This is a genomic window from Myroides sp. C1519 (assembly GCF_038039755.1).
Classification (GTDB): domain Bacteria; phylum Bacteroidota; class Bacteroidia; order Flavobacteriales; family Flavobacteriaceae; genus Flavobacterium; species Flavobacterium phaeum_A.
Window position 1 is genome coordinate 173,015 of the sequence record NZ_JBBPHM010000001.1, and the last position, 57,671, is coordinate 230,685.

The window sequence follows — 57,671 nt, forward strand, 5'->3', positions numbered from 1 at the left end:
ACTACACTCCTTATGTAGAGGATTGGAACAAATCTGCAAAGAAATTAGTACTTGTTGGCGTAAATACGCCCCACGTACTAAGTGAGGCTATTGTCAATTGGTTAGCAAACGACCCTTCTGTGGTAGTGTTAACTGAAACGACGTCTAACCTACACCACCCAATGTTTATTGAGCATATCGATCGTATTATCACCACGTTCTCTCAAGAGGACTTTGAAAACTTACAGCCAGATATCTTGGTTACGTTTGGGGGAATGGTTGTTAGTAAACGCATCAAGGCTTTCTTGCGCAAATACAAACCAGGACAACACTGGCACATAGACACGCTACGTCATTACGACACGTACACGGCTTTAAATAAAACGGTATTCGAAACGCCTGAGGTATTCTTTGAAATGCTTCAAAACAATACGCAACCACTCGCTTCTTCTTATCAAGCGTGGATGTTGGGTATTGCAACGCAGCGTTTGGCTAAGCACAATGCTTTTTTAAAAACAGTACCATTCTCTGATTTAAAGGTGTTTGAGGTACTATTTGACCAATTGCCACAACATACGCAATTACAAATAAGCAATAGTTCTGCTATTCGCTATGCGCAATTACTTAAAATAGACTCGTCTGTTGAAGTATTTTGCAACAGGGGAACGAGTGGCATAGACGGAAGTACTTCTACGGCTATAGGGGCTGCTGTAGCTTCTAACAAGCCAACCGTACTGATTACAGGAGATATTAGTTTCCTTTATGACAGCAACGGATTGTGGAACAACTATATTCCAAGTAATTTTAAGATTGTATTACTTAACAACCGCGGTGGTGGTATTTTTAGAATATTACCAGGACATAAAGAAAATGAAATATTTAATACCTTTTTTGAGACTTCTCACAACCACACAGCAGAGCATTTAGCGAAGATGTATGGCTTTAATTACCTTACGGCTGAAGATGAAGATCAGTTAAAAGAGGCTTCTAATCAGTTCTGGAGCAACAATAACCAGCCTTGTATCTTAGAAGTTTTCACGCCAACACAAGTAAACAATGAGGTTTTAAGCAACTATTTTCGCAGTATGTAATTTTATCAAAAAATAGTACTTACATATTGTAATATTTGTTATCTTGTAGTCGTTAAAAAAAAAGTTATATGAGTAAAAGAGCCGAACTTATTGAAAAGTACGCTGCAGATCTTAAAGAGAAATGTGGTGTAACTCCAAACATGGAATTATTAGAAAAAGTAACTATTGGATGTGGTCCTTCTATTTACAACAAGGATTCTTCTACAGTAGCAAGTTCTTCTGAATCAGAATTAGCAACAGTTAAAAACAACTTCTTAATCAATAAGTTAGGATTAAAAGATGATGCTAAATTAGATGCTGCTATTGCTAAAGTTATGGACCAATATGGTCAATCTAACAGAAATAAATACAGAGCTGTAGTATATTACTTACTAACAGTTCACTTCAAAAAAGAAAGTGTTTATAACAAATAGTACTATTGTGTACCAAGAAAAGCCACTATAATTAGTGGCTTTTTTTATGCCTTATTGCGAAATCGATTCGCATAAACAAATGTTTTTTATCTCTATATTTAGTTGTCTTTACTACTTCTAACAAATCTCTTAACCTACATAACAAACGCAAAATGCTGTTTTACAACACAATACAATCCTTATTCAGGCCTTCCTTCGGAACAGTTGCGGAAAAGTGCGAGACTTGTTCGCAAAACAGGGTACTTTTCCGAACAAGCCCTAACTCGTCCTTAAATCGTTCCCAAATAAAACACGGTAAAAAACAAAAAAGCCAACCCGTAAAGGATTGGCTTTCTTTAGAAATATAAATTTTAATAATTAAGATTCAAAACACACTAAATCAAGATGCTATTAAAAAATATTTCTAAGAACAAGAATTCGCCCGAGGGCTAACTCTTAGTTAATTAAAAAAAATATAAAATTGGGCTATGAAAAAAAAAAATTCACTGTTATCAGAATAGTTTGCCCTTTTATCAAGTTACAACTATTCTTTGGTATAAACCATTTCCCCTTGGTTAAATACCTGTTCACGTTGTGGTAATCGCGCTACTGCTTCTGCAGAACAACTTGCTTTTACCAAAACAAAACTTGCCTCATCTCCTACTTTTGGCCATTGACGCTCTCCTTTGTTTGAAAGAGGCAACACTTGGTCTTTTGTAGCTATTTGCAACGCTCTACTCAAGTGATAATCGTCTGTCCATCCGTATAATTCCGCACAGTACTTAGCTTTTTCAAGCATATCACAGCTTCCAAATGGTTGCCAGTGATCGATAATACTATCGGTTCCCGTCATCACTTTAACCTTGTGTTTGTACAAAGTCGGTATTGGCATTGTCATACGCCCGATAGGCACACTTGTAATTACCCCAATACCAAAGTGATTTAACTGTTCGGCAATGCTTTCCAGTTTATTTTGTTCTATTTGTGCCAACGCAAAACCGTGACTGATATAGGTACGTCCTTGTAATGCTTTGTTTTCACTTACTCTTTTAATCATATGTTCAATAGCCGGAAGCCCCGTAGATGCACCTTCGTGAAGGTGAATATCTACGCCTTTGTTGTAGTCCATTGCGATTTGAAACATAATGTCAAGCGATTTCTCCATATTCCCATCTACCGTAGTCGGATCTAATCCTCCTATGTAGTCAATCCCCATTTGTGCTGACTCGCGCAACAATGCTTCTGAATCTGAATACAGAATACCGTGTTGCGGAAAGGCAACTATCTCTGATTGGATAACCTCTTTTTTGTTAGATAAGGCAACTTGTAGATTCTCCAAACTCCTCACCCCACTTGTAGGGTCTATATTTGTTTGACATCTCGTAAAATACGTTCCTTGACTATTCATCAGGTCAATTGCCATTTCGGCTTTTTCAACTGATTTCTCTAATAGCCCAGGTAATATTCGCTGTTCAAGTGCTATCATATCCTTGACAGAATTACCCGGTCTGGGTTCTCCGTACCAACGTTCACCAAAAAACGTCTTGTCAATATGGATATGCATATCCCTTAATCCTGGCAACATTAACAATCCGCCTGCGTCCATAGTGGCTACAGAAAACGACTTTATCCCTGCTTTGTCAATCGACTTAATAAGTCCATCAACAATATATAAGTCATACAACCCAGTTTGCGTTCCGTTTACTTGACCTTTGTCATTGTAAACAAAGTTGTTTTCTAAACGAACATTAAGCAAGGCGAATTCATTAACGTCTCCTAATTTTTGTTGTTGTTCTTCTTGTTGTTCCATTTGTGAATAGCCAACTGAAGGGACAAACAATCCTCCCGTTGCGGCAGTCGTTAACCCTAAAAATTGTTTTCTATTCATCATACTTTGAATTTATAGATTGTGGTGGTGTTTTAAAGTAACTGGTTCAAAACCTGGTTATTTATTCCTTTTCAACAACCACAAAGATAGAAGCCAACAAACAAGCTATATTGAGGTTTTATTCCTCTTTATTGTAATTTTTATAATTTGTTCTAAACTCCCCTGGAGTCACCCCCATTTGTCGTCTAAAAAAGTTATTGAAATAGCTGGTATCATTGAAAGATAAAGAGAATGCGATTTCTTTTACAGACACATTAGTCGTTGTTAAAAGTCGCTTTGCTTCTAATAATATACGGTCCATAATAAGTGAACTTGCCGTAATTCCCAAGTATTTCTTACACAAAATATTTAGATAATTTGCTGTAATCTTTAATTCCTCAGCATAAAAAGCAACATTGCTGTGTACTCTAAAGTTTTTCTCGATTAACTCTTCAAAAGCCAAGATACTCTTGTCCATTGTATTCCAATCGATATTTGAGTAAGCCGCTAAATAATCTTTTTGTAGGTATTTTAGCAATAAGTGAAAGCTCAATAAAGAAATCTCTTTATCCAACACTTTCTTTCCTTTCAAGCTCTTTTCCAACGCCTCTAACTGTGCTTTATACTTTTCGTAACTCGCCTTCTTTAATTGCAAGCTATTTGGAGCTCCCAATTGAAAAAACGGCAAGGCACTATAAGTAGCATTAAGCGTTTTTAAGATCATAGAAGAAAACATCATTTGATACCCAACAGTTTCCTGTTCTAACACCCAATAGTGTACTTGTTGTGGTCTTAAAAAATAAACTTGATAATCATCTACATTGTGAGTTTTAAAGTCGATATCGTGTATTCCTCCTCCATTTTCCACAAAAAAAACAAGATAAAAATCGTGCTTATGTGGCGCTATAAGGTCATTTCGCCCTTTCTCCGTGTGTTTAAATAATGTAATGTCCCAAGTAGCTTCTCCCAAAATATTTGAAGCAGACAAGGTTTCTATTTTTGTAGTATTAGCCAATTGTAGTAAGGTTTAAAAAATAAAGTAAATATGTTTCGAATAAAAGTATATAAAATCAAATACCTAATGAATAATATTTAGTTAAATATAACAAACATTCTCAATATGAGAATTTACATGAAGTAAAAACACCTCAATAACCCTAAAAAGTGCTTCCGGTTATCAGTGTTAAAAGTAAAAAGCTCATTCCGAAGAATGAGCTTTAAAGTGATATTAATTTAGTAAATGAATTAATTATTCGTTTCTAAGTGGAGTAAATAAATGCTTTTCTCTTTTTGTTTTTCTTCCTCTCATCCTTTACTATTACTGGCTTACCAGCTATTTAGCAACAAAAAAACAAGCGTTTTTGCGAACTTTACTCTTGACAAATAAAACGCTTTTTTTGTTAAATCACAAATTGTAGCAACAAATTTCTTATTTTTCTTTGTTGTCTTGGCATTTACAATGCTAAATTATTTAAGTAGAAACACTCATATTTAACAACTTACACCTATTGTTTATATGAAATAAATTGTCATTCCTATTTCGGACAGATGAATTACCCCTTCTCTTTTAGTTTTCAAGATTAGAATGTTGCCCCCTTATTTTTATCAGCACATAAAGTTTGAGACTTAAAAAACATCCGTTATTTAACACGTATAATTTCCTATTACAACGTTACTGTCTATTGTTAGTCTCCCATCACTTTATAAGTAGGGTCTTTTGCTATATTCACCTCAACCATATCTTTTGCGTTGTCTAACAAGCGATAACAGTCGTAACTCAAATGACGTAGGATTACTTTTTTATGGTGTGACGCGTAAAGTTTTGTCAGTTTGTTCACTGCTTCAATAGCCGACATATCTGCAATGCGCGACTCCTTAAAGTCGATGATTACTTCTTCTGGGTCTTCTAATGGGTTAAACTTTTCTGAGAAAGTAGCCGTTGATCCAAAAAATAGAGGTCCGTATATAGCATATACCTTCGCTCCGTTTTCATCAATAGATACACGTGCACGAATGCGTTTAGCGTTGTCCCAAGCGAATACTAAGGCAGAAATGATTACTCCCACAAACACCGCTAAAGCCAGATTGTGTAATATAATTGTGATAGCCGCTACGGTTATTCCCACAATGACATCGGCTTTGGGCATTTTAATAATGAGTTTAAACGAAAACCACTTAAATGTTGTGATGGCTACAATCATCATTACTCCGACTAATGCCGCCATTGGTATTTGTTCAATAACGGGTGCTCCGACTAAAATAACCAGTAAAATGGTAACTGCACTTAGGATAGCAGATATACGTGTACGACCACCTGAATTAAGGTTAACCAACGTTTGGGCTACCATAGCACATCCTCCCATTCCTCCAAAGAACCCGTTGATTACATTGGCATAACCTTGTGCTCTGGCTTCTTTATTGGTATCTCCTTTAGTATAGGTGATTTCATCTACCATATTTAACGTCAATAGGGATTCTATCAAACCAACGGCTGCCATAACAACAGAGTACGGCAAGATGATTTTAAGCGTATCTAAAGTAAAGGGAACACTTGGCAAGTGAAATTGGGGTAACGAACCGCTTACAGATGCAATATCTGCTACGCGTTTGGTGTCGATTTGTAAAAAGAAAACGACTGCGGTTAGTACTAATATCGCCACTAATGACGAGGGAACTGCTTTTGTAATTTTAGGTAATCCCAGTACAATTCCAATGGTAAGCAAGGTAAGTCCGCCCATAACAAATAACGGCATTCCTGATAACCACTGCGTTTGTCCGTCTACAACCACAGAAAATTGCTTCACCTGGGCCATAAAGATAATAACGGCTAATCCGTTTAAGAATCCGTACATAACCGGTTGTGGAATAAGGCGTACAAACTTGCCGAGCTTGAATACTCCCACTAAAAACTGTATAATTCCGGCTACTATTACTGCGGCCAATAAATATTGTACACCTTCTGTGCTGATTAACGCCATCATTACAACGATAGTTGCCCCTGCTCCACCAGCAATCATTCCAGGTCTTCCACCAAAGAAAGCGGTTACTATTCCCATTAAAAAAGCGGCATATAATCCCATTAAAGGCGACAACCCTGCTAAAATGGCAAATGATAACGACTCCGGAATCATTGTCATTGCAGAGGTTAGTCCGGCAAATATCTCGTTTTTATATCCGTATTTTCGAAGTGACTGAACCTCAGCCCACAATTCTTTCATAGTGTTCTATTGTTTAAAAAAGACTGCAAAAATACAGCAATACTCCCATTTTCTCTTGTTATTTAACATTGGTATAAGTGTTATTTCACTGTGAAAAAACAGGAATAAAGTTAGTCATTAAGGTGTAGCGTACAACTGCCAATCGTTTGATCTACGTAATTATTCCCCATCCCTTTTGCATAAACAGACTTACTTTTTCTTGTTCCAACTTGTCTATTGACTGAAAACGGAATACTTTTGACAAAATAAAAAAGTAAACGCATGAAAAGAATGTTAATGATAGTTGGTGCTTTGGCAATGATAAGCACTGCAATGGTGGGGTGTAAAGATTCTGCTAAAAAAGCGGCACAACAACAAGCTGAAACTGTGGTTGTAGATGAAAAGGTGTTAATGGTAGATGGGGCTTATGTTTCTGAAGGATATACACAACGCGAAGAAGGATATGATTGGGTAAAAGTGATGGTTACTTCTACAGCTGCTGACGAGATTACAATTGCTGTTCGCTCTCGTGAGGACATCAAAAAACCAACGTGTACGCTTGATGCAGTAGCTAAGAAAATTGGCGACCAAACGTACTTAGCGGAGTTAGAAGGTAAAAAAGTAAAGTTTACGTTTACTGATAAATCTCTTGCTATTGAAGCGAAAGATGAAGCAGATAACAATATCTTGTACTACTTCTGTTCGGGAGGTGCTTCTTTAAGAGGGACATACGATAAAGTAAACGAGTAATTGTTTTATGATACAAAAGCACTTCTTTAAGAGGTGCTTTTTTTATACTCTTAAGTGAGCTTGTACCAATAGTTTGTTCTCTGACCAGGCAACAAATAGTCCTTCTTTCTTGCTTATTATGTTATTCTCCTTTGATTCTTATAACGTTATCGTGTTAAATTTATCCAAAAACATCAACGTCTTACTGCAACAACAAAAAAGAATACCTATTTTAGAGAAAATACCTGATAATAAAGAATATGAAATTCGTTTTCAACACTATAAGCTTACTGATTACAGTAGCTACATTCTCTCAAAATAACGTAAACGACCTAAAGAAATCTCCTCTTTTTGCCTATGAAGTAATGGACTTAGACAATATGGAGTATGCTAATGGGGACTTGCTTTGGCGCACATTTGAGAAGGATACTATCATTGATAAAAAATCTTTTAAAAAGTATAACCTTACTGGTATAAAGAACTTCGAGAAGGACTTGACACGCAAGCAACTTTACTATTACGAGTCGTTTGACAAGAATACTTACGAGAAGCTAAACGACAACTTTACTAAGTTGCACTCGTTTAAAACAAATGTGGATACGCAACAAGGATTGTTGTTTGGACAAAAGACTACGATTAAAGTAATACAGTCTTCTACCATTGACGATTTATCGCTGGGGAACAATGCGGTGAGTACTTATACCGACTTGGCTAATCCTACGGCATCCGTAAAATTGTCTGTTCCTCATCAATGGGCTATTGAGGAGGATAACGACAATGCGAGTATCAAGCAGTTGTTTGGTGATTTCTTTACTAAACTCGCTGAGGGTATTCGCACCAACAAACAGACGTCTAATAAGCAGTTAAACAAAGTTGGCGATGAACTACAAGTGGTTTACAACGCAATAGCTTATGATGCTACAACGGGTAAGGCTACGCGAAAGGATACTTATATCAACGATTTTAAGGTGGTTAAAGAAGTGGAAAGCAACGGTAAAAAGGGGATTGTTATTGAGTTGAGAAACTCAAAGTCAGATGTTGTAACGAAGCAAACTGTTTTCTTAGACAACAACTTGTTTGTGTTTGACAATAATACGTCTATTCCTGCTAAAACGTACACTCGTAAAAAAGCTTTTAACGATAATGAGGGGCTTATTCTTGAAGGGGTTACGGATATAAAAGTGGGTGGTAGAACATTTCCTGCTATTCACAGATATACTACAAACGGATTGTTTTATACTAAAACATTGAACTTCTTCCCTGTTTACTTATCTGAAAAACACGGGGTTGAGAGTAGAATTAGCTATGCTAAGATTAACAATGTTGTTTATGGTAAAAAGATTAGTTTGTAAGTAGTAAAAGATGCAATGAGGTAGTGTATCGCGCTTTATATACACCTGATTAATTGTAGGTAAACACAGTGGTTGTCCCTACGGATACATCATTTAAGTTTACTACGTTATCACCCACCACCGCTGTAGGGGTGAATTACTATTCACCCGCAATGTTGTTTATTTATAAACAAACCTGCGTAATCCATATCCACAAAGGCGTTTCACTCTTCACGTTTCACGCATCACCTTTTACGCATCACGTTCCAGATTTCCCCAAAAAAAAGGGACACTCTACTGAGCATCCCTTTTGGTATATCTATTGGCGATTAACTGCCTTTTCGTATAATTCTTCGTATAGTGGCAACACTTTATCAATGCTGAATTTCTTAGCTACCTCACGTGCGTTCTTTTTAAAACCACATAACGTATCCTTGTCTTTCAATATCTTCAACGCGTTTTTAACCATATTATCCACATCTCTAACATCACTCAAGTATCCTGAAACTCCGTCTTCGTTAACCTCTGGTAGTCCTCCTGTATTACTTGAAATAACCGGTACACCCATTGCCATTGCTTCCAAAGCTGCAAGTCCGAAACTCTCCGTTTCCGATGGCAACAAGAACAAATCAGAATAAGATAAGATTGACTCAATCTCATTACTATTTCCAAAGAAGATGATCTTGTCGTAAATACCTAACTCCAACGCCATACGTTCTGCTGTTTCCTTTTCTGGTCCATCACCCACCAACATCAACTTAGCTGGTATTTCCTTTTGAATTCCGTAAAAAATAGACACAACATCATCAATGCGTTTTACTTTTCTAAAGTTACTGATATGCGTAATGATAAACTCGTCTTTACTTGCCATAGCACTACGCTTACACGGTGTGTCGCCAGGGTCAAACTCTTTCACTTCAATGAAGTTTGGAATAACGTGAATCTCCTTTTTTGTACCAAATAACGAGTGCGTTGATTGCTTAAGCGACTCAGAAACAGACGTTACAAAGTCTGAATTATTGATACTGAAGCTCACCGCAGTTTTGTAATTTGGGTGATTTCCCACAAGCGTAATATCCGTTCCGTGTAAAGTTGTAATCATTGGTAAGTCGATTCCCTCAGCTTTCAACATTTGCTTAGCCATAAAACCAGCATAAGCGTGAGGAATAGCGTAATGTACGTGCAATACGTCTATTTTAAACAACTTAACCATATCCACCAATTTACTTGTCAAAGCAAGTTCATACGGTTGATAGTGAAACAAAGGATATTCAGGTACGTTTACTTCGTGGTAATATATATTGGGATTTAGCAATGCCAAACGAACGGGTTGACTATAAGTGATAAAGTGCACTTCGTGATCTCTTTTTGCTAACTCCAATCCTAATTCAGTAGCGACTACTCCACTACCTCCAAACGTTGGATAGCATACGATTGCTATTTTCATAAATATTTAAAACATGTTTTTGAACTCTAAATATAAATCTATTATTCAAAAGGAATGCCGAATTATAGAAGTACTTTAATTTTTATGCTCACATTTAACATTATCACTCTTTATAGTAAGCGATTTTATTTAAACTTACACGCTAATTTAGAACGCACTACGCCTGTGATGGGCAGACTTTATCATTCTGATGGTATTTCACACAATACATACTTTTTTTTAACACTAAATAGTTGTCAATACCCCGGTTTATCCTAAATATCGTTGAACGTTTTATCTGACAAATACCCCTATTCATCGCTATTAAAGCCTTTTTTGAGGCTATCTGAAGAAAAAGATACTTTTTTACAATTAGCAAAACTTTAAAAGTGTATAAACTTTCGACAATAAAAGTCAATAAATTATTGAGTAAATAAAAAATTACAGAATCAAAATAAATAACAAACAAAAATTACAGTAAAAAAAACAATTATTACACTAATATTAAAGTTCTATTTTTGATAAAAATTCATAATATGAACAAGTACATAACAACATCATTAGTCGCATTAGCAGCTATTGGAACACAAGCACAAGACATCAACATTAAAAAAAATGTGATAAATGTAAACAAGACTCCTGTTGCAAAGATTGAACGAGAGAAATTCCGTTACAAGATTAGTAGTTTAGACGGGCAAATGTATTTTTGGGCAGAAATAGTAAATAATACTGATTCTGACAAGTTCTGGTTACAATTAACTGGTGAGAATGGTAATATTCACGATTTTGAAAACTTGAATAAGTCTGTTTCTTTGAGTAGAGAGAAGACTTTTGTTAATGCTGTTTTTCACAGTACACAAGGCTTAATTCCTGAAACTGGTTTTAATAAAGAGAATGTTGAAGCGCTATTCAAAACTGCTAACACAGAAATATCTGATAAGTGGAAAGAAATAGACAATACACGTCGTCAGCAAAAAACAGAGGAACAAAACCTTATTAAAGAAGATAAAATTACAATTACTGCTACTGGTAATGTACTACGTGGTGATGAGAAAATTGGTACGATTAAAACGTTATCTGAAACACAAGTTTACACGAAGCATACGGCTACAATCTTTGATATTAAAGGAAATGAGATTGCTACAGTTAAGTATGATGAAGGTAGGATAACTAATGCTCGAAACGGTGTAAAAATTAATACGTTTGATTTTAAAGCAATTGATTTATACGACCTTAACTACTTTATGGATAAGACAGAACCTGCAAAAGCTAACCAAGCGATTATTGCGAAACTTTATGCTAATGGGTATAAGTTAGGTGATATGACGCAGCAGATTAGCGATTATAAAAATGCTAAATATGCAGAGAGACAAGAAAAACACGAACAAAAAGTAGAGGAAAACAAGCAAAACTCATTAAACATCTATGATATTGAAGGGTATGTAATTGATAAAAAAGGGGTTAAACACGAAGGTTTGGTTACTATAGAGTTCGAATCTGTACAAAACAAAAGCAAGAACTCAGGAATTGCAGACCTTACAAGTTATGGAAACTCTGTATCTATTAAAGTAGGGAATAAAAAGATGTCGTTTAAAGCAAAGGACAATGTTGAATTTGGAGTACAAAATGATCGTTTCCTTGGTTTAAGTACTTCAAGTGATGGTGGTCTTAACAATTCGAATGGAGAGTTAGACCTTTTTGGTGGTTCAAATAAATTCTTACTTGTTGATTTTGAAAAGGATGGTAACTATGTGTTGCACCATATTAAGACTCCAAACGATTATTACTTGTTTATCAAAGGTCAAAAGAATGCTATCTACTTAGGTAATAAAGCTACTTTCGGTACAAGAAAACCTGAAGATGCTAAAAAAATTTTTGATAAGTATATGAACTGTAGCGCATTGAACTATGAAGACCACGATACTGTTTCTAAAGATGGGTTAATACAACTTATTGAAGCATATATTAAGGCTTGTAAATAATAATACAAATGAAAAAGCATAACCATTTCGGTTATGCTTTTTTGTTTATATACGGTCATTAAAGATGTAATACCTATTCTTTGTCCCCTTCATTTAGCAAGGAAACATTAGACTCTGCTAAATTGTAATCATCTGCTATAGGTGGAATATGAAACAAAGCTATTCCTAACACTTCTCCTAAATGAAGCAATGTTTCAATTCTGAAATTCTCTTTTCCTTTCACCCATTTACTAACTTGTTGTGGACTAACATTCATTCGTTCAGCCAAGTCTTTTTGCTTCCAATTCAAATCTGACAATCGCTTTAGAATCAATAACGCTATCTTTTGAGATGTTCGATGCAATTCACGATTAGCTTGACGCTCAGTAATCCACGCTGCAGTATTTCCTTCATCAGGAGATACAAGTGCTAAAAACTTTTCTTTATTTGTCATGCTTGTTTAAATATTTAAAAATTCATAAAAAGAGTCTTCATCAAATATGCCATTGTCTTCTAAAAACAATTTAACCTGCTGTAATTTATACAGTTCAATACTTGTATGTTCTCTATCTTGCATTAGATGTTGCAAAGGCAACTTAACTGCTCCTCCTGTTATTACGTATGTTGATGAGTCTATCCTGACGGCATAGAGTCTTAGATAACGTGTTTTACCTTTCCTTAAGGACAAGTGCACAATGCGAAATTCACGATTATCTAATTGTCTAAAAAACTTATCTAAACAAACAGGCTCTAAATTCACTATAGCAAGCAAACTCCTTTCTATTTGATAACTTTCCTCTGCAATTGAATCTGCAATAGCATAAATATTACTCTTAGAATTGATGTCTTGCCTATTCTCTTTTAAAAATTGTAATATCTTTTCTTGGTCAGTCCAAGTTTCCATTATACTTCTATAGGCATTTATACTTGTTGTTGAATAGTTCACTGTATAAATGTATGGTGCAAAGATAGGTATTATTTTCATATAATCAACTTATAAGTTTACTTTATAGTTATTTAGCTTAATACAATATACTACTATCCTATAACACAAAACACCACAAATCAAAGCATTAGGACTTTACAATCTTATACTAAGCATCTTCACACAGGGTACTTATCCTATTTATACTGCTTTCTTTACTACTACTATTAAAGTCCATAGTATTGTGACTAATTGTCAAATAAACACAAATCAACTCTTGCGTCATAATTCCCATATTTACCTTTACATCAGAAATCTTCTGAAATATGGAAGTTTATATTTCTTCCTTTTTTTAATACCTAACCGATTGACCAACTACCCAAATAAACACAAATCAACTCTTGCATCATAAATCCCATATTTACCATTACATCAGAAATATTCTGAAATATGGAAATTTCACAAACACTACCACAATACCCTAAAACCACAAAAAAAGAGGAGCTATTACTAACTCCTCTTTTCTCTATAAACTTGTAAACTACTATTTCACGATTGACTCATAAATAACAGTCTGAATATTTTCTCTAACGTTTTCTTTAGACAACCTATTTGTTGTTGCATCCGGATAAGTACGGTTGGCCAAGAAGATATAAACTAAATCTTTCTCTGGATCTGCCCACGCCATTGTTCCTGTAAACCCAGTATGTCCAAAACTTGTCATAGATACACAACCACACGTTGGTCCTGGTTTACCTTCTGCTTGCGGTTTATCAAAACCAATTCCTCTTCTACTTCCAGTTTCACAATAAACACAGTCGTTAAATGTGTCAAATGTCGATTTAGAAAAGAAACGCTCTCCTCCATATTCCCCTTCATTCAAGTACATCTGCATTACCTTAGCCACATCCAACGCCGAACCAAACAATCCCGCGTGTCCTGCTACTCCTCCTTGCATCGCCGCTCCCATATCGTGAACGTATCCTTGTACTGTTGTATAGCGGTAGTAATTGTCAACTTCCGTTGGTGGAATTACTCCAATATCAAACTTTTGCAATGGTAAATAAGTCAAATGTGTAATTCCCATTTTTAAGAAAAACTCGTCTTGAATTACCTTGTCTAACGTACTATTATACTTCGCTTCAATAAATTCTTTCAACGAAATAAACCCTAAGTCACTGTATTTATAGTCTTTTTTCTTTGATAAAGTAGACTCTCCTATTTGCTTTAAAATCTCGTTAGTGTACCCTTTTTTAATGTATAAATTCTCCGATACTTGCGTAGGATAATCAGGCGTGTAAAAATAGCTGTACAAACTAACGTCTGGTTTCTTATTCTCATCTAACGTACGTTTGTAAAACGGAATCCACGCTGGTAACCCAGATTGGTGTGTCAACAAATCTCTGAATGTAATATTCGCTTTGTCTGTACCTTTAAACGCAGGTACCATATTACCCAACTTTGACTCCATCGTAACCTTGTGTTGGTCGTACATCTTAATTAAAATAGGTAAACTACCCAATATCTTCGTTAACGATGCTAAATCATACAAGTCGGTGTCTTTTACAGCTGTTGTTTTATCATACGTATGATAACCAAACGACTTTTGATAAACAACATTCCCGTGTCTGGCAACCAATATCTGCATCCCCGGTGTTAGCTCTCTCTCGATAGCACGCTTGGCAATGCTATCAATCTGTGCCAACACAGCTGGATCCATCCCTTCATTTGCCGGACTTGAAAACCCCAAACGTTGGATTGGTTTAGTCTTAATTCCTGTTTCTACTTCATACTGACTATTAATAGATACTGGTAACTTCCCTTTTGATCCAATTGCTCCAAATACCACTTGTGCAGCAGCTTTGTGTGCAAATGCGTTGTTCTGATAACCAACTACAACTGTGTTTATACCGTTAAACGTTGGCAAACCAGACAAAGCATAAGGCTTGGCAAAAGATACCAATACCGTATTTGTTTTCTTAGCTATAGCTGCAATCTGCTGTTTCTCCTCATTTGAGAAATTGTGATTACGCCAAGGGTTGTCCACTTTATGGTAACCAATCACGATAGTCGAAAACTTACTGATCTCATCTAAATCTGTTGGATTAACTTCTCGCACATCTGCATAGTTCTTCAACATCTCTAAAAACGTACTACCATCGTCATCTCCTAACTTCACATACCCAATACGTTGTTTTTCTAAGTGTTTAAACGGGATTAACTTATCGTCATTCTTAACAACAGTTATCGCCTCGTTATACAACTTTTGGTTTAAATCGTCATATTCAGCCCCGTTTAAGTCTGCCACTAACGTAGTCGTGTTAATTGGCTCAAACTTAGTCATATTCGACTTAAACTTGTATTCTAATATCTTCTTAACTGAATAGGCTAAACGCTTTTCAGTGATTTCTCCTTTGCTATATGCCTCTTTAATTTTTGTCAACGCAGTAGGCACGTCTTCAGAAAACAACAGTAAATCGTTTCCTGCATTAAACGCAGCTAAGTCTACTTCCCCTGGTTTCAAATAGTTTGATGCCCCTTTCATATTCAAAGCATCAGTAAAGATCAACCCTTCAAAGCCCATTTCTTCTCTTAATAACTTGGTTACGATATTATAAGATAGTGAACTTGGTACATTGCTATCTGGTTCGTACGCAGGAATATTTAAGTGAGCAACCATAACACTTGACAAGTCGTTGTCAAACATCTTCTTATATGGCCACAACTCTACTTTGTTTAATCTACCTTTATCGTGGTTGATTACAGGTAGTTTGTGATGTGAGTCAGTCGATGTATCTCCGTGTCCAGGAAAGTGTTTACCTGTTGCAAATACATTCTGGCTTTGGTATCCTTTCGTAAAAGCAATCGCTCTATCTGTAACTATCTCACGTGTTTCTCCGTAAGAACGTACACCGATAATAGGGTTTTGCGGATTAATGTTAATGTCTAATACAGGACCAAAGTTAAACTGTAAACCTAAGCGTTTCGCTTGTTTTGCCATAGCAACACCTAACTCTTCTATCAGATCCATGTTTTGCACTGCCCCCAGCGTCATATTGTACGGAAACTTGTATGTCGAATCTAAACGCATACTTAATCCCCATTCACCATCAATACCAATAAGCATAGGCAGTGTACTCATACTTTGCAAGCGATTAGTCATATTCGCTTGTCGCACTGGACCACCTTGAAAAAAGATAAGTCCCCCTATATGTTGTTCTGTAATTAACTTTTCTAAACTTTGTGTGTGTGCTTCATTCTTGTTTGAATAAGCCGCCACCATAAACAATTGACCAATGCGTTGCTCTAAAGTAAGCGTATTATAAACGCTGTCAACCCATTGCGTTTGTCTAACCTTGTCAACGGTTTTCTGCCCCATAGCAGTTGACGCTGCCATAAGAAGTAATAATGTGAGTTTTTTCATTAGCTGTTTTATTATGTCAAAAAAAAATCACCATCAAAAAACAATTTGATGATGATTTTGATATTGTAAATTTAGAGATTACAATCTACTTAAAAAAGCGTGAATGCCAACTTTCAGCTGCTGGTACTTCCCAGTATTCTCTGAATTCTCCTAAATCATTTACTAAATTATTGAAAACAATAGTATTAGCAGAAACAGACTTAGATTTTACCATTGTTTTAAACTCTAATAAAGTTTTAAAAGCAATGAAATCTCCTGTTTTATACGTAACATTCATCTTATCTAATAAGTCAACACCGTATTTTTGTTCTAATGATTGAATCATTCCAACTGATGCGTCGATTGAACATCCAGATGCTGCGTGTACTTCTTGGTCAACCGCAAGGATGATGAATCGGTTATACTTAATAGTGTATGATGCTTGTAATGGTGTTGCGTGAGCAGCCCACTCTTGTGTAAAGTCCGCTAAAACTTTGTCTATTTCTTGAACCTCCTCATCTGAGAATTTGCGATTTGATTGATAAATCCAAACTCGAGAATGGTCAGGCATTTCTTCAAATGGTATGTACATAACTCTTATAAATCTTCTGCATTTGCAATTAACTCTGCCACGTCAAGTACTTTTACTTCGTGTTCTTTGTCTTTAAACTTAACACCATCTGTCAACATTGTATTACAAAACGGACATCCTGCAGCAATGATTTCAGCATTAGTTCCTAACGCTTCTTCTGTACGTTCTACGTGAACTTCTTTGCTACCGTGTTCTGGCTCTTTGAACAATTGTGCTCCACCAGCTCCACAACAAAAACCATTCTGTCTTGAACGCTTCATTTCTACAAGCTCTGCGTCTAATTTTTCAATTAATTGACGTGGTGCTTCATAAACTTGATTCGCACGTCCTAAATAACAAGGATCGTGGAATGTAATTCTCTTTCCTTTGAAGTTTCCTCCTTCAATTGTTAATCTTCCATCGTCTAAAAGCGATTTAAGAAACTCTGTGTGGTGTACTACTTCGTATTTCCCTCCTAATCCAGGATACTCATTCTTTAATGTATTAAAGCAGTGCGGACAAGCAGTAACGATTTTCTTAACTTCATATCCGTCTAAAACTTGGATATTCATCATTGCTTGCATTTGGAATGCAAACTCGTTTCCTGCTCTCTTCGCTGGGTCTCCTGTACATCCTTCTTCTGTACCAAGAACTGCAAAAGGAACCTTTGCTTTATTTAATATTTTTACGAATGCTTTTGTAATCTTCTTTGCTCTATCGTCAAAACTCCCTGAACAACCAACCCAAAACAAAACTTCTGGTTGCTCGCCCTTTGCCATCATTTCAGCCATTGTAGGCACTACTAAATTTTCTGACATAATATTTGAATGTATTGTGATAATCTCCCTAAGGGATTATGATTGTTAGTTAATTAGTTTTCGTCTTTCCAGTTTAATCGATCCATTTGGTTATACTGCCAAGGTGCACCATTGTTCTCAATATTTTGCATCATATTGTTTAACTCTGTTGGCGCAGCACTTTGCTCCATTACCAAATAACGTCTCATATCCATAATAATAGACAACGGACTAATGTCAATCGGACACTCTTCCACACAAGCATTACAAGTATTACAAGCCCAAAGCTCTTCTGCTGTAATATAATCGTTTAACAACGTTTTACCGTCATCTACAAACTGACCATTATTAGCGTCCATAATTTTACTTACGTCTTCTAAACGATCACGTGTTGACATCATAATCTTACGTGGAGATAATTTCTTCCCTGTAATATTTTGTGGACAAGATGATGTACAACGACCACACTCTGTACAAGAGTATGCGTTCATCAACTGAACCCAGTTTAAATCCATAACATCTTGCGCACCAAATTTCTCTGGCTCACCTTGCGGTTCTGCTGGAGCTGCAAATGGGTCTGCATTCGGATCCATCATCAACTGTACTTCTTTTTTAACAGACTCTAAGTTGTCGAATTCTCCTTGTGGCTCTAAGTTCGCATAATAAGTGTTTGGGAACGCCAAGAAAATGTGTAGGTGTTTTGAATAATAAAGGTAGTTCATAAAGAACATCACCCCTATAATGTGTGCCCACCAACAAAAACGCTCAATAAAAGCAACCGTAGTAAGGTTCATTCCGTCAAAAATAGGACTAATAAATCCTGAGATTGGGAATGCTCCTGCTTCGTTATAGTGTGTATAAGATTGCGTTTGTAAGAAGTAATCTGCCGCATTCATTAATAAAAAGAAACACATTAAAATTGTTTCAATGTAAATAATATTGTTAGCATCACGCTTAGCCCATCCTTCCATTTCTGGTTGGTTAAAACGCTTAAGCTTGATTACATTTCTTCTGATCCAAAATACTACAACTCCAAATATTACAAGGAATGCAAGTATTTCAAAGAATCCTATCAAGAAGTTATATCCTGAACCTAAGAACGAGAACGCTCTGTGGGTACCAAATAAACCATCTATTATGATTTCTAACATCTCAATGTTAATAATCACAAAACCTACATATACAAAGATGTGTAGAATTGCTGGGATAGGTCTTTTAACCATTTTCGATTGCCCTAAAGCAACGCGAATCATATTTTTCCAGCGTTCTTTTGGGTTATCAGAACGATCGATATCACGTCCTAATTTAATGTTGCGGATTAGCTTCTTTATATTTTTAATGAAAAAGCCAAAACCAACAACTAATAGAAGTAAAAATAATACTTGGCCTAAATACTGCATAGTAGTAATAATTGTTTCAAAAAATTGTTAGTTGATCTTTGTTGGTTGTTTGGTTTAGTTATTCTCTTTATTCTCTTCCACTACAATTACTGTCTCTCCTTCTTTTCCTTGGTAAGGTGTCGCCTTTTTACCAAATAATGAGAAATGAACATAACGTTTTGGATTGTTTTTCAAATCACCTAATAGTAATTCTAATTCTTTTGATGCTCCTGTAAGGTTAGCGTATAGTTCTTCGTCTTTCAACAATTTACCAACTGAACCTTTACCGCTTTGGATATCTGCCATAATTTTATCCATATTGGTAGTTGCATTGTCTAATTTAGTAAACGTAGATTGAATATCCAAAGTTTTTAAATCTGAAGATAGTGCAGCAAAGTTAGTACTCATTGTATTCAAGTTGTTCAATGTACCGTCTAACTTAGGTCCTGATGTAGCAATCATCTTGTTTGCTCCAGCTAATGTTCCGTTTAATTCCTGAACCGCACCTTTTAAGTCTGCTTGCATTTTTTCATCCATAATGCTGTTTAAAGCAAGGATCATTTCGTTAGCATTAGCCAATACCGCCTCTACTTTATCTTTTAAAGGCAATATTTCTTCTGTTAACTTGTCAGTCATATCTTTTTGTAGTTCTCCTTTAATGAAGTCCCCTGACTGAGCGTAGTTTGAATCACCAAACTGAGGGTTAATCATAATTGCTTTACCTCCAATTAATCCTGGTGAATAGATTGTAGCAACGCTGCTTTTAGCAATATCTACTTTTTGAGTCATTAATAACTCTACATTTAGTTTCCCTGTTTTGTTGTCTAAACTGATTTTAGAGACTTTACCAACTACTAAACCGTTGATTGTAACATTAGAAGACATTGTTAAGCCTTCTACATTGTCATACTCCACATAGTATTTAGTACTGTTATCGAAAATGTTACTTCCTTTTAAGAAAGAATATCCCCAAATAAATAGTGCAATTGCCCCTAATACTAAAATAGCTGTCTTAATTTCTTTTGATATTTTCAAAACTTGTTCTTTTTAATACACGCAAAAATAAACTTTTATTCTTTACGCAATCGATATTATTTTAAAGCTTCTTCTACGCTTACAGACTTTCCGTTTTTATAAGCGACGATGAATGCTGATTTATGTCCTTTTGATTTAGCTTCTTGCATTAGTTTTTTAGCTGTTGCATGATCGCTTGTACTACCGTAGAAATACTTGTTTAACTTACCTGACTTCTGCATAGTAACCCCCTTTAGCCCACCAAAATTCTGTGGTTTTAAAGCTAATACCTTCGCACTCGCTGCAATTTGCACTTTAAATTCGACATTCTTGTTATTTTTTGTACTTGCAGTACTATTTTTAGAATTATTCTTAGTAGTAGTTGCAGTCGTAGTTGTCGTAGATTTACTTGGTGTTACATCAGTTTTATCTGCTACAATTACACTTCCTCCACCGTAATATGCTGCTTTATAAGCCATAATTCCCTTTGCAATTGAAGAAGCTAACTCTTTTTGACCCTTTGATGAAGAAAGGTAAGCTCCCTCAGCCGGGTTAGATACGAATCCTAACTCAATAAGGATACTTGGCATAAACGCTCCGTGTAATACCCAGAACGGCCCTTGCTTCACTCCTCTGTTTTTTCTCTTTAAGTCGTTTGTAAACCCGTCTTGTACTCTTCCTGCCAAATCAATACTTTGGTGGATGTAGTCTTCTTGGATTAACGTCAACCCGATAATAGACTCTGGAGATGATGGATCAAATCCTGCGTACTTCGTCTTATAGTCGTCCTCCATCATAATAACCGAGTTCTCCGTTTTTGCTACGTCAAGGTTAGATTTGTTTTTACTTAAACCCATTACGAAAGTTTCCGTTCCTGACGCTGCTTCTGAGTTTACCCCATTACAGTGAATAGATACGAATACATTACCGTTATTTTTATTGGCTAATACCGATCTTTCTCTAACTGGTACAAACACGTCTGTTTTACGCGTGTAGTACACATCAATATCCAATTGTTTTTCTAAAATCTTCCCTACTTCCAATGCCACAGCAAGAACGATGTCTTTCTCAACATTCTTCTTGTGATTTGTACCTGTATCTTGCCCCCCGTGACCAGGGTCTAATACAACTTTAAACTTTTGGCCTTTCTGTGCTGATACAGAAAAACAAACTAATAAAAATGTTAGTAATGCGAACAGTTTAGAACGACTGCAATTCATAAAATTGATATTTATAATGTTTTATAATTTGAATAAAAATTACATTTTTCAGAAAAAATATATGTAAGTTTGACACGTTTTAAAAAACGAGCTTAGTTTTACAAAAATAGCATATATATAGGTTTGCGAACAAATATTTTTAATATCGTTTTTATTTTATTCACTTTTAGTGCCATTTTCTCTCAAAAAAGCACTGCACAAGAATTTAATAAAAAATACGTACCGGTTAATTCCTCTACTCCAAAAGACTCTGTAGCAACAACTAAGGACGCTACAGCAACTACGTCTGTGCCTAAAAATGAGGCAAAAAAAGATCCGAAAAAAGATGTCAAAACTGACACTTTAACGCCTAAAGAGAAGCCTCTTTTAGAGGATATGGTCTATAGAAAGGCTAAGGACTATGAAAAACTTGACTTAAAGAAGAAAGAAATCACTTTATATAACGAGGCGGAAGTAAAATACCAAGACTTCGAACTTACAGCGGGTAAGATTGTTTTCAATTACGAAACAAGCGAAATATCTGCTGGGGGTATCAAAGACAGTGTGGGTAATATGCACCAGTTTCCTGTGTTTAAACAAGGAGACCAAATCGTTGAGCCTGATTCTATCCGCTTTAACTCTAAAACCAAAAAAGCCTTGGTATGGAAGTCGCGTACTTCACAAGGGGAATTTAGAATTAAGTCTGAAATTACAAAGAAAGAAAACGACTCTGTTTACTTTATGAAGGACGTTATCTTTACTACTGCTAAAGACCTTGACGATCCTGAATATTACTTCAAAACAAGAAAGATTAAACTTGTACCTGGTAAAAAGGTTATTACAGGGGTAACCAATATGGTTATTGCTGACGTACCTACTCCTCTTGGATTGCCATTCGCATTTTTCCCTATGTCGGAGAAAGCTGAATCTGGATTTATCATTCCAAGTTTCGGGGATACCAACCAACAAGGATACTATATTCAAAACGGGGGGTACTACTTTGCTATTAGCGATAAGGTAGATTTAAACGTTTTAGGAGATTACTACACCAACGGAAGCTGGGGACTTCGTTTAAACAGTTCATACGCTCAACGATATAAGTACAATGGCCGTGTTTTAGTGAGGTATGAAAACAATATCTTCTCTGAAAAAGGACTACCTGATTACTCATCAAGTAAAATGTACAATATTCAGTGGAACCACAACCAGGATAGTAAAGCTAATCCAAGTTCACGTTTCTCTGCTTCGGTAAACTTAGGTAGTAGCCAGTACTTCAGACAGTCAAACAACACGTATAACGTGGGGGCTTCTATGAACAACACTATGAGTTCTTCTATCAGCTACCAACGTACGTTTGAAGGTGTGCCACAAGTGAATATGTCGTTAACGGCTACGCACTCACAATCGACAAATACTAAGGAGATTAATATGACCCTTCCAACTTTACAAGTGAACGTGGACCGTGTGTTCCCTTTCGCACCGAAGTTTGGAGCTAAAAAAGGACTTATTAAGAACTTAAACCTTACATACTCTGTTCGTGGAGAAAACCGTGTTAGAACACACGAAGATTTCTTCTTTAAAAGAGAAATGTTTGATAGTTTAAACACCGGGTTCCAACACAGTATTCCAATTTCTACAAACTTTAAGTTGTTTAAATATTTCTCTGTTTCTGCAGGGGGTGCTTTCAACGAGGTTTGGTATTTCAACACAATTAAAAAGGAATACAATCCAGAAAAGAACAAGGTTGAAGATATCCGCGTTAATGGTTTTGACAGTTATAGAACGTATAACTTTAACGCAAGCATCGGAACTACTATTTACGGTACGTTTAACTTCAGTAAAGACGCAAAACTACAGGCTATTCGCCACGTAATGCGTCCAAGTGTTGGTTACTCATACACACCGAGCTTTGAAAAGTATTACGACACTTACGCAATTGATGCAACAGGACAGACAATGCAAGAATACACCCGATTCCAAGGAGGTATTTTTGGCGCACCTGGTAAGACAATGTCAAATATGATGAACTTCGGATTGAGTAACACCTTTGAAGCGAAAGTTAGAGATGACGAAAACGAAAAAGGAGAAGCGAAGAAAGTAATGTTGTTAAACAGCTTAAACTTCTCTACAAGTTATAATATGTCTGCCGACTCGTTAAAATGGTCTCCAATGCGTGTTAGTGCTGGTACTTCTCTTTTCAAAGAGAAAATGCAGATTAACTTCGGAGCAACGTTAGACCCCTATGCACTTGACAACAACAACCGTCGTATTGACACATACAACATCAACAACGGTGGTAGTTTATTCAGATTAACAAGTGCGAATATGACTGTTAACTGGTCAATGTCAAGTCAAGATGCAATGTTTGGTGGTTCTGCAAAAGACAACCAAAACTCAGTTGACAACGGTGGACGTCCGGATGATTTATTTGGTCGTTCAATGGAGTTAGGAGACAACAGAAAGAGTATGCTTGGCGATCAAGATGAAGAAAGAGATTTTGCTGGTTTCTTCAACGCTAAACTACCGTGGGACTTAACGTTCGCTTACTCGTTAACGTACAACAACTCGTCTCGTCAAAATGAAATCGTAAACAATTCAGTGATGGTTTCAGGAAACGTAGAATTAACTCCTAAGTGGAGAGTTGGAGTTTCAACTGGTTATGACTTCGTTCAAAAAGGTGTAACATTTACACAGTTGCGATTTGAAAGAGACTTAATGAGCTGGCGTATGGACTTCTCTTGGGTTCCAATTGGACCTTACCAAAGTTGGGGATTCTTCATCGGTATTCGTTCTTCAATGTTGAGCGACATCAAGTGGGAAAAGAGAAAAGCACCAGACAAGATTTATAGATAATAAACCAAATAAGAAAATATTTACAAGATGAAAAAGATTATAAACTCAGACAAAGCTCCAGCACCAATCGGACCATACAACCACTCGGTAATGGTAGGTGATTTACTTTTTATCTCTGGTCAGATTCCTTTTAACCAAGCAACAGAAACGCTGGTTACAACAGGAATTGAAGACGAAGCAAAACAAGTAATGGCAAACTTAGAAGCGATTCTTGAAGCAGCTGGATTTACTTTTGAAAACGTTGTAAAGTCAACTATTTTCTTAACTGATATGAACGACTTTGCTAAAGTAAACGAGGTTTACGGAAGCTTCTTCACTATCGAAACTGCTCCAGCAAGAGAGTGTATTCAAGTGGTAAAATTACCACGTAATGTAAACGTAGAGATTTCAATGATTGCAAGTAAATAAGCAATCAACACATTATACTAAAAGCCCTTAAATTAAGTTTTAAGGGCTTTTCTTTTTAAACACCACTTCTGTTAGCTTATTTAGCTAAAAACACAACAGCTCCCTTCTATACAACCCTAAACGATATCTTATCCCTTTTCAAACTAAACACCACTCCTAATACAGAGGTAATCGCCTTTGTGTCTTGAATTAACCGTATCATATACCACACTTCTACCACATTACTACCACACTCCTTCGGTAAAAAGGCTTATTTCCGAACTAATGTGGGACAAATGTGGTAGAAGTCTCGAACATGGCACTATCAAAACACGCGTTAAACTTCTGCTATTTCCAAAACGCATCCGTATTCAAAGCAATTTATATATTCAAAAAACTTGTTGTAAACTAAAATAATACCTGAAAAATAAGCACAAAAAAAACGCTATGAAAAGCATTCACAGCGTTTATATAATAAAGCAAATAGTATCTATTTACTTATCGCATTTAAAAGTAACTGAGCCGAAGCTTCATTCGTAGCTAAAGGCACATTATGTACGTCACAAACACGTAACAACATATTAATATCTGGTTCGTGTGGGTGTTTTCCAAGCGGGTCTTTAAAGAAAAGCACCATACCTGTTTTACCTTCAGCAACGCGACCAGCGATCTGCGCATCACCTCCCATTGGACCAGAAAGCATTCGTCTAACTTCAAAACCAGCATCCTGAGCCATACTACCAGTTGTACCAGTACCAATCAAAGAAATTCCCTCTGCCGTTAATATATCGCGATTCTTCTTGATAAAATCTAACAGCTCTTTTTTCTTAGCATCGTGTGCTACAATTGCTATTTCCATAACCTACATTTTTTATTTGTGATACAATATTAAACCATCTAACGGTTTCTGTATAATCTTCCCTACTTTGATATTGTGATCTGCTAACACCTTTCTAAATTCGTCTTGCAAAAAGTAAGCAACTGAACCGACAAAATGCACAGGAACATCAACGTATTCCGGGTTATTTTTGATGTAATTAGTAACAAAGAAATCTACTTGTTCGCGTATCATTTCTTGAAAATACGGATGATCTTTATACTCAATTAAAAACGGCAAAAAAGACGCCATATAAGCATTCGGATTCTCCTTTTTATAGAAGTTGTACTTTACTACGTCTGCATCAATATCATACTTTGCCGAGAACGCAATAGCCAAATCAATTGGCAACATTCTTAGAAAATAACTTTTCAAAAGCAAGCGCCCAAAAGAACTACCACTACAATCATCCATCGCCATAAAACCAAGCGATTGTATGCGTTGGTGTACTTTCACGCCATCAAAATATGAAACATTTGACCCCGTACCATTAATACACACAATTCCACTTTCCCCACGATCTACCGTAGCATAGATAGCTGCATACGTATCTTCGTGAACGTGAATTGCTGTACAATTCGTAAAATACCCTTCAAAAAAGTTCTTAACAATACTATTCGTACGATCAGACCCACACCCTGCACCATAAAAATAAAGTTCTTTAACCGCGTCTCTGTTCTTTGAAATATCAGGAACAGTATTTACGCGAGTAAAGAACTCATCTAAAGAAACAACTTCAGGATTAAGCCCTAAGCTTGTCACTGAAGTTGTTACATTATTATTCTGGTCAAAGAAGATCCAATCGGCTTTAGTAGAACCACTATCAACGATTATCTTCATTCAATCTATTTAATTACTTAACAGTATTCATTAAAATAGCCATCTCAATCATCTTAGCAGAGTATCCGTACTCGTTATCATACCAAGCGATGAATTTGTAGAAAGTACTATTTAATGCGATACCCGCTTTAGAGTCAACGATACAAGTATGTGGATCAGAAACGAAGTCTTGAGAAACAACGTCATCCTCTACATAAGCCATAATACCTTTTAATTCGTTCTCACTTGCTTTTTTCAATACAGCCATAATCTCTTCGTAAGAAGTTTCTTTCGCTACTTTTACAGTTAAATCTACTGCAGAAACGTCAGCTGTAGGAACACGCATTGACATACCTGTTAATTTCCCTTTTAATTCAGGAATAACTTTTCCAACCGCTTTAGCAGCACCTGTAGAAGCAGGAATCATATTTACTAATGCTGAACGACCACCTCTAAAGTCCTTTTTAGACGGACCATCAACTGTGTACTGAGTTGCAGTAGCAGCGTGAATAGTAGTCATTAACCCTTCAACAATACCAAAGTTGTCATTGATAACTTTAGCAATCGGAGCTAAACAGTTAGTAGTACAAGAAGCGTTAGAAACGATAGTATCAGTTGCTTTTAATTCTTTATGGTTAACCCCCATTACATACATAGGAGCATCTGGAGACGGAGCAGAAATCAATACTTTTTTCGCACCAGCATCAATGTGTTTTTGAGCACCAGCTAAGTCTTTGAAAATACCTGTACAATCAGCAACAATATCAACGTTTACCTCGTTCCATTTCAATAATGAAGGATCTTTCTCAGCAGTAACGCGGATAGTTTGTCCATTAACAACTAAATTTCCATCTTTAATCTCAACAGTACCATCAAAACGACCGTGAACAGAGTCAAACTTAATTAAGTAAGCTAATTGCTCTACAGTCATTAAATCATTTACCGCTACAATTTCTACATTGTTATATTTTGCTGCTTCTCTCAACATTAAACGTCCAATACGTCCAAAACCATTAATCCCAATTCTAGTTTTCATCTTCAAAAATTTTTTTAATTATTAAATACTAATTATATCAGATACCCTAAGTAACTCAGCATCTATTTGTGAATGTCCTTTTACGGCTTGCTCTAAAGGAGTTAAAGCAACTTGATCGTTAAGTAAACCAACCATATAATTGCGTTTACCCTCTATTAAAGTTTCCACTGCCTTCACGCTCAATCTACTTGCTAACACCCTGTCAAAACAAGATGGAGCTCCACCTCTTTGCATATGGCCTAACACAGACACGCGTACATCATACTCAGGTAAATTTTCTTCTACATAAGCACCAAGTTCAAAAACACTCTTACCAAGTTTTTCTCCCTCAGCTACAAGTACAATACTTGACGATTTTCCTGTTAGCTTACTTTTCTGAAGCGACTCTAACAAGCGCTCAAGTCCCATATTCTCTTCAGGAATGATAATCTCTTCTGCACCAGCACCAATACCCGCATTTAAAGCGATATGCCCTGCATCACGTCCCATAACCTCAACGAAGAAAAGACGTTTGTGTGAACTCGCCGTATCTCTAATCTTATCCACTGCGTCAACAACTGTGTTTAACGCCGTATCAAAACCGATTGTGTGGCTTGTTCCGTGAATATCATTGTCAATTGTACCTGGTATTCCCATTACAGGAATATCAAATTCTTTACTTAGCACCATTGCCCCAGTGAAACTACCGTCTCCACCAATCACAATTAAAGCATCAAGCTGTGCATTCTTTATATTTTCATAAGCTGTTTTACGACCTTCTTCTGTTTTAAAAGCAGAACAACGAGCTGTTTTCAAGATTGTACCACCTTTATTAATGATGTAGTTTACATCACGAGGCCCTAATACCTCAAAATCCCCTTCCACAAGTCCTTGAAACCCTCTGAAGATTCCAACACACATAACATCGTGAAAAGCACAAGTACGTACAATAGCTCTAATAGCAGCGTTCATACCTGGAGCATCACCTCCAGATGTCAAAACACCAATCTTTCTAATCCCCTTAGTCATATTTTATCGTTTTGAGTAAATTTAGTGATTAATTGCGATTTTAACAATTAAATTGTTTCTTAAAAAAGCTACTATTTTGTTAAAGGATAAGTGCTTGATTCATTTGATGTAGGCTTGCGTCTTGATTCATAAAACTTAATGAAATCACGGTTAAAATCAGAATCAGGAAGCTCCTCTGAGCGATTATTATCTTGTTTTTTATCTGATTTCTTCTCGCGGTCCTTTTTATCTGCTCTATGTAAGATTTTTGACAACAATTCCTTGAACGTATCAAAGTCCACTTCATACGTCAGACCCACACCTTGTGTATAGCCGATTCCCTCTCCTATGTAGTTAATGTCGTTCTCTCTATTAAAGAAACGCGCACTTAAAGAACCCGCTTCATTCAAGCGCAATAACACCTCAACATCACCAACAATCACCGATTGCTCTACTCCTCCAACAGGTACACCTAACTTACCATTTACAGAAATACGGTCATTTACCTTCGTAGAGAATGTTACACCAACACGTCCTTCTGTTGTTGTGTACGGATTACGCTCTCCTTGCGCATAGTTAAGTCCCACTTTAAACTTATCATCTTCATCAGAGAAAATATCGTCAAAAATACTACTTGCACGTTCAAACAAACTACCCGCCAATGTTGACGATGAGTTGTCTGAAGAGAAGAACGAACCTGTTGCTAACAACGCCATCGCTTGTCTTTCACGCGTATCTCTATCGCTCAACTTATAATCTAACTCCGATTTTACAACCGAACTAACATTAGGGAAGTTAATCTCAAAGTCAACCTCCGGATTACTCAAACTACCGTTCAACACAATAGCCACATCCGTAGGTACTTTTCTATTGATAATCGAGTTGTCTATAATTACACTTGGGTTAGCATCTGTATGGTAAATCGCCTGTAAATCCAAAATAGCGTTCAGCGGATCTCCATCCCATCTGATAGTACCGTACTTTTTAACCACGAACTTCTTGTCGATCAATCCTCCGTATTTGAAGTTATACTCTCCCTCATACGCTTGGAAATCTCCCCACATATTGAACTTCCCAAGAGTGTTAATCTCCATTGTAATGAACCCCGCTCCTTTTCCTTTCATAGCGTGACCAGACTCTCTATCTAAGATAATCTCAATCTCCGCATCAGGCGTAACGATGAACTCGAAGTCAAGTTCTATACCACTATTGCGGTATTTGTACAAATCTTGATCTTTACCAAGTAAACGCATACGTTTTTCTTTAGGCGACAAGAAGTGGATGAAATTGTTTTCACCCGTATTTTGAGCTTCTTTAAGTGGAATCTTGATAGCTGTTCCCTTGTTTGACGTAGCGTTAATGTTAATCGCCAACATCTCAACAGGACCACTCAACTTAGCCGAACCGTTAATAAACGCCTGTCCGTAGTACAAACTCCCCTCTTCAAACTTTGTATCCAATGCCAACAAGTTAGTAGATGTCAGCCCCAAATTAAGCGACCAATCATTAAACATCTTATGCGATATTTCTCCATCTACAAACCCTTCCGTCTTGTACTTACTGTCTATTATCTTAACCTTGCGCAAAATAAACTGTCGCTCTGTCAAATCCAGTGCAGCATCCTCTTCAAAGTTGTAATCCACACCGGTAAACTTAGACGTCATTCCGGCATTGTTCAAATGCAAACGCCCATTCACGTCAGGCTTACTCGCCGTACCCTGAATAGTAATCTTACCTGAAGTCGTTCCACGCACATCAGACACAATCGTCTGCAATAGCGGTTCTATCGCCTTCACTCTAAACCCTCTAAACCCTGATTCCAAGTTCAGATACGTCTGCTTATTCAATATATCCACATTTCCGTTTAAGTAGAAACGTTCTTCATCTTTATCAACGATACTTGACTCCACCGTAAACTTCTCTAAACGATCATCACCATCTACGTTAAACTTCAAGTCTCCCGCGTGTACTTTATTGATGAATAGCGAATCAATACCGATATTAGCTCTTGGTTGAAACACCTCTTTCTTCTGAGAGAAGTGAACATCCCCATTTAAATTACCTGCAAACTCAATATTACTGATATCTGGAGTAATCTTAGCCAAGTCAACATTTGTAAACACTAAATCAAAGTTCTTGTACGTCGAATCACGTACTACCCCGTTTAAGTTTACCTCTTGCCCATTGTGCGAAAGCGTTAATCCGTCTATAATAAAGTCCGTCAGCTTCTTGTTGAAAACCAACTTATTCTCTTTGTTCTCTTTTTCGTTAATGCTCCACAAGAAGTCCTTAAAGAACACCTCCGATTTCTTAAACCCAACCACAGACAAGTTTTCCTCGTTTATCGTGTGGAATAAGTTCAAGTTAAACTTATCCTTGTTGTTTGCCCCTCCTTTAAACTCTGAACGCACAAAAAGCGTATCGTTATAGGTAAGGTTAATCAAGTTAAAGTCCGTAACCTTATACACGTTTGACTTCACACTGTCAATTGACACATACGCATTATAAAGCGGGTTAGAATTGTTTACGTCTAACAGAATATTGAAAAACGAAAACTTGTCGATGCCTATGCTTGGCGAATTAAAGTTTAACTTAAACTCGTTGTTGTCGTTGTCAATCACCCCTTCCACGTGAGTCAAAGCACTAACTGTTAATTGTGGTAAAAACACCTCAATCAACCTATTGTGAACCGTAATATCAAAATCAAGATACTGCCCCTCCTTAATCTTATAAGGCGAATAGTTCGTATACAAACTACCCAAGGCATTTGTAAACAGCGACTTTAAGTCTGCAAACGAGAACTTCCCTTTCACATACCCATCAATCGCCTCCTTAGAGCTCATAGAAATCAAGCGCTCTCTTTCCTCATTAAACGAAGAAGTCAACGTAAAGTTGTCAAAAATATAAGCATCTTTACTGTTCTCGTAGTGGGCTTGGTGAATCGTAAACTCCCCTGCCAAATCATCTAATGTATTTCCGGCTGCCTTAAACTCAAACGCCCCACTAAACTTAGCCAACGTATCATTTACTAAGCGAAGTGCGTGCAAATCAGCATAGTCGATATCTGCTTCAAAGTCGTAGTTCTTCACCTCCGCACTCAAGTCAATCACCCCATTAAAGTCCAGCTTCAAGTTAGGATCCTGACTGTGTACTAATCCGCGGTAATACGGCATTTTCATAAAACCATCTACCGCCAAGCCAGTGTACTTATACTTGTTAAACACAAAAGAGAACACATCTCCCTTTACAGAAGTGTTTAGGGATTTTTGGTTAAACCCAACCCCGTCAATATCTAAGTTCAACGACGTTACCCCAAAATTGTGGTTATTGATAAACTCCCCTAAGTCAAACTGATCCAAGATCACATTCCCCTTATAAGCAGCCTTATCCGGATTATCTAAATTCTCTATCTCAACAATAGCAATACCCTTACCGATAGACGTCAGAATATGCACATTTGTATCCAATGTACGCTTAGTCAACTCAATATCCCCTTGCAAGTTCACATTACCTAAAGCAGACAATTGCTCTGGCAGTAAACTACCCAAAATCTCAGGCATCAAGCCCACCAAGTTATTACGCGTAACATACAATCTATCAACATTTGCGTTCATCCAGAACGGCTTGTCTTTGTCAAACACGTTTTTAAAGTGGAATAACCCACGCACATTAGACGTATTCTCATCCACCAAGTTCACGTTCTTCATAAAGAAGTCGTTCATCACTCCATCAATATGCCCACGTACAAACACGTTCTTATTCTCAGAAAACACCCCCGTAAACACATTCAAATCAGACGTATTCAAAGACGCATTTCTAATCTCAAAGTTCCAATTCACTTTATCAGCGAAATACTTCATATCCCCAAGCGCGTAAGTAAACTCTAAGTCCCCTTCAATCGCCGACTTATTCGTTACGATATTCAAGTCCTTCACCCCGATGCTTGTCTTCGTATGAGAAAAATCACCCGACAGGTTTTTCAAGCCCATTCCCCAATGATCATCAAACTTTGCGTGTAAAATATTCCCGTAAATATCCGGCCCCTTAATAAAGAAGTCCTTCACTTGTCCCTCAATATCCTTGAAGTCCACCGCTACTTCCGTCTCCGCTGTTTCATCCGAGATAATCAGGTGCGTTCCTTTCAACGTAACCAAAGGCGACTTCAATCTGAACTTACCCTCTCCCGGTTTTCCGTCGTCAAAAGCGTTGATAAAGTGATCTAATGTCGTTTCTTCTTCTCCTTTATACTTGTGAATACGCAAATACAAACTGTCGATGTACGCATTGCCAAAAAACAAACGACCCTGCGTTAACTCCTTAAAGTCAAGGATACGCGTTTTAAAACTCTTTATATAAAGAAAGTCGTTGCCCTTAATATCTTTTGCCTCTACCCCTTTCAGGTTAATGCCACCAAAGATGTCTAAAGCCAACTTATCTATGTGAATATCAGTACCGAACTTTGAATTGATAGAGTTCATCGCCTCTTTAGCCAAGTACGTTTGTACAGGTGGTAATAGCAATGCCCCTGCTGTAAGTATAAGCAGAGCAAACAGCCCTAAAACCAAGCGAAAAACTATTTTTTTAAATTTTTTGATAACGTATAATGTTTTAAATTTGCCTCAATCTACCGTAGTTTAGTTAAAAAACTAACAACTCACAAATTTAATTATTTTTCGATAGGGTTCGGTAGAAATAACCTTATTAAAATTATCAAAAGATAAAACAGTAAAATGTCTTCAAAACCTACCTATATTTTAGCCATCGAAAGCTCTTGTGACGACACATCAGCAGCGATTATGGCAGACAACAAAGTACTATCAAACATCGTAGCCAGACAGGAAATTCACGAAGAATACGGAGGTGTAGTTCCAGAGTTAGCCTCTCGTGCACACCAACAAAACATCGTGCCAGTAGTTGACGTAGCTATCAAAAAAGCAGGTATAACCAAAGAAGATTTAAGCGGAATTGCCTTTACACAAGGACCTGGACTTATGGGATCTTTATTAGTAGGTGGATCATTTGCCAAGTCGCTTTCTTTAGCACTTGACATTCCCCTTGTAGCTGTAAACCATATGCACGCGCATATCCTATGTCACTTTATAGACGAAGAAGGATTTGACAAACCAGAATTCCCTTTCTTAGCCTTAACTATCTCAGGAGGACACACACAAATCGTGCGTGTAAACAGCTTCTTTGACTTAGAAATATTAGGAGAAACAACAGATGACGCCGTAGGTGAAGCATTTGACAAGTCTGCTAAAGTATTAGGCTTCCCTTACCCAGGTGGTCCTTTAATTGACAAATATGCTAAACAAGGAAACCCTAAAGCATTTCAATTTACCAAACCTAAGGTAGACGGACTTAACTTCAGCTTCAGTGGATTGAAAACGCAAATCTTGTATTTCATCCAGAAAAATGTAGCTGCTAATCCAAACTTCATAGAAGAAAACATCGCTGATATCTGTGCGTCTATCCAACATACAATCATCAATATCTTGATGGACAAACTAAAGTTAGCCGTAGCGGAAACAGGCATTAAGCAAATCGCTATCGGAGGTGGTGTATCTGCAAACTCTGGTATTCGCCAAGCGTTAAAAGACGCAGAGAAGAAATACAAATGGAAAACCTTTGTGCCTAAGTTTGAATACACAACAGACAACGCAGCTATGATCGGAATCGTAGGATACTACCGTTTCCTTGAATCTAAATTTGCCGACTCATCAGTCGTATCAAAAGCGCGTATCGAATTTTAAGACTACCACTATGCAATTATTCTATTCTCCTGAAATTGAAAAAGGACAAACAACTTTCACTTTTGACAAAGATGAAAGCAAACATATTATCCGTGTATTAAGACGTAAAATGGGTGATACTCTTTATGTAACAAACGGAAAAGGAACGTTGTTTACAACGCAAATCTCTCTGGATTCAGACAAGAAGTGTATCACAGAAATCGTATCACACGAAGACCAAGCTCACACGCCTTTCCGCCTACACCTTGCTGTAGCGCCAACAAAGATGAACGAGCGTTACGAGTGGTTCTTAGAAAAAGCAACAGAAATCGGTATCCACGAGATAACGCCAATTATCTGTGATCACTCAGAACGAAAAGTTGTTAAAACAGAACGTTTTGAGAAGATTATTCAATCGGCTATGAAGCAGTCTTTACAGTACCATATGCCTATATTAAACGAGCCTATCACCTTAAAAGAGTTTATGGCAAAAGAACACGAAGGCGAGAAATATATTGCACATTGCGAAGACACAGAGAAAGTTTTATTGAAAAACAGTATTCCACTTCACAAAAATTATTTACTTTTAGTTGGTCCAGAAGGCGACTTTTCTACGAGTGAAATAGAAACAGCCTTAGCTAAAGGGTACAAACCAGTCTCTTTAGGACACACAAGATTGCGAACAGAAACTGCCGCATTAGTAGCAGTACACAGTTTCGTATTTGCCAATGAATAACATATAAACACGATGATTGATTCTAAGACAATATCAAAAGGAATAGTACGTGCTGTACTAATATTAACGGCAATCACCCTATTAGGTCTTTTCCTATTAGAAATCAGCCCCTTATTTATCTATATCGGTTTTGCCTTTGTCTTAGCCCTAATCGGCAAGCCACTTGTTGAGTTTATGCGTAGAAGACTGCGCATCAAACGCATCATAGCTGTATCAATTACCATTACCATATTCTTGGCTTTTTTCATCGGGTTTATCTTTATGTTTGTGCCTTTGTTTACCACACAAGCACAGAATCTATCTGTATTGAGTACAATGCACTTACAAGAGGATTTCAACGGATTAATCAGTAAAATAGACTATTATTTAGACGCTAAAGGTTTTAGCCTTGACAAGATTATAGCTGAATCTAACCTAAAATCACAGGTAAAGCTTGACTTTGTCCCTAACCTATTAAACTCTATACTAAGCCTATTGAGCGAATTCGGAATGGGATTATTTGCTATTCTATTCATTGCTTTTTTCTTTTTAAAAGACCAAGCTGTCTTAGAATACCAATTCAAAAAGATATTCCCTCGTAAACAAGAAAACAGAGTTTTAAACTCGATAGACAAGATTAACAACCTATTATCACGTTATTTCCTTGGTTTAGTAGCCCAAACCTTCATCATCTTTATCCTGAGTTTCATCCTATTGATATCAGTAGGTACAAAAGGAGCCTTGATGATTGCCTTTTTATGTGCTATTTTAAACATCATTCCTTATATCGGACCCTTAATTGGAAACATATTAGCTGTGATGTTTACAATGCTTAGTTTCATAGGCGACAATTTCACAGAAGTTACCCTACCTAAAGCATTAACCGTGTTTATCGGATTCCTTACTATACAGTTAATCGACAACGTAGTAAACCAACCGTTGATCTTTTCAAACAGCGTAAAGTCGCATCCCTTAGAAATATTCATTGTTATTTTGGCAAGTGGAATGTTCTCTGGAATCTTTGGTATGATTGCCGCAGTGCCAATCTACACTTGTTTAAAAGTAATCGGAAAAGAGTTTTTACCAAACGTCAGATTCATACAAATCCTTACAAAAAAATTATAATTGAAAAACCATCTTTTAGCAGAAGACGTTCAGCAATATATACAAGAACAGCTACACAGCGACATCAAATCGTTAGCCTTTAAAAAGAGTCCGTTTACTCACATTGAGATGAGCGAACTACTAACGCAAATCGAGTCCAAACAAAAGTCTAAAGACAAATTACCTACGTGGTACGCCACAGACAATATTCTATTTCCAAAGAAGCTATCTATAGAACAGACTTCTTCAGAGGAGTGTGCCAAATACAAAGCGTCTTTGGTACAAGGCGATAGCTTGATTGACTTAACAGGTGGTTTCGGAATTGATTGTTACTACTTTGCCAAACAGGTTAAAGCAGTACAGCACTGTGAAATGCAAGAAGACCTAAGCGCAATTGTTGCTCATAACTACACTGCCTTAGGCGTTGATAACATCACTTGCCATTGCGGAGATAGTCTTGTTTACCTAAAAGAGAACAACAAACAGTGGGACTATATATACGTAGATCCAGCACGTCGTAATTCTGCCAAGGAGAAGGTATTCTTCTTAAGCGATTGTACACCAAACGTACCAGAGCATTTAAACGACCTGTTTACACATACGAATACCATTCTAATCAAGACCTCACCCCTATTGGATATACACGCCGGTATCAGTGAGTTAAACCACGTAAAGGCTGTCCATATTGTTGCCCTAAACAACGATGTGAAGGAATTGCTGTGGATATTAGAAAAAGGATATGAAGGTGAAATAGCCTTAGTAGCGGTTAATCTTACCAAAGACGAACCACAGTTGTTTCACACCAGTCTAACCGATCAAGCAGTGGCAAGCTTTCACGCGCCACAGCAGTATTTGTACGAACCCAACAGTGCTATCCTGAAAACAGGAAAGTTCGACGCGGTAAGTCAACAATACAAGATCAACAAACTACACCCCCATAGCCAACTATACACAAGTGAAGCGTTGGTCAACTTTCCAGGGCGTAGTTTCAAAATACAAGAAGTCGTTCCTTTCAACAAACAAAACGCCAAAACACACCTTACTAATATCAAGGCAAACGTAACCGTGCGTAACTTCCCATTGAAAGTAGAAGAAATCAGAAAGAAGTGGAAAATAAAAGACGGAGGCGATGTTTATATTTTCTTCACAACAAACTTGAAAAACGAAAAAATTATCATAATTTGTTGCAAAACAACATAGTTATGAAAAATTACCTTTCCCTAATTCTACTTCTGTGTAGCAGTCTATTTGCCCACGCACAAGAAAAGTGCTCAATAGACTATGAAATTGTAAACGACAATACCAATGTTAGAAAGACCAATGACGTATTGGTTTACGAAGACGTACAAGAAAAAGGAAATAACACTCTTTTCTTTTCGTTAATCAAATCAGACGACAATCACTTTCTACACGTACAGTTGATTCAGAAGAGTCAGGACTTCATTCCGATTACTTGTATCAACTACCGCAGTATAATCTCGTTTAAACTAAACAACGGTCGCGTACTTTCAGCCTATTATATAGGAGAAGAAAAGTGCGATACCTATATTTATGACAAAGAGAACAAAAACAATATTCGTATTTTGTCCACATCGTTTTTATTAAAGACAGAAGACTTACAATATTTAAGAGAATCGCCTTTAGAAAAAGTACAAGTTAGGTATGCTAATCAAGCCATCCCTTACACTATTAAAAATGAACTTGAATCTACTCAATTAGAAGTAAATTCTCAACCATCTGCCTTTTTTATTGACAACATCCCATGTTTACTCCAATAAAAAATAAGCTCAAGATTATATTAATCTCAATTATAAATTATAAAATGAATAGCTTTTACAACTGTAGAAGCTATTTTTTCATTTTAACACGTCACGAAATGTCAATACAAACCTTTTAAAACTAAGAGTTTACAAAGAAAGTAGTACAAAATAAGAACTTATTCCACTAAAATATTTCATTATTCTAAAAACTGTCCTTGCAAATCTTAAGTGATTGTCATATTTTTAAGAAAACAAATCCTTAATAACCACAATGATTTAAAACCTTAAAAACAACCACACTATGAAGCGCTTACTAACACTTTACGTCGCAGTAATTGCAGTCTTCGGGCTTCTTTTTCTGCAAAGCTGTTCAGCTGAGAGCGAAATCACCACTTTCGACGAAGCAAGAACAATGGAATTCAACCGCGTTAATCTTGAGAAGAAATGGCTCACCACATTTTATGCCTTCACTCCAGATTGCCCTGCTGGTATTCGTACCAGCTTACAATTATCATCTGTTGAGATCAACTTAAAAGACTCGCACTTTTCTTTACTTGATCGTTACAGCCTAATTGAAGACAAAGGAACTTACAAATTTGATGGAGATGAGATTACACTACACTCATCAAGCGATGAAGTCTTACGACTTACTATCAAAACATTTAACTCAGAGGAGTTAATACTTGAAGTTAAAGACCATCCTTATTTAAAAGAAATTGAATTAATCAATATCAAATAAGAAAACTTATAATTGAGACCCCATAAAGGGGTCTTTTTTTTTGACAACGTTGTACTACACTTATTGGATTACTACTCACAACTACGCTTTATCATTTACATCTTCTTTCAATATCACCTACTTTTATTCTAAACAAAAGCCAAAAAAAGACAACAAAAATAATTTATTCACATAAATCAAAAAATAAAATACACTATTTAACAATAATTCATATATTATACTTATATTCGTCTTATATAAATAATAATCCCATTTAATTAAATCACAAGCAGCATGAATAAAAAACTAAAATATAGTAGTTTCTTCGTAATTGCTATCTCGTTATTTTTATTTGCATATCAACTGTACAATATAACAAGCCAAGAAACGACTCAGACAGACATAGCAGTAGTAAGTAATCAACTTACAGAAAATGACACTACAGAGATAATAGTAAGCTTAGGTTTACTTGCAAGTGGTATATTATTATTCAAACGATCACAGCGACAATTGCTATAAGCAATAACATAATTCTCAAAATAAATACATAGTTATTTTAAACAAAAAGCCCCTTACAATAATATTGTAAGGGGCTTTTTAATTTACTGTGATTAAATCACTATTTTTTTGCAAGAACGTAGTGTGCAGCTAACTCACCTTCCACTTCAGTTCCATCTAAGTTTAATTGTTTAAGACTTCCTTCTCTAACTTGGTAAACTGCAAGCACTTCACTCTTAGCGTCTTTTAAAGTAATCACAGATCCTTTGTCATCCCAAGCAAAAGTACCAGCTTCTTCAAACGTACCGTCTTTCTTCTCTTGGTAAACATAAGTTGCTTTAAACGTACTGTCATCATTTAAAACAATAGTAGTTTCGATACCAGGGCAGTCAGCACATGGCGTAACACCTACATAAGTACCATTCCAATCTAAAGAATTTTGAGAAGTATGCTCAGTATCAACATACTCAGCCTCTTGTTCAGTTTGCTCTGTTGCAGGAGTCTCTTCTACTTTTTTGTTGTCTTTACAACCTACAAATGCAATTCCAGCTACCATAGCAGTCATCGCTAATGTCATTTTAACTTTTTTCATTTCCCTTTTTTTTTATGAAGTATAAAAATACAAATAAATATCACATTAAAAGAAAAGCCTAATACAATTTTAATTCTTTATTAACTGTTTAAGGTTTACGATTTACACACTAAAAAACAAAAGCCCCCTTTGCAAACACAAAGAGGGCTTTAAAATCACACTTTAATTTAACGATATTATCTTTTCATAATTCTTACTTTCTTTTTAAACTTACCTGTTTTCACTTCAACAAAGTAAGAACCTACAGTTAAGCTTGCCATATTTACTGTTAGCTTACCATCAGCACCAACAAAACCTTTAAAGTCACGTACCATTCTACCATCAATATCAAACACTCTAACGTGTGCAACTTCATCAATATATCTTGAGTTCATATTGATATACATTTGATCAGCTACAGGGTTAGGCCAAATACCAAAAGAATCACTTTCAATTACTGGGTTCTCACCTTCTTTGTCTCCAGGTTTCTCACCCTCTTTGTCTTCAGGTTTTTCTCCTTCTTTATCTCCAGGTTTTTCTCCTTCTTTATCCCCAGGTTTTTCTCCTTCTTTATCCCCAGGTTTTTCTTTTTCTAAATCCTCAAACTCACCTACAGTAACAACAAGAGAATAGTCCTGTGCTTGCCCCATAGCTAAGCTATTTTTATGTGTAATAATTACCTCATATTTTCCAGGAGCCAATCCTTCTATTTCAATTTTTTCAATATTATCAACATTATTTTCACCTCTCTCAGCATATAAATCAGAAAAATCTTTCTTCAAGCGCCAAGGATAGTAAGTTTTTCCACCTCCTTTAACAACAATATCAAGATCATTAACCAACGTAGGATTCTCAATCATATTTTCCTCTTTATATCCCATCAGTGATCTTGCATAATTACTATAAGCAGGATCGTTCCAAGCAAGAGTAGCAACTAATTTAATTTTTCCTCTCTTAACCTCTACTTCCTTAACCACTTTCCCCCCTTGGCGTAAAGTTTCCTCTAAAACTAAAGCAGAAGTCACCTTATTTCTTGCTGCTTCCAGTACTTGAATACCAGCAGTAGCATTAATTAATCCCCATCCAAACCAATGATCAGGACCAGGAGCAGGACCAGCTTCAGAAGCTGTATGTGCCATCAAAGCACGAATCGTTGCCGCTAAAAATGGCGTTTTTTTCTCACTATACTTTATAGCCCACTCTTGCCATAAACCAAAAACAGCAGTTACAGCAGGAGCAGCCATTGAAGTACCGCTCATCATAGTATATTCCTTCAATGAAATTTCTGTAATTCCAACTTCTGGATTTTCATAAACTGGAGCATATACATCTGATCCTTTCGCCGCGATATCTGGCTTTATTCTAAAATCATCCGTTGGCCCTTGACTACTAAAATTTGAAATCTTAACAGACTTAGGTCCTATATAACTATCCACTTGTTCTGCAGAAGCAACTACAACAATATTTTTAGATACAGCCGTTCCACTAAGCATATCCATTTTTCTTTTATGACGAGCAGTTGGATATGCCGTTGCTGTATATCTACCATCATTTCCTGCAGCAACTACTGGCAAGTAAAATGGATATAAATTCGCTATTCTATCAAAGTCATAGGCTTCATCTGTATAAACCCCATAATAACGAGGTAATGATGAGTCCCTTAAATTTCCATAATCATCAAAAAAAGCTAATCCATACGAGTGATTACTAACTAACACTCCTATTTTAGCTAAGTCTCCCATTTTTTTTGTATCAGAACTCCAGTTATAACTATAAACAGTACTCTTAGGAGCTAAACCTTTTACATTACTTTTATAAAATCCACCAGCAGCAATAATACCTGAAACGTGTGTCGCGTGTGCTCTTGATTTCTGGTGATTATATCTCGAAGGATCTGCATAAGGAATACTTGGAACTCTATCTTTTCCAATTACACGAGACTCACTCGATCCTTTAGAAACAGCGAAATCTTCGTGTCCTGTCAATGCAGTCATACCATCAAGTACCCCGAATATCATATCACTACCTTCCAATAACGAGTTTTCATCGTTATTTGCTTTTAAACCTTCTACTCTTGCCGTTACTCTTGATCCAGCAGACAATGTTGTTCTATATAACAAAAGACCTTCTTCTGTCACCTTAACTACTTCAAAATAGTTCCCTTCTTTATCAACACCACTAATTTTAGCACCACGCTCTTGGGCAACTAAAATAGCTTTCTTTTTCTCTTCATCACCTCTTTTAGAAATCTCATCAACAATTCTTTCCGAACTTTCCAAGTCATAACTTTGTACAACCTTAGTTCTTGTCTGTAAATCTTGCCCTCTCATCTGCAAAGAAAATAGAGGAACTGCTAAAAAAGCAAAAAGTGTAATTTTTTTCATATCGTTAAATTATTCAAAAACTAAATGTAATAAAAATTAACAAACTACAAACCTTAAAAAACAAATAATTACATTAAAATATAAAAATATTGATTTTTACAAAGAAATATTGTGATTAATAAGCATTAATCTCTTTTTAATAATACCTTAACCACTAAGATACTACCAAATATTAGATTAATTTTAAGAAAACCTTTTAATATTTAATAAATCGAACCTTTATCAAATATTTCTAAAAAAAAGAAAGGTAGAATTCCTTCTACCTTCTCCTTAATCAGGAATTATATAATTGTATCAAACCATTAAAATTTTTATCTACTCCTATATAAGTATATTTTATAACTTATTTTTTACCCTAAAAGATCTACTCTCTTTTTCAATAGTTTCAGTAAAAAAGATCTCCCCTGTATAATTAAATTCAATATTATTCATATCACTTTCAAAATCAAAGCCGATACCGATATCTCCCATTACACCTTCTTCACCAACACCAATCCCTTTAGCAGGAATCTCTAACTTATTAAAATCCAACACAAATTGTGAAACAGTCAGATAATTCTCCACAATAAAGTATTCTCCAATTATGAACAAGTCACGAAAAACAACATCCGATTTTTTTGTTACTTCAGTAGGTAAAATACGTTTACCATAGTCAACAATCACCCCATTTTTTTTCACAATAGAGTTATTTGCTACCCACAAAGTCAAGAAAGTAAAATTATTTTCCCCTATAAGCATCAAACTATACTCATTAGCTAATCTACCATCTTCAAGTTCAACAACCTTATCAACCACAATTGACTTTCCATTTACATCCACCACATTCTCTTGAATCAAATCAAGAACAACAAGATCAATATCTAACTCAAGGCCATTTACAAAATAACCATTTGGTTTAGACTCTACATTTACAGTAAGAACAGCACTATCTGCAAATCCCTCTTTCTTAGCTACGAAACTAACCATTCCTAATTCATTCGCTTCAAAAACATTATCCACAAGAGCCTCACCTGTTTTTTCATTATAAACAATAGCGTCTTTAACAGCAACATTATCTGCAAATACAGTAAACATCACTTGGTCACCTTTAATGACAGAAGAAGCAGTAGCCTCAAGTTTCAACTGAACCAACTTCTTATCGCTCACATCAATCTTTAAGATATTACTATCCTTAAATCCTTCTTTCTTAGCAACAACACTAAAAATACCTGCCTGATCAAACTTCACTGGATTCGCGACTGCTTTATTATCAACATAAACACCAGCATCTACCTTCTTACCAGCCTTGTCCACAATAGTAAACTCAAGCTCCTCTCCAACAGTTACATTAGCCTTAGAAGTACTTAACACTAAATCCTGTTTAACAACAACAGGAGTTTCACTGTTGTTATCATCACTACTACAGCCAATAAAAGCAGCAGTAGCTACAAATAAAAGTAATAACTTTTTCATAATTTTTTTCGTATTTGATTAATAGTTAAACAAATAACAAGAAAAATGTTTTAAAAAAATACAACAAATCAAACATTACTCAAAAAAACACTATTACACTCTTATTTTTACATTTATTTCACAAAACTCACTTATTTAAATAAATAATATTCAATCACTACTCCTTAAAAAAACAAATATTAACAAAAAAAACACAGTTCAATAGCTATCTCAAACAAAAACAATTACTTTAAAATATAACAAATCAAACATTTAGTCTTCTCTCTTAACATTATCGCAAAAAAAAGGGAGAACTAAAAAGTCCTCCCTCTACTAAATAATAATTAAAAAAATAACGAATCTTATTTTTCCTTAAGAGTTGCCTCTTGTTCCTTTGCAACAATTTTTACATCAATCCCTTCTGAAGAAGTATATGTAAAATCAAAATCCATAATACCTTTATATGTACCAGGTTTTGAAGGTTCTTTGTCAAATTTAATCGAAACAAAATCAAATACATACTTTTGTAATTTACTACCTAAATCTATAAAAGCTGCCTCTTGCGGTCCTATATAAATAGACTCCATTTCAATATTACTTTTATTATCAGGTAACATACGCGTACCATAATCAATTACTTTACCAGACGCATCTACTTTAATTGTTGGATTTTCAACTAAAAAATCAATAAATATAAATCCTCTACTTATTTTATCATTCTTTGCTACACCAAGTACAATAGAATATTGATTTCCATAAGCACCGTTTTTCATTTTCACTTCTTTAGCTGCAGCCTTACCATTATTTACATCTCCCTTTACCATTTCAATCTCAAGTGAAACCATACTAAATTCTGCAGCTATACCATTTAAAATCATACCAGCCTCTCTAACTTTAACAGCTTCTTTCACTTTAACAGTTACCTTCTCACTATCAGCAAATCCTTCACCTTTCGCTAAAAACTCAAACTCACCAGCAGCAGTTGCTACGAATTCCATTCCTGCCAATTCTTTATTCGCTTTCACATCAAAAATCTTCACACCTTCTTTAACAGCTGCATCCTTACTCATCACTTCAAAAGTAACTTTCTGTCCTACCTCAACCTCAGTAGTGCTTGCCTTTAATGTCAACGGAGCCAATTCTTTTTCAGATACAGTAATAGTTACCTCATTACTTGCATTAAATCCTTTTTTAGCACCTACAACCTTAAATACTCCTACTTTATCAAAAACGTACTTTTTAGTAATTTCTTTACCATCAAGCATTACCGCTCCATCAACTTCTTTACCTGCGTCATCTAAAAGGGTGAAAATCACTTCACCTCCAACAACAACAGTAGTAGTCGATGCTTGTAATTTTAGAGATTTTAATACCCCTTCCTCTGTTTTTGGTCCTTCAACGCTATTATCATCACTGCTACAAGCAGCAATCATAGCTGCCAACATTAATGCATAACCGATTTTTTTCATAATTATAGATCTATTTGTTAGTTTCTTGTTAAACACCTCTTAAAAGTTAATATTAGCTTAATATTAACTTTAGACAGCCACGAATATAAAATATAAATACACATTCACAAACAAAATAAATAACTATTTAAAAAATACTTACAAAACACCCTTTAAATACTAAAATAAATCAAAACACAAGAACAAATGAAGAAGTAAAATCTTAATAAAAAACCAAAAATAAGACATCTAACAAGTGAAAACGATCTATAAAAATACCGATCCAAACAGCAATAGAATACACAATAATTTATATAATTATCCACATTGAAGTTAAAGTTATGTTTTTTCAATGTATATAAGGGTTTACAGGGCTTTTGAACTATTAAATTTAAATAAAACATTGTTAATTTGTGCCAGAAATTAATTAACCAATATTTATGAAAAAATTAATAATGTGCCTTTTCGTAGCAGGGCTAACAGTATTAGGTACATCATGTAGTAGTGATGACAACACAAAAGAAGTTGTATTAGTAGAACAAGCATTAGAAGTACAAGCAACAAAAACCAATGTGGTAAGAGGAGAATCTGTACGATTTATGATTACTTTCAACGGAGAAAGAGAAAGTCAAGCAGAATTATTCATTGGTGATCAACAAATCTACACACCTCACCAGTTCAATAAAGCTGGGGTTTATGAGGTTATCGCTAAAAAAGCTGGAGTTAAAACAAGTAATCCAATCATTATTACTGTTGAAAAAGCGGCGGGTGAACAAGATGAAATCAAAACTTTAGCTATTACTGCAAACTATACATCAGTAGAAGTTGGAGATGTAGTAAAATTCTTTGTTACAGATGGCGAAAAACAAGTAGCTGATGCTATTATAAAAGATGCGGACGGAAAAGTAGTTACAAACGGTACTTGGACTACAACTAAAGAAGGGACTTTTAAATTTACAGCATCTAAAGAAGGATACAACAATAGTACTGAAATAGAAATTAACGTTGTAGCTAAAAAAGCACCAGCTGAATTCTTTATTGAAATTAACGGTGTTGCTCACGAAATTGACCCGAATTCAGTAAGAATGCTTGTAGAATCAGAAACTGTTGATGGTGTTAAAAAACCTAAAATATTTTCTGTAAAAGCTGGTTTCACAACTCTTTACTATGCAAACTTTGTAATATCTGCTACTACTACTGATTTCGGAAGAGTTAACGGTGAAGCACAAGGAGCAATGCTGAGAATTACAAAAAGAGTATTACAAGACATCAAGTTACCACTACAATTACCAGGTGAAAACCCAGAACGTGAACTTAATATTGGTGGATGGGTATCTAAAAATGTTCAGTTTTATGACATTAAAGATAGTCACTTCAAAACTTTTGACACAAAATTAAAAGGTTTCAACGATGGTGGAGAGACTAAAATTCTTATTGAAGCACCAGGTATAAAAATCAACTACAACGGAAGTTTCCGTTCAATGGATTTTACCGCTCCTTCTAAATAACAAATAAAATATTACATTGCGATTACAGCATTTTAAGCTTACAATCAACTTGTAAATACAAAAAAGGACTATCAATGCGATAGTCCTTTTTTTTTGAATATACTGTACATAGTTCTCGCTTCACGCATTACATTTCACATTCCCCCATTCCCTATTTCAAAAACTAATTCTCTTTAAAAATCACATTCCCATTAAACGCAAACTTCAATTCATTCGCATCATTAGTCAAAGAAAACGCCACATCAACCGCACCATTCACTCCATTTTTTCCAACACCAACACCATTTTTATCCACCACTAACTCTTCAAAAACAAGCTCAAAACTCTTCAAAGAATACTTATCCACATCCAGATTATGCTCACCGATCAAAAAGAAATCCTCAAACACAATTTCACTATCTTTATTAGGCAACACACGTTTACCATAATCTACAATCACACCATTTTCTTTAACAATAGTTTCATTCACTACATTGAACGTCAAAAACGCAGCAACCTGTTCACCAGCAGGAATAAGCTCATACACATTTGCCAACTTACCATTCTCAAGCTCAACAACCTTATCAACTTTCACAACGCTTCCATCCACCACAATATCCTCACTCACAACCTCAAGCATCACAATTTCAAATTCAATATCCGTTCCATCTAACGTAAAAAAGATTGGCTTATCATTTGGTGTGTCCTCTACAGTTTCCTCGTGCACAAACACCTTCAACACATTACTATCCTTAAATCCCTCCTTCTTAGCCACCACATAAAAAACACCCAACCTATCAAACTTCACAGGGTTATTAACTTGCCTATCCTCAATATAAAAAGCAGCATCTACTACCTTACCCTCACTATCCACTGCAGTAAACACAAGCTCATCCCCAACAATTATCTTATTTTTTTCAGCAGTCAATAACAACTCTTCCCTCACCAACACATTATTAGTGTTATCATCACTACTACAACCAACAAAAGCAATAACAGCCAAAAACAGAAGTAATATCTTTTTCATAACTTTTTAAATTTAATTTATTAATAAATACAAATAACTTAAAAAAATCACTCAAAAAATACAAGAAACACAAATATTACAAAAAACAACCTAAAACACCAATATTGCTTACAGATAATTGAACCAAACCCCTGTTTCCATCAAAAAATCAGCAATAAAAACCAACCACTCCCCTAATTATTCGGATATATAAAAGTTTCTGCATTTTCAGTTCACGTATCACACATAACGGTTTACGCATTACGTTTTACGTTTCACGCATATAGGTTTTCAGTTCCCCGTTTTCGGTTCACGTTTTACGGTTCACGCATCACTTTTCACGTTTTAAGGTTCACGGATTCCCCCCACGCATACCGCAATGCAAATGTTAGACGCAAAGTATTGCGTCTCTACCGATAAACTATATCCATAAAAAAAGGACCATCATTGCTGACAGTCCCTTATATATTTTAGATTAACGTTTCACGCATCACGTTTTACGTTTCACGCATATCGGTTCCCCGTTTTCGGTTCACGTTTTACGCATATCGTTTCACGCATATCGGTTACCGGTTAACAACCTACACTCCTCTCACCTTCTGTTCCCACGCCCACGCACTACGCAGCGACTCCTCCAACGTTTGCTCCGCCTTCCAGCCCAGCACCTCGTTCGCACGTTTCGTACACGCATACGCCTCAGTGATATCACCCTCACGTCTATCCACGATCTTATACGGCAATTTCACACCAGCCACAGCCTCAAACGTATTCACGATCTCCATCACCGACGTACCCTTACCAGTACCCACATTAAACGTCTCCACCTTAGCCACATTCTCACCCTTCACCAATCTATCCAAAGCAGCCACGTGCGCCTTAGCCAAGTCCACCACGTGAATATAATCACGCACACACGTACCATCAGCCGTATTATAATCATCACCAAACACAGACAACTCCTTGCGAATACCAATAGCCGTTTGCGTAATAAACGGGATTAAGTTTTGAGGAACCCCCAACGGCAACTCCCCAATCAATCCAGACTCGTGCGCCCCAATCGGGTTAAAATAACGCAATAAAATCGCATCAATATTAGTCACCTTAGTCACATCCGTAATAATCTCCTCCCCAATCTGCTTCGTATTTCCATAAGGAGACAACGCCACCTGCACAGGAGCAGTTTCAGTAATCGGCATTTGCGCCGCCTGACCATAAACAGTACAAGACGAACTAAAAATAAAATGACTCTTCTCTTTTTGTTCCAATTGTTTCAAGACATATAACAACGGACAAATATTATTTTCATAGTACAACAGCGGTTTCTCCACACTCTCCCCCACAGCCTTAGACGCCGCAAAGTGAATCACACCCGTAATATCCGTATGAGCAGCAAACAACTTCTCAACCCCAGCTTCATTTCTCAAATCCAACTCCACAAATGTCGGGCGCTTCCCAGTAATCCCTTCAATACCATCCAACACATCCACAGACGAATTAGACAAATCATCCACAATTACCACCTCATATCCTTGGTTTTGCAATTCCACCACAGTATGAGAACCAATGAATCCCAAACCACCTGTAACTAATATTTTCACGTATTTATATTTTTAATGATCAATTTCTTCTTCAAACCCAAAGATATTCTTTTATCACAAACCGTTCAAAGGAAATTAGTCAAAATGTCTTTTTTATTAGTGTACAGTTAATGGGTTATCGTTTCTCGTATCACGCATCACGGTTTTCGGTTCCCCATTTTCGGTTTCCCATTCACGAATGTATATCACGCCCCGCGCTCCGTACGGGCGAACCCACGTGTTCGCCCCCTATTGTTTATTTATAAACAAACCTGCATAATACATCCCCACAAAGACGCATCACGCATTACCTTTCACGCATCTCAATTCACACCAAAAAAAAGGACCATCATCTCTGACAGTCCTATATATATTTTATTTAACGTATCACGTATATCGGTTTTCGGTTCACGGTTTACGCATCACGCAAATCGGTTTCACATTTCACCCCTTTCGAAGCAACGAAGCCGCCTCTTCATCCAAGATATACTCAATATTCTGAAGCTTCTGTAAAAACGTAGCCGGCACCTCTGCAGAAATCCCACCTTCAATCGCCTTAGCAATAATCTCCGCCTTGCGCTTACTCAACGCCAGCAAGATCACCTCCTTCGCATCCGTAATGGTCTTAATCCCCATTGTAATCGCCTGCGTAGGCACCTTCTCCTTACCACCAAAATCAGCAGACGCATCCTCACGAGTCAGGTCGTTTAGCGTAACCAAACGCGTCTTAGACGAATCCACAGAACCAGGCTCATTAAACCCGATATGTCCCGTACGTCCAATCCCCAACAACTGAATATCCAATCCACCAAAATCAGCAATCTTCTGTTCATATAACTCACAATACTCCTGAATTCCCTCAATAGACAACGTCCCATCCGGAATATGAATATTACTCTTCACAATATCAATATGATCAAACAAATTACTCTTCATAAACGACACATAACTCTGTTCCTCAATCGGCATCATCGGATAGTACTCGTCTAAGTTAAACGTAATCATATTTCTAAAACTCAATCCCTCATACTTATGCAGGCGAATCAACTCTTGGTACACCCCTTTCGGCGTAGAACCCGTTGCCAGCCCCATAATCGCATTCTCCCCCTTCGTTTGCTTTTCTTTTACAATCGCAGCAATACGATTAGCCGTATATTGAGAAGCCTCTTCTTGACTTGCATATACCTTAACCACATCCTCTTTAGTAGATTTTATATTCGATGGTTTATAAAAATCCTTCATTTACTTACTTTAAATTTTAAAAACAAGGCTTACCCCTTCCCATAGCACTCAAATCATCCCTCTTCATTAAACATCACTCCTTCACTACAAGTTACAATTTGTATGCCACGTAATTCTTAAAATAAAGTCAATATTTGACAATCTCCTATTCCCCAGATAGAAAAAACAAATAAAATTGCAATAAGTGCGATATGTATTTTGATTTAAGTTCTCAAAAATACAAATTTATTCCACAATGCGTGTAATTCATTCACATCTAACAATGTTAAAATTGATGAATAGCCGCTTTTTTTGAGTAAAGCAACAGCAGACACCGTTCCCTGTTTACACTTCTCGGTTTACAGTTCCCACTCCCCTCTTCATCACTTCCCTCACTAAACACAGGTGTTTACCCATTTTAACACCCTATCAATACCCAATAAAACTACTTTTGCCCTTCCTTACAAAACACCATATAATGAACTACAAAACACAAACCCTATTTATCCTATTACTATTACCCTTCTATACAATCTATGCTCAATTTGACTTAAGCAGAGAAATAAAAAGCAATGTTCGCCTAACATCCGTAGAACTACCCAATGCCATTACCAACTATTACGAAGGACTAATAGACAATAAACACCCTATTAGTATCAGCATAACCCATTTAGACAATCAGATTACCGCTGTATATACTGACTATTACCAAAAAGAAGCCATTAACTTATACGGACAATACGATTACAACACCACGTACAACTACAACACTAAGGCGTTTAACCCGCCTTACTTTACTTTCTTTGCATCAGGACTGCGCAACGCAACAAAGGCACATACATTCTTTTTTATGATGCAAATCGAGCCCTATGACGCAGAAACCTTAGTTATAACAGAACATTACCTTAACAAAGCTGTCAACACCAAATTGTATTTAACAAAACAGCCCACCAACCATACCTATATAAAAAAGTTCAACACAGCCGAGTTTATAGAACAAGCACAGGTTAAAACAGCCTTAGAAGGAGAATACAACCTACAAGACCTACACAAAACCCAATGGCTTTATCCGACTATTGCACATACTAATGCGGCTATAGAAAAAGAGATCAATCGAAAAATAGAAGCACTTGTTGTTAATTCTGTAGCAGACTTCACAACCGTAGAAGACGAATTAGTTTATCATTTACAAAACAATCGCCAAACCATCTTAGACCAACCGATTACCTATTCACCCCCCAACCTACAAGCGTGGGATATTCTAATCAATTCCCTACCACCAGATTCGTTACACTATGCTATACACAATGTCAAGGTAGCCTATAACGCCAATAACATCATACAGCTAAACAGCCATTCGGTACATTGGTCAGGAGGTCTTGTTCCAATTGCCTATGAAACCAAGTTAATAAACACCAACACAGGAAACTATATCACATTTGACGAATGCTTTATCCCTCAAGCAAAAGAAGTAATCTACAATTACCTACTTCAACACCATTGGGAACCAACAACAATAGACAAGGATATAACCGATAAAATGTTTGGCATAAACAACTACGGAATCTCTTACCAGTTTTACGAACCACCCCTATTACACGTTAGCTTAAAGCAGCAAAACATTACCGTTCCCTTTAAACTCTTAAACAAATACATCAAAGCCAACGGACCTCTTGGGGTATTTAAGCGAAAGAAGTAAAAAGGAGACACTGTAAATAAAGAATGACAACCACACAGCAATTTTGCTATATTTGCCCAAAATCAACAAAACAATGAAAGTAGGAATCACCTTTAGCCCTTTTTATAGCTTAGACGCTCAGTACTTAGCTATGTTGCAAGACGCTAAACAACACTGTGATTATTTAATCGTTGGACTACAAACCAATCCGGCAAAAGATCACAACTACACAGAACCCTCTACCCTGAGTTTAACAGAGCGTTTTGTACAATTAAACAATTGTGAACTAATTGATGAAATTATTCCGTACGAAACAGAACAAGACGTAGAAGACATTATGAGAGCTTTCTATATCAATATTCGATTTGTACAAGAAAAATATAAAGAAGATTTCATAGCCAAAGATTACTGTGATGAAGCGGCTATTGAAATACGCGTTTTTAACTTATAACGCTAACTTATTCCGTTACAAAAAAGCACGAAGTATATTTTTACTTCGTGCTTTTTTTATTCTCTTAATTATATAAAAAAAGAACACCCCTGTAAACAGAGGTGCTCGATATAATAAGAAAACATTAATATTGAGGCAACATACATTACCTCTTAATTTAAAACTTACTTCACCATTTACGGTGAAGCACATTTGAAAAAATCAAAAAGCAAATAACGTTTTATAACGTTAGCACTTTTTAATATCTTGAAAAATAATTGACTATAAAATACACCATTTCTGTGTCTACTTGATTACCATAGTAAAAATAGGCATCATAGAGCATTCACGAAAGAAATAAAGGGTAGAGTAGCTTGTTTTTTGAGTAAGTACTATCTTTTGACTTGTAAACTCAATAGCACAGTGTAGTATAAAAGGATAAAGAGAAAGCAAATTAAAAATTTTGTATAATAATGTGTGTGCATTGAATACAATACTCTCTCTTATCCTTTAAGAGACCAAATGTAAGGTTTAATCTATTCATAAACTACACAAAAAAAGGCGAACCATAAGGTTCGCCTTTTTATTATCAATTTACTTCTCTTGAATCACCCCTTGCTCCAGTAAAAAAGCCCTAACATCTGCCTCAAAAAATGCAGCTAACTTTCTACTACCATAAGCATTTAAATGAGACTTGTCATAATAAGCAATTGTATCATTAATGTAAGGCAATGAAAGTATTTTTTCATAATTCAGTGGCATCAAAACAACTTGATCTGACTCTTGTATTAACTCCTTTAAAAACGCAGGAAGCTCTTTTACCTTTCCTACTACTTTATTTTTATTATCCTTTTCTAAAACACTCCTATTCACTCTAATCAAATTATCCTTAAAAAGAGGATAATCACCAACAATAATAATCTTTTGCTGTGGCTTTAAATTCTCTACAAGCTTAGCCATTACTTTATCTAAAGACTTTACCTTATCCATCCATTCAGATGATACAAATATAAAATCACTTTCTGCAATTAAAGCATCACTAACCCCTTGCAACTTCTTAAAACTTTTATAATCACTTTCTGAAGCAAACTCACTGCGATCAAAATCACCTATTAAAGGGAAAACATCGCGTGAAACAGTTTGAAACTGTAAATTATTCACCTTGCCTACTTCATCAAAAAAAGCCTTATATGCCAAAGCGTGACTATCTCCAATCAAACAAATATTATTACTTTTTGCCAATGTATCTCCTAAAACGCCAACCTTGATAAAACTACCAGCATGTGAATCCATTCCAAATGTAGGAGATGAATATAGGGGAAGAATAGAATTATTTACCTTGCTTCCCACCTTAGGCAAGGTAAAGATTAAAAGTACTAACAATATAGGAATACCCGTAAAACTTAAAATAAACTTCTTATTATCATACTTTCTAAACGTATTCTCTAAAAAGCGATATGACACCCACGATACCCCATACGTCAACAAAGCGATTAATACAATCTCATACCATGTAAAAGTAGCTCTAACAGTATAATAACGTATATAAGCCATAATTGTCCAATGCCATAAATAAATAGAATAAGACAACTCACCTATATGCACTAAAACGCGATTAGAAAGTATGGCATTTACCGTTGAATCAGTTGTTATTAATAACAAGGCTGTAAACAAGCAAGGCAATAATACCCATAGTCCTGGGAAATTCGTATGTTCATTAAAAAGCACTCCTACAACAAGCAAACCAATTACCGCTATTACAGCAATAAGGTTCTCATATTTCTGAATAGCTTGCTTTATTTCACTTCCTTTAACAGCAAACACTACCCCTATTAAAAACTCAGGAATACGCGAAAACAGCGAAAAGTACATTAAACTTTGGTTATCTGCATACGTACTATTGTAAAAAGAATAAGCAAACAGACTACCGATTAATACTAAAGCCAACGGCACAATCCACTTTCGTTTAGTCAAAAGTAAAAACAGCGGCAATAAAAAATAAAACTGCATCTCCAACGATAGTGTCCACGTATGTAAAAGGGGGTTCTCTTGGCTACTTGCACCAAAATAATCACTTGATTTAGCTAAAAAATTATTTGAATTAAACACCATTGAGTTAAATAAATTCCCTCTAAGACCTTTAATATCTATTGATAAATAAATCCAGAGTCCAACAATCGCAACAATCAATAAAAAAACATAAAAGACAGGAACAATTCTTTTGATTCTACTACTATAAAAATCTTTAAAACTAAAGGTATTTTTATCTTTTTTATGTAAAATGATACTACTAACTAAAAAACCAGATATTACAAAGAAAACATCCACTCCTACAAAACCACCTGACAGCCAGGCAGGATTCAAATGAAAAACAAAAACCAACAATACAGCCAAAGCTCTTAAGCCTTGAATATCATATCTAAACCCCATATATTACTATTTAACTTTAAAAGAAGGCAAATTTAAAAATAAAAACCACAAAGCAACTTATTAAAGGGCTAAGTAAACTATTTATTGAGTGAAAACACGCCATAACGTTATTTTTTAGCAAATAAAAAAAGCGAACCTTATGGTTCGCTTTTTTTATTATCTCGAAAAGACACATTATTGCATCTCTATGTAATTTATATAATCTCAGAAACTATTAACCTAAAACAGTCAATAGCAACCTAAAATGCAAAAAATGCTTTAACAGCCTCTGCAATTCTTGTTCTATCTTCATCCGATAAATTAGAACCAGAAGGCAAACACAATCCACAATCAAATAAGTGTTCTGCTACCTTATTAGCTCCGTAGTATGGTGCATCAGCAAATACCGGTTGTAAGTGCATTGGTTTCCACAACGGACGTGTTTCAATATTTTCTTCTAACAACGCTAAACGCAATTGCTCTCTGTTTTTTCCTGCTACTTTTTCATCAATTGTAATACAAGATAACCAGTGGTTAGAGAAAAAATCTTCTGTTGGCTCTACAAATACAGTAACTCCAGCAATATTAGCAAATAACTCTTGGTAGAACTTATTGTTTGCTCTACGAGCGGCAATACGGTCGTTTAACACTTCCATTTGTCCTCTACCAATTCCTGCACTAATATTACTCATACGGTAGTTATACCCAATGTGTGAGTGTTGGTAGTGAGGTGCGTTATCTCTTGCTTGTGTAGATAAAAATACGGTATGGTCTTTTTCTTCTTTTGTAGAACAAACTAAAGCACCACCACCTGAAGTAGTAATAATTTTATTCCCATTAAAACTCAAAGCAGCCATTTCACCAAACGTACCACATTGTTGTCCTTTGAATGTACTACCTAACCCTTCAGCCGCATCTTCTAATACTGGAATCTCATATTTATTAGCAACAGCCATAATCTCATCCATCTTAGCAGGCATACCATATAAGTGAACAGGGATAATCGCTTTTGGTTTTTTACCTGTTGCTAACATTCTACTTTTAATCGCATCCTCTAAAGCAATCGGACACATATTCCAAGTATCTGATTCACTATCTACAAATACAGGCTTAGCCCCTAAATAAGCGATAGGATTAGCAGAAGCAGAAAACGTCATAGTCTGACAGATTACTTCATCTCCAGGTTTAACCCCAAGATTAATTAATCCGATGTGTAAAGCAGCAGTACCTGCACTTAAAGCAGCCACTTGTACATCTTGTTTTAAGAAAGCCTCTAAGTCTGCTTCAAATCCGTTTACGTTTGGTCCTAAGGGTGCAACCCAGTTTTGATCAAAAGCTGCGTGAATGTAGTTTAATTCCTGCCCTCCCATATGAGGTGAAGACAACCAGATTTTTGATTTCATTATATTGTAATGTTTTTGTTCTATTTTGGAATGTCAAATGTACGAATAATGCCAATTATATAATATTAAAATCAGCAAAGTAGTGGTTTTTATTAGGCAATTAAAAAACCTTTCATCCAGTGATGAAAGGTTTTGTGTTATTTTTGATTTGTATATTTTATTATTTTACCTGGATTACCTACAACAACAGCGTAGTCAGGCACATCTTTAATAATTACTGCTCCTGCACCAATCGTACACCATTTTCCTATTTTTACTCCTTGTATAACAGCAGCACCAATACCAATATGAGTTCCTTCTCCTACTTCAACATTACCTGCCAAAGCAACATTAGGAGAAATATGCACAAAGTCTGAAATACTGCAATCGTGATCTACAGAAGCGTTCGTATTAATAATACAATGCTTTCCTATAACTACCTCACTGTTAATTGTACTTCCCATCATTACTACCGTACCTATACCAATTTTAGCGCGTTTACTAATATTAGCTTTGGAAGATAATAATGCTATATAATCTAAGTGACTATCTCTGTTTGCAATTAACTTTCGCACTTTATTATTTCCTATACTTATACAGGCTTTCCCCTCTATATTTTCTGCTGTTGCACCAACAATTGGATAATTTAAAAGAGACTTTAATTCAGGATTGCCATCAATAAATCCATCAATCACTATACCCAATTCTTCAGCAATTTCAGCAATTACCTTTCCATGTCCGCTTGCTCCGTATAAGTACATACTATAAATTAATTATTTCCATTAAATGCTTCAGCAGTAGCTTGTCCTTCTTGCGAAATCCCTTCTCTTACAAAAACCTTTTTAATCGTTAAAAAGAAAATTTTTATATCTAAAGTAAAACTAATATGATCCACATAATAAACATCTAACTCAAACTTACGCTTCCAAGAAATAGCATTACGCCCATTTACTTGTGCCCAACCAGTAATACCCGGTTTTACTTCGTGACGTCTTGCTTGTTCTGCATTATACAAAGGTAGATATTGAGGCAATAAAGGACGAGGTCCTATTAAACTCATATCTCCTTTTAATATATTAATTAATTGTGGTATTTCATCCAAAGAAGTCTTACGAACAAAAGAACCAATAGGCGTTAAACGATCAGCATCTGATAACAAATTACCATTAGCATCCTTTTTATCATTCATTGTTTTAAACTTCACAATTTTAAATATCTTACCTCCTTTACCAGGTCGAGCTTGAAAGAAAAAAGGTTTACCATCGTTAGCAATTGCTAAACCAATCATTACAAGGATAAATATTGGACTAAATACTAACAAACCAAAGAAAGCTGCTAAGAAATCAAATACTCTTTTAAAAAAATGTTTATACATATTACTACTTCTTTGAATCCTCGTATTCTTTTATTAATCTATTATATTCTTCTAATAAAGCATTCCAAACTATTTGCTGTTCATAGCGCTCGGTAATCATTGGACGACTATTTTCTTTTAACTGATTATAATATTCGTTATCATTTAAGAATTTAAGCATTTCAAATTCTATTGCTTCCGTATTTTTTACAGGAATAATACTACCATTTTTATCCTGTACAATAATCTCATTACATCCATTTATATCAGAAACAATACTTGGTAATCCCATTGCTCCTGCCTGCATAACTACATTAGGAAACCCTTCTCTATAACTTGGAAAAACCAAAGCATTAGAAATTGCAAAATACGGTCGTACATCCTTTTGAAAACCAACAGAAATAATATTTTCATTAGTCTCCATTTCCTCTAAAGTACTATTACGCAAAGGATCCAATTCACTTTCTAATGGGCCCACTAATAGTAATTTTACATTTGAACTATTTTTACAGATGTTTTTAAAAGCGTGAACTAATTCATTAATCC

At 35.9% G+C, this 57,671-nt stretch carries 46 protein-coding genes (2 of these 46 running past the window's edge); 16 read left to right on the top strand and 30 right to left on the bottom strand.

Annotated elements, in window-relative coordinates; translation table 11 throughout:
- Both menD and AABL81_RS00790 read left to right on the top strand, forming a co-directional pair.
- Positions 1-1,070 carry the 3' portion of a 2-succinyl-5-enolpyruvyl-6-hydroxy-3-cyclohexene-1-carboxylic-acid synthase gene (gene menD / locus AABL81_RS00785; protein WP_341340103.1) on the top strand. Its footprint begins 583 nt before the window's first position, so the window shows 1,070 of its 1,653 coding nt (coding positions 584-1,653); the start codon falls outside the window, past its left edge; the stop codon is at positions 1,068-1,070.
- A 68-nt stretch (positions 1,071-1,138) separates the two neighbouring features.
- On the top strand, positions 1,139-1,483 hold the full coding sequence (locus AABL81_RS00790) for a DUF2853 family protein (protein ID WP_341340104.1): 345 nt from the start codon (positions 1,139-1,141) through the stop codon (positions 1,481-1,483).
- Positions 1,484-2,006: 523 nt separating this feature from the next.
- Here the strand turns inward: AABL81_RS00790 and AABL81_RS00795 are convergent.
- The 4 genes from AABL81_RS00795 to AABL81_RS00810 form a co-directional block, all read right to left on the bottom strand.
- Positions 2,007-3,353, bottom strand: coding sequence for an amidohydrolase (locus AABL81_RS00795; protein WP_341340105.1), 1,347 nt, complete (start codon positions 3,351-3,353; stop codon positions 2,007-2,009).
- A gap of 115 nt (positions 3,354-3,468) precedes the next feature.
- Positions 3,469-4,344, bottom strand: coding sequence for an AraC family transcriptional regulator (locus AABL81_RS00800; protein ID WP_341340106.1), 876 nt, complete (start codon positions 4,342-4,344; stop codon positions 3,469-3,471).
- A gap of 670 nt (positions 4,345-5,014) precedes the next feature.
- On the bottom strand, positions 5,015-6,547 hold the full coding sequence (locus tag AABL81_RS00805; protein WP_341340107.1) for a SulP family inorganic anion transporter: 1,533 nt from the start codon (positions 6,545-6,547) through the stop codon (positions 5,015-5,017).
- 110 nt (positions 6,548-6,657) lie between these two features.
- Positions 6,658-6,810 (bottom strand): hypothetical protein, encoded by a 153-nt coding sequence (locus AABL81_RS00810; RefSeq protein WP_341340108.1) that lies wholly within the window; start codon positions 6,808-6,810, stop codon positions 6,658-6,660.
- Between AABL81_RS00810 and AABL81_RS00815 the strand changes: the two genes are divergently transcribed.
- Complete coding sequence (locus AABL81_RS00815) at positions 6,809-7,276, top strand: hypothetical protein (RefSeq protein WP_341340109.1); 468 nt, start codon at positions 6,809-6,811, stop codon at positions 7,274-7,276. The genes AABL81_RS00810 and AABL81_RS00815 overlap by 2 nt on opposite strands.
- Before the next feature lie 239 nt (positions 7,277-7,515).
- Positions 7,516-8,607 carry a hypothetical protein gene (locus AABL81_RS00820; protein ID WP_341340110.1) on the top strand — a complete coding sequence of 364 codons (1,092 nt, stop codon included), beginning with the start codon at positions 7,516-7,518 and terminating at the stop codon, positions 8,605-8,607.
- A gap of 298 nt (positions 8,608-8,905) precedes the next feature.
- Here the strand turns inward: AABL81_RS00820 and bshA are convergent, their stop codons facing one another.
- Positions 8,906-10,033 (bottom strand): N-acetyl-alpha-D-glucosaminyl L-malate synthase BshA, encoded by a 1,128-nt coding sequence (gene bshA, locus AABL81_RS00825; RefSeq protein ID WP_341340111.1) that lies wholly within the window; start codon positions 10,031-10,033, stop codon positions 8,906-8,908.
- Between the two features lie 515 nt (positions 10,034-10,548).
- On the opposite strand from bshA, the gene AABL81_RS00830 reads away from it, so the two are divergent.
- On the top strand, positions 10,549-11,994 hold the full coding sequence (locus tag AABL81_RS00830) for a hypothetical protein (protein WP_341340112.1): 1,446 nt from the start codon (positions 10,549-10,551) through the stop codon (positions 11,992-11,994).
- A gap of 73 nt (positions 11,995-12,067) precedes the next feature.
- On the opposite strand, the gene AABL81_RS00835 is transcribed toward AABL81_RS00830, so the two are convergent.
- From AABL81_RS00835 to AABL81_RS00870, 8 genes are all read right to left on the bottom strand, one after another.
- Positions 12,068-12,427 carry a helix-turn-helix transcriptional regulator gene (locus AABL81_RS00835; protein WP_341340113.1) on the bottom strand — a complete coding sequence of 120 codons (360 nt, stop codon included), beginning with the start codon at positions 12,425-12,427 and terminating at the stop codon, positions 12,068-12,070.
- 6 nt (positions 12,428-12,433) lie between these two features.
- Positions 12,434-12,919 (bottom strand): hypothetical protein, encoded by a 486-nt coding sequence (locus AABL81_RS00840; RefSeq protein WP_341340114.1) that lies wholly within the window; start codon positions 12,917-12,919, stop codon positions 12,434-12,436.
- A gap of 523 nt (positions 12,920-13,442) precedes the next feature.
- Positions 13,443-16,322, bottom strand: a complete 2,880-nt coding sequence (locus AABL81_RS00845) for a glycoside hydrolase family 3 N-terminal domain-containing protein (protein ID WP_341340115.1) — start codon at positions 16,320-16,322, stop codon at positions 13,443-13,445.
- A gap of 85 nt (positions 16,323-16,407) precedes the next feature.
- Complete coding sequence (locus AABL81_RS00850; protein ID WP_090406056.1) at positions 16,408-16,893, bottom strand: ABC transporter ATPase; 486 nt, start codon at positions 16,891-16,893, stop codon at positions 16,408-16,410.
- A gap of 5 nt (positions 16,894-16,898) precedes the next feature.
- A complete protein-coding gene (locus AABL81_RS00855) occupies positions 16,899-17,690 on the bottom strand; it encodes a (Fe-S)-binding protein (RefSeq protein WP_158210676.1) in 792 nt (263 codons plus the stop codon).
- A gap of 53 nt (positions 17,691-17,743) precedes the next feature.
- On the bottom strand, positions 17,744-19,069 hold the full coding sequence (locus tag AABL81_RS00860) for a (Fe-S)-binding protein (protein ID WP_341340116.1): 1,326 nt from the start codon (positions 19,067-19,069) through the stop codon (positions 17,744-17,746).
- A 54-nt stretch (positions 19,070-19,123) separates the two neighbouring features.
- On the bottom strand, positions 19,124-20,083 hold the full coding sequence (locus tag AABL81_RS00865; RefSeq protein ID WP_341340117.1) for an MlaD family protein: 960 nt from the start codon (positions 20,081-20,083) through the stop codon (positions 19,124-19,126).
- Positions 20,084-20,139: 56 nt separating this feature from the next.
- On the bottom strand, positions 20,140-21,282 hold the full coding sequence (locus AABL81_RS00870) for an N-acetylmuramoyl-L-alanine amidase (protein ID WP_341340118.1): 1,143 nt from the start codon (positions 21,280-21,282) through the stop codon (positions 20,140-20,142).
- 123 nt (positions 21,283-21,405) lie between these two features.
- On the opposite strand from AABL81_RS00870, the gene AABL81_RS00875 reads away from it, so the two are divergent.
- The gene (locus AABL81_RS00875) at positions 21,406-24,114 is read left to right on the top strand and encodes a putative LPS assembly protein LptD (protein ID WP_341340119.1); all 2,709 of its coding nucleotides are present in this window, start codon (positions 21,406-21,408) and stop codon (positions 24,112-24,114) included.
- A gap of 27 nt (positions 24,115-24,141) precedes the next feature.
- A complete protein-coding gene (locus tag AABL81_RS00880) occupies positions 24,142-24,522 on the top strand; it encodes a RidA family protein (RefSeq protein ID WP_341340120.1) in 381 nt (126 codons plus the stop codon).
- Positions 24,523-24,991: 469 nt separating this feature from the next.
- Here the strand turns inward: AABL81_RS00880 and AABL81_RS00885 are convergent, their stop codons facing one another.
- From AABL81_RS00885 to AABL81_RS00905, 5 genes are all read right to left on the bottom strand, one after another.
- Complete coding sequence (locus AABL81_RS00885) at positions 24,992-25,360, bottom strand: methylglyoxal synthase (protein WP_090406078.1); 369 nt, start codon at positions 25,358-25,360, stop codon at positions 24,992-24,994.
- A 12-nt stretch (positions 25,361-25,372) separates the two neighbouring features.
- The gene (locus AABL81_RS00890) at positions 25,373-26,218 is read right to left on the bottom strand and encodes a BadF/BadG/BcrA/BcrD ATPase family protein (protein WP_341340121.1); all 846 of its coding nucleotides are present in this window, start codon (positions 26,216-26,218) and stop codon (positions 25,373-25,375) included.
- Positions 26,219-26,231: 13 nt separating this feature from the next.
- Positions 26,232-27,233 carry a type I glyceraldehyde-3-phosphate dehydrogenase gene (gene gap / locus AABL81_RS00895; protein ID WP_158210669.1) on the bottom strand — a complete coding sequence of 334 codons (1,002 nt, stop codon included), beginning with the start codon at positions 27,231-27,233 and terminating at the stop codon, positions 26,232-26,234.
- Between the two features lie 21 nt (positions 27,234-27,254).
- Positions 27,255-28,241, bottom strand: a complete 987-nt coding sequence (gene pfkA, locus AABL81_RS00900; protein WP_158210668.1) for a 6-phosphofructokinase — start codon at positions 28,239-28,241, stop codon at positions 27,255-27,257.
- 71 nt (positions 28,242-28,312) lie between these two features.
- A complete protein-coding gene (locus tag AABL81_RS00905; RefSeq protein WP_341340122.1) occupies positions 28,313-32,785 on the bottom strand; it encodes a translocation/assembly module TamB domain-containing protein in 4,473 nt (1,490 codons plus the stop codon).
- A 165-nt stretch (positions 32,786-32,950) separates the two neighbouring features.
- Here AABL81_RS00905 and tsaD point away from each other — a divergent pair, with 165 nt between their 5' ends.
- From tsaD to AABL81_RS00935, 6 genes are all read left to right on the top strand, one after another.
- Positions 32,951-33,973, top strand: a complete 1,023-nt coding sequence (gene tsaD / locus AABL81_RS00910) for a tRNA (adenosine(37)-N6)-threonylcarbamoyltransferase complex transferase subunit TsaD (protein ID WP_158210667.1) — start codon at positions 32,951-32,953, stop codon at positions 33,971-33,973.
- A gap of 10 nt (positions 33,974-33,983) precedes the next feature.
- Entirely contained in the window at positions 33,984-34,688 is a 705-nt protein-coding gene (locus AABL81_RS00915; RefSeq protein WP_158210666.1) for a 16S rRNA (uracil(1498)-N(3))-methyltransferase, read from the top strand.
- 12 nt (positions 34,689-34,700) lie between these two features.
- Positions 34,701-35,792 (top strand): AI-2E family transporter, encoded by a 1,092-nt coding sequence (locus AABL81_RS00920; protein ID WP_341340123.1) that lies wholly within the window; start codon positions 34,701-34,703, stop codon positions 35,790-35,792.
- Positions 35,793-36,971, top strand: a complete 1,179-nt coding sequence (locus tag AABL81_RS00925; protein WP_341340124.1) for a THUMP-like domain-containing protein — start codon at positions 35,793-35,795, stop codon at positions 36,969-36,971. It abuts the gene before it with no gap.
- A gap of 2 nt (positions 36,972-36,973) precedes the next feature.
- Positions 36,974-37,549: a hypothetical protein gene (locus AABL81_RS00930; RefSeq protein WP_341340125.1), complete on the top strand. Its 576-nt coding sequence runs from the start codon at positions 36,974-36,976 to the stop codon at positions 37,547-37,549.
- A gap of 394 nt (positions 37,550-37,943) precedes the next feature.
- A complete protein-coding gene (locus AABL81_RS00935) occupies positions 37,944-38,270 on the top strand; it encodes a hypothetical protein (RefSeq protein ID WP_158210662.1) in 327 nt (108 codons plus the stop codon).
- Between the two features lie 598 nt (positions 38,271-38,868).
- Here the strand turns inward: AABL81_RS00935 and AABL81_RS00940 are convergent.
- From AABL81_RS00940 to AABL81_RS00955, 4 genes are all read right to left on the bottom strand, one after another.
- Entirely contained in the window at positions 38,869-39,339 is a 471-nt protein-coding gene (locus AABL81_RS00940; protein ID WP_158210661.1) for a copper resistance protein NlpE, read from the bottom strand.
- 176 nt (positions 39,340-39,515) lie between these two features.
- The gene (locus AABL81_RS00945; protein ID WP_341340126.1) at positions 39,516-41,702 is read right to left on the bottom strand and encodes a S8 family serine peptidase; all 2,187 of its coding nucleotides are present in this window, start codon (positions 41,700-41,702) and stop codon (positions 39,516-39,518) included.
- Positions 41,703-42,038: 336 nt separating this feature from the next.
- On the bottom strand, positions 42,039-43,154 hold the full coding sequence (locus tag AABL81_RS00950; protein ID WP_341340127.1) for a hypothetical protein: 1,116 nt from the start codon (positions 43,152-43,154) through the stop codon (positions 42,039-42,041).
- 341 nt (positions 43,155-43,495) lie between these two features.
- Positions 43,496-44,602 carry a hypothetical protein gene (locus AABL81_RS00955; protein WP_341340128.1) on the bottom strand — a complete coding sequence of 369 codons (1,107 nt, stop codon included), beginning with the start codon at positions 44,600-44,602 and terminating at the stop codon, positions 43,496-43,498.
- Between the two features lie 419 nt (positions 44,603-45,021).
- On the opposite strand from AABL81_RS00955, the gene AABL81_RS00960 reads away from it, so the two are divergent.
- Positions 45,022-46,089 (top strand): hypothetical protein, encoded by a 1,068-nt coding sequence (locus AABL81_RS00960; protein ID WP_341340129.1) that lies wholly within the window; start codon positions 45,022-45,024, stop codon positions 46,087-46,089.
- Positions 46,090-46,252: 163 nt separating this feature from the next.
- Here AABL81_RS00960 and AABL81_RS00965 read toward each other — a convergent pair whose 3' ends face one another.
- The 3 genes from AABL81_RS00965 to nagB all read right to left on the bottom strand — a co-directional run bounded on the left by AABL81_RS00965 (position 46,253) and on the right by nagB (position 49,893).
- Entirely contained in the window at positions 46,253-47,095 is an 843-nt protein-coding gene (locus tag AABL81_RS00965) for a hypothetical protein (protein WP_341340130.1), read from the bottom strand.
- Between the two features lie 560 nt (positions 47,096-47,655).
- Positions 47,656-48,672: a UDP-glucose 4-epimerase GalE gene (gene galE, locus AABL81_RS00970; protein WP_158210655.1), complete on the bottom strand. Its 1,017-nt coding sequence runs from the start codon at positions 48,670-48,672 to the stop codon at positions 47,656-47,658.
- Between the two features lie 423 nt (positions 48,673-49,095).
- Positions 49,096-49,893: a glucosamine-6-phosphate deaminase gene (gene nagB, locus AABL81_RS00975; RefSeq protein ID WP_286404398.1), complete on the bottom strand. Its 798-nt coding sequence runs from the start codon at positions 49,891-49,893 to the stop codon at positions 49,096-49,098.
- A 457-nt stretch (positions 49,894-50,350) separates the two neighbouring features.
- On the opposite strand from nagB, the gene AABL81_RS00980 reads away from it, so the two are divergent.
- Together AABL81_RS00980 and AABL81_RS00985 are read left to right on the top strand one after the other, a co-directional pair.
- Positions 50,351-51,571 (top strand): hypothetical protein, encoded by a 1,221-nt coding sequence (locus tag AABL81_RS00980; RefSeq protein ID WP_341340131.1) that lies wholly within the window; start codon positions 50,351-50,353, stop codon positions 51,569-51,571.
- A gap of 73 nt (positions 51,572-51,644) precedes the next feature.
- Entirely contained in the window at positions 51,645-52,001 is a 357-nt protein-coding gene (locus AABL81_RS00985; RefSeq protein WP_286397892.1) for a glycerol-3-phosphate cytidylyltransferase, read from the top strand.
- Positions 52,002-52,574: 573 nt separating this feature from the next.
- Here the strand turns inward: AABL81_RS00985 and AABL81_RS00990 are convergent.
- The 5 genes from AABL81_RS00990 to AABL81_RS01010 all read right to left on the bottom strand — a co-directional run.
- Positions 52,575-54,410: an acyltransferase family protein gene (locus AABL81_RS00990; RefSeq protein ID WP_341340132.1), complete on the bottom strand. Its 1,836-nt coding sequence runs from the start codon at positions 54,408-54,410 to the stop codon at positions 52,575-52,577.
- A gap of 239 nt (positions 54,411-54,649) precedes the next feature.
- Positions 54,650-55,792, bottom strand: coding sequence for a DegT/DnrJ/EryC1/StrS family aminotransferase (locus AABL81_RS00995; RefSeq protein WP_341340133.1), 1,143 nt, complete (start codon positions 55,790-55,792; stop codon positions 54,650-54,652).
- A gap of 137 nt (positions 55,793-55,929) precedes the next feature.
- On the bottom strand, positions 55,930-56,532 hold the full coding sequence (locus AABL81_RS01000) for an acetyltransferase (protein WP_341340134.1): 603 nt from the start codon (positions 56,530-56,532) through the stop codon (positions 55,930-55,932).
- A gap of 8 nt (positions 56,533-56,540) precedes the next feature.
- Positions 56,541-57,146, bottom strand: coding sequence for a sugar transferase (locus AABL81_RS01005; protein WP_341340135.1), 606 nt, complete (start codon positions 57,144-57,146; stop codon positions 56,541-56,543).
- Positions 57,147-57,150: 4 nt separating this feature from the next.
- Positions 57,151-57,671, bottom strand: partial view of a glycosyltransferase family 4 protein gene (locus tag AABL81_RS01010; protein ID WP_341340136.1) — the 3' end only. Its footprint extends 652 nt past the window's final position; the window shows 521 of its 1,173 coding nt (coding positions 653-1,173); its start codon lies off the right edge, out of view; the stop codon is at positions 57,151-57,153.

What these genes read in the sequence shown, in the direction of transcription:
- nagB (WP_286404398.1), bottom strand. Translation starts at nt 49,893, where the DNA reads ATGAAGGATTTTTATAAACCATCGAATATAAAATCTACTAAAGAGGAT.
- gap (WP_158210669.1), bottom strand. Translation starts at nt 27,233, where the DNA reads ATGAAAACTAGAATTGGGATTAATGGTTTTGGACGTATTGGACGTTTA.
- AABL81_RS00810 (WP_341340108.1), bottom strand. Translation starts at nt 6,810, where the DNA reads ATGCGTTTACTTTTTTATTTTGTCAAAAGTATTCCGTTTTCAGTCAAT.
- AABL81_RS00820 (WP_341340110.1), top strand. Translation starts at nt 7,516, where the DNA reads ATGAAATTCGTTTTCAACACTATAAGCTTACTGATTACAGTAGCTACA.
- AABL81_RS00950 (WP_341340127.1), bottom strand. Translation starts at nt 43,154, where the DNA reads ATGAAAAAGTTATTACTTTTATTTGTAGCTACTGCTGCTTTTATTGGC.
- AABL81_RS00835 (WP_341340113.1), bottom strand. Translation starts at nt 12,427, where the DNA reads ATGACAAATAAAGAAAAGTTTTTAGCACTTGTATCTCCTGATGAAGGA.
- AABL81_RS00920 (WP_341340123.1), top strand. Translation starts at nt 34,701, where the DNA reads ATGATTGATTCTAAGACAATATCAAAAGGAATAGTACGTGCTGTACTA.
- AABL81_RS00960 (WP_341340129.1), top strand. Translation starts at nt 45,022, where the DNA reads ATGAAAAAATTAATAATGTGCCTTTTCGTAGCAGGGCTAACAGTATTA.
- AABL81_RS00815 (WP_341340109.1), top strand. Translation starts at nt 6,809, where the DNA reads ATGAAAAGAATGTTAATGATAGTTGGTGCTTTGGCAATGATAAGCACT.
- AABL81_RS00880 (WP_341340120.1), top strand. Translation starts at nt 24,142, where the DNA reads ATGAAAAAGATTATAAACTCAGACAAAGCTCCAGCACCAATCGGACCA.
- bshA (WP_341340111.1), bottom strand. Translation starts at nt 10,033, where the DNA reads ATGAAAATAGCAATCGTATGCTATCCAACGTTTGGAGGTAGTGGAGTA.
- AABL81_RS01000 (WP_341340134.1), bottom strand. Translation starts at nt 56,532, where the DNA reads ATGTACTTATACGGAGCAAGCGGACATGGAAAGGTAATTGCTGAAATT.
- AABL81_RS00830 (WP_341340112.1), top strand. Translation starts at nt 10,549, where the DNA reads ATGAACAAGTACATAACAACATCATTAGTCGCATTAGCAGCTATTGGA.
- AABL81_RS00850 (WP_090406056.1), bottom strand. Translation starts at nt 16,893, where the DNA reads ATGTACATACCATTTGAAGAAATGCCTGACCATTCTCGAGTTTGGATT.
- AABL81_RS00980 (WP_341340131.1), top strand. Translation starts at nt 50,351, where the DNA reads ATGAACTACAAAACACAAACCCTATTTATCCTATTACTATTACCCTTC.
- tsaD (WP_158210667.1), top strand. Translation starts at nt 32,951, where the DNA reads ATGTCTTCAAAACCTACCTATATTTTAGCCATCGAAAGCTCTTGTGAC.
- AABL81_RS00935 (WP_158210662.1), top strand. Translation starts at nt 37,944, where the DNA reads ATGGAATTCAACCGCGTTAATCTTGAGAAGAAATGGCTCACCACATTT.
- AABL81_RS00955 (WP_341340128.1), bottom strand. Translation starts at nt 44,602, where the DNA reads ATGAAAAAAATCGGTTATGCATTAATGTTGGCAGCTATGATTGCTGCT.
- AABL81_RS00860 (WP_341340116.1), bottom strand. Translation starts at nt 19,069, where the DNA reads ATGCAGTATTTAGGCCAAGTATTATTTTTACTTCTATTAGTTGTTGGT.
- AABL81_RS00990 (WP_341340132.1), bottom strand. Translation starts at nt 54,410, where the DNA reads ATGGGGTTTAGATATGATATTCAAGGCTTAAGAGCTTTGGCTGTATTG.
- AABL81_RS00805 (WP_341340107.1), bottom strand. Translation starts at nt 6,547, where the DNA reads ATGAAAGAATTGTGGGCTGAGGTTCAGTCACTTCGAAAATACGGATAT.
- AABL81_RS00890 (WP_341340121.1), bottom strand. Translation starts at nt 26,218, where the DNA reads ATGAAGATAATCGTTGATAGTGGTTCTACTAAAGCCGATTGGATCTTC.
- AABL81_RS00790 (WP_341340104.1), top strand. Translation starts at nt 1,139, where the DNA reads ATGAGTAAAAGAGCCGAACTTATTGAAAAGTACGCTGCAGATCTTAAA.
- AABL81_RS00870 (WP_341340118.1), bottom strand. Translation starts at nt 21,282, where the DNA reads ATGAATTGCAGTCGTTCTAAACTGTTCGCATTACTAACATTTTTATTA.
- AABL81_RS00845 (WP_341340115.1), bottom strand. Translation starts at nt 16,322, where the DNA reads ATGAAAAAACTCACATTATTACTTCTTATGGCAGCGTCAACTGCTATG.
- AABL81_RS00885 (WP_090406078.1), bottom strand. Translation starts at nt 25,360, where the DNA reads ATGGAAATAGCAATTGTAGCACACGATGCTAAGAAAAAAGAGCTGTTA.
- pfkA (WP_158210668.1), bottom strand. Translation starts at nt 28,241, where the DNA reads ATGACTAAGGGGATTAGAAAGATTGGTGTTTTGACATCTGGAGGTGAT.
- AABL81_RS00985 (WP_286397892.1), top strand. Translation starts at nt 51,645, where the DNA reads ATGAAAGTAGGAATCACCTTTAGCCCTTTTTATAGCTTAGACGCTCAG.
- AABL81_RS00915 (WP_158210666.1), top strand. Translation starts at nt 33,984, where the DNA reads ATGCAATTATTCTATTCTCCTGAAATTGAAAAAGGACAAACAACTTTC.
- AABL81_RS00945 (WP_341340126.1), bottom strand. Translation starts at nt 41,702, where the DNA reads ATGAAAAAAATTACACTTTTTGCTTTTTTAGCAGTTCCTCTATTTTCT.
- AABL81_RS00940 (WP_158210661.1), bottom strand. Translation starts at nt 39,339, where the DNA reads ATGAAAAAAGTTAAAATGACATTAGCGATGACTGCTATGGTAGCTGGA.
- AABL81_RS00855 (WP_158210676.1), bottom strand. Translation starts at nt 17,690, where the DNA reads ATGTCAGAAAATTTAGTAGTGCCTACAATGGCTGAAATGATGGCAAAG.
- AABL81_RS00995 (WP_341340133.1), bottom strand. Translation starts at nt 55,792, where the DNA reads ATGAAATCAAAAATCTGGTTGTCTTCACCTCATATGGGAGGGCAGGAA.
- AABL81_RS01005 (WP_341340135.1), bottom strand. Translation starts at nt 57,146, where the DNA reads ATGTATAAACATTTTTTTAAAAGAGTATTTGATTTCTTAGCAGCTTTC.
- AABL81_RS00965 (WP_341340130.1), bottom strand. Translation starts at nt 47,095, where the DNA reads ATGAAAAAGATATTACTTCTGTTTTTGGCTGTTATTGCTTTTGTTGGT.
- AABL81_RS00795 (WP_341340105.1), bottom strand. Translation starts at nt 3,353, where the DNA reads ATGATGAATAGAAAACAATTTTTAGGGTTAACGACTGCCGCAACGGGA.
- AABL81_RS00930 (WP_341340125.1), top strand. Translation starts at nt 36,974, where the DNA reads ATGAAAAATTACCTTTCCCTAATTCTACTTCTGTGTAGCAGTCTATTT.